Below are 55,580 nucleotides of genomic sequence, written 5' to 3'. Positions count from 1 at the left end.
TGCCTGCGACCTGAGCATCGACGCGCCGGGCCAGGGACGGGATCAGCTCACCGGCGCGGGCGCGCACGTCGTCCCGCTGCTGCTCCAGCCGTTGCGCCGCGTCCACCGTGTCGTCCTCCTCCGTGCATCCCGTCAGCAGTCCGCCGAGCAGGATCGCGACCAGCACGCCTGCGACGCGCACCCGTACGGCGTACCTGCGTCCCCTCGTCGCAGTCGGCCCCATCAGCACTGCTCCATCATCCTTGCCCATCACCGTTGCCTGGTCCGGCCGGCCCCGGGGGTGCGGTCCCACTCCGGGTCGGTCGGCTCTCCCAGGAGCGGATCGTAGGTGTGCTCGGCCCGCTCCACGTCGTCGTAGTCGGCGTTGACGATCTGGGCGATGTTGGCGAGTGACTCGGAGTCGTGGTCGAAGTACTTCGAGTGGTCCTCCAGCGAGTTCCAGAAGTCGGGGCGCACCAGGTCGCGGTCCACCGCCTCCGCCTGGAAGCGCTGGGCGCCGAAGTCGTCGCTGCTGGGGTCGTTGCCGAGGCCGAGTCCGGTGTTGCCGAGGTTGACCCAGCCCTGGTCGCCCAGCATCGCCACCGCGTCGCGGCTGTTGCGGCCCACCCAGACGTGGTCATCGCCCACCCCCAGGTCCTCGGCGCGGTGAGCGCCGTCACCAGCTCCGGGGCTGCCGACCAGGACGATGTCGTCGGCCGCCAGTCCGTCTCCCGTGGCGGCGTGCCCGGTCGTGGTCGAGCCATAGCTGTGGCCGATGACGGTGATGTGGGCAGGGTCCCCCTCCCGTGAGGTGCGCAGCCCGTCGACCATGTCGGACAGCCGCTCGCCACCTTGGCGGGCCAGGTGCTCGCTGACCACGGAGTAGCCGTCCACCCCGTCCACGAAGTTGTCGGGCGCGTCATAGCCGATCCACAGCATCGAGGCCGTCGAGGAGGCCCCGTCGTCGGCGCGGGCGGCCTCGTAGACGCTGACCGCGCGGTCCGCCAGGCCCGGTGCGCTGGCGGCGTCGGTGCCGAGTCCCGGCACGGTCACGGCGATGTTCTGAGCCGTGGCGAGGTCGCCCACGGCGACCGCGACGCGACCGTCGCCGCCGAACGCGTCGGGGTCATAGACGTAGAGCTGGGCCGGGACCTGGTCGAAGGTGCGCGGGTCGACCGTGTCGGCCATCCTCCTCAGCGCCTGGTCGGCGGCGCGGGCGTTGCGCAGCGCCGCCTCCTCGTCGCGGGTGAGCAGGTCCTGGTCCTCGAGCATCTCGAGCTCGTGGAGGTCCCGGGCCAGCGAGACCCGGTTGGCCTCGTCGCGTGCGCCCGGGGGCACCCCGTCGCGATTGCCGATCGAGCCCGGCGACGCGTGGACGAGGGCTCGTCGCTGTGCGGGCGTGAGCGATGCCCACCACGCGCTGACCTCCTGCGCGGAGGCCCCGGTGGGCGGCATCGTGTCGAGCGCGCGGTCGGCCGGATCCTCCACTCCGCCGTAGCGCCGGCGGACCTGGTCGAGCGTCATCGCGGCGTCCAGCGCCGCCACCATCGTGCGCTCCTCGGCGCTCACGTCCTCGACCCAGTCGTCGCGGGACGTCTCGAAGGCACGGACCCGTCGTGTCAGGCGCCGAGCGTCGTCCTGGAGCGCCTCGATGGTCGAGGCCTCAGCCGTCCCGGCGCCGGCATCGTCCGTGTCCCGGACGCGCTGCCAGAGCTGGGTGATGTCGCGGGACAGCTCGGCGCGCTCGTCGACCAACGCCGCGCGACGAGCGACGAGGCGGGTCATGACCTGCGCGTGCGCATCGCCGACCCGCACCACCCGGCGCAGCGCCAGCGACATCGCGTCGGCCAGCGCACCCGGCTCCCTGATCGCAGCGTGGTAGGAGACCGCTGCGTCCCCCTCCCAGCTGGGCACCCGGGCCGAGCCCGCCACGAACGTGCCGAGGTCGTCAACCTGGGCGCCGGCCGCGCCGAGGTCGCGGACGAAGATCTCGATCGACGCCACGTCGACGTCCAGCGGCGGTGGCGGCGACGGCCGCGCGGGGATCACGATCTCGGCCGTGGCCGTCCCACCGGACGCCCCACCCGACGTCGTGCTCACCGCAGCTCCGCGAGGTACGACGCCAGCGCGAGGCCTGCGTCGGCGACGGCGCCGTCGGTCTCCAGGTAGTCGCGGATCGAGTCGCGCAGCCCGTCCGCACGGGTCTCGGCCTCGTCGGCCAGCGACTGGACGTGTCGCTGCCAGGCGGCGGTGAACCGACCGGCCGCGCCGGCCACGTCCTTGGTGAACCCGCTGGTCGGCGCATCCCCGATCTGGGTGGCCGCAGAGGCGAGGTCGAGGTGCTGCTCGTCCCAGTCGCGCGACGCGGTGCCGACCTGGAGCGGGACGACCTTCATCGCCCTCCCTCCAGCACCAGGCGGGCCACACCCGGCCCGACCTCCACCGCCTCGGAGAGCACCTCGCACATCAGGGCACCGGCTCCGGCGGCCTGGGTGGCCCGGAGGACGAGCCCGTCCCCGGAGGCCGCGAGGCGATGGACCCCACCATCCGTGCGATCGACGCGCCAGCCCTCCTCGTGGAGCACGGCGGCCAGGCGCGACAGGACCGCCGCGCCGTCGCCGGTGTCCGCGACGAGCCGGCTGCGTGCCTCGACCGTCCCCATCGCGGGTCCGGCCACGAGGGACTCACTCCGCGCGCGCAGCACCACCGCGGGGTCGTCCCCCGCACGGGCCCAGAGCCGGTCGACCGTCGCGGCCACGCGCCGCAGGAGGTCGTCGACCAGCCCGCGCGCGGTCTCCGGATCGGGAGCGGGCGTCGACTCAGCCGAGCCCGTCTCGCCCGACACACGTGGCGCGGAGGGCAGCAGGACGATGTCCACGTCCGGGTGCCGTCGGCGGACCGCCGCCATGAACGGGTCCTGGATCGGCCCCGAGTGTCGCTCCAGCTTCATGGCGGTGATGCTGCCCGTGGTCGACCTCGTCAAACAGCGAGACCGACCGCCTGTGGATCAGAGGCTGATCAGAGGCTCTGTCAGAGGTTGGGGAACCAGATCGCGATCTCCCGCTCGGCCGACTCCTCGGAGTCCGAGCCGTGCACGAGGTTCTCGCGGTTGGAGATGCTGAAGTCGCCGCGGACCGAGCCGGGCGTGGCCTTGCGGCCGTCGGTGGCTCCGTTGATCTGGCGCACGATCTCGATCGCGTGCGAGCCCTGGAGGACGAGCGCGACGAGCGGACCGCTCGTGACGAAGTCGCGCAGCGGCGGGTAGAAGTCCTTCTCGACGTGCTCGGCATAGTGAGCGTCAGCGATCGAGGCGTCGATGTGACGCAGCTCCATGGCGGCCACCTGCAGGCCCTTCGCCTCGTAGCGGGCCAGCACCGTGCCGATGAGGCCTCGGGCGACGGTGTCGGGCTTGAGAAGGACCAGGGTGCGCTGCGTCATGCGAGGCAGCCTAGCGAGCCCCCAGGGAGAGGGCACGACTGCGTACGTCGAGCGGCACCGGCCCACTCGCATCCGGAGCGGGGATCGGGGCCTCCGCCACCAGACGCACCGGCAGATGACCACCCCAGACGCCCGCCGCGATGTCCTCCGGGTCGTCCCCGGGACCGCCCGCTCGCTCCTTCATCGATGCCTCGTGCAGCGGCAGGGCCAGGACCGCGGTCGCGGCGAGCTCCTTGCGGGTGCTGGGCCGCAGGGTCGCCGTACGGCCCGGGACCATGTGGTCCACGATCAGCTCCAGAGCCCGGTCCTTCTCCGCCGCGTCGTCGACGAGCCGAGGTGTCCCGATCACGACGGCGGAGCGGTAGTTCATCGAGTGGTGGAACGTCGAGCGCGCGGTCACCAGCCCGTCGAGCACGGTGATGCCGACGCACAGCACCGACCCGGGTGCCCGGCGGACCCACCCGGCGGCCACCGACCCGTGCACGTAGAGCGTGCCGCCCTCGTCCGGGCCGTCGGGGTCGACGCCGAACGCGGCCGGCAGGACCACCGGGTGCTCGCCGGCGTCCACGGCGAGGTGGCACAGCAGTGCCTGGTCGAGCAGGTCCCACAGCGCCGAGCGGTCCGTTACCGCCCGGTTGCGCCCCCGGGTGACGGTCGTGCGCGCGCTCGGCGACAGCGGGGCGGGATCGGGCGTGGCAGCAGGGACGGCTGCAGGAGTGGAGGTCACCTCGATATCGTCGTCTGGGAGTGGCCTAGTGTCACGAGCCAATTCCATCCGACTCGAACAGGACACTTCTGTGGCAGCCACCACTCTGGCATTGCGCTTGGACCGCGACCTGCCCACTGCGCTGGCTGTCCAGCTCTCCGACCAGGTGCGCAACGCGGTCCTCAGCGGCGCCGTGGCCAGGGGCGATCGGCTGCCCAGCAGCCGGGCGCTGGCCGCCGACCTGGGCATCTCGCGCGCGGTCGTCGAGCACGCCTACGACCAGCTGCTGGCGGAGGGCTGGCTGCTGAGCCGGCGCGGCGCCGGCACCTTCGTCGCGACAGCCTCTGTCCCTGCGAACGCGCCCGCGCCACGCACTCCTGCCCCGCCGGCGCCGGACCTGGTCCGGCTCGACACCGGCACCCCCTGGATCGACCCCCGGCACGTCGCCGGTTGGCGCCGGGCCTGGCGCGAGGTCTCGGCGGCCCGGCCTCCCGCCAGCTACGGCGACGCCCGCGGGCTGGCCGACCTGCGCCGGGCGCTCGCCGACCGGCTGGCGCGGACCCGGGGGCTGGTCTGCGACCCCGACGAGGTCGTGGTGACCCACGGGACCACCGACGGCCTGCGGCACCTGCTCGCCGCGCTCCCCGACGGACCGATCGCCGTCGAGGACCCCGGCTACCGCGCGGCGGTGCGCACGGTCCAGGCCGCCGGTCGGGCGGTGGTCGACCTGCCCGCGCTGCGTCCGGTCACCTCATTGGCGGGTGTCCGTGCTGCCTACGTCACGCCCGCCCATCAGCACCCGCTCGGCGCGGTGATGTCCGGTCCCGACCGGCTCGCCCTGCTCGCGGCGGCCCGGGCGGCCGATGCGGTGGTGGTCGAGGACGACTACGACTCCGAGTTCCGCTACGACGTGGCTCCGGTGCCTGCGCTCGCCGCTCTCGACCGCGACCGGGTCTGCTATCTCGGCACCGCGTCGAAGTCGGTCTCCCCCAGCCTGCGCCTGGGCTGGATGGTCCCACCGCCCCGACTGCTCGACGTGATCAACGAGCACCGCGCGAGCGCCCACGAGGGGGCCTCCTGGCCGGCCCAACGCGCCCTGCTGTCGATGCTGCGCGACGGGTACGTCGACCGGGTCGTCCGCTCGGCGCGCCGGGTCTACGCCGAGCGGGCCCCGCGGGTCGCGGCCGCGCTCGCGCCGTACGGCGAGGTCGAGGGGCAGCCCGCGGGGATGTACGCGAGCGTCGTGATGGACCCGGGCGCCACCGAGCGGGCACGCGCCTGTGCCCAGGACGCCGGCTTCGACGTCCCACGGTTGGCCGACTACTGCCGCAGCAGCACGCTCGACGGGCTCGTCGTCGGCTTCGGCGGGTGCACCGACGAGCAGCTGGACGCCGCGCTCGCCGCCCTGCGCCGGGGACTGGACTGAGGAGGCCTCAGGCCCCGTGCTGCGCCTCGAAGGCGGCGTACGCCTCGGCCCGCTCGCGCTCGATCTTGCGGCCCAGGAAGTCGGCCATGCCCCACAGGAGAGCGAAGACCGCGCCCAGGAAGAACATCAGCGGGATCACGAAGCCCAACGCGATCGCGGCCGCCTGGACCACCCACCCGGCGGTGTAGGCCCACGGGGCGCGCAGCATGCCGGCGAGCAGCAGGCACACGGCGGTGAGCCCCAGTCCGACCGCCAGCGCCGGACCGAGCGCGACGTCGGCGATCGTCACCATCACCGGGGTGGTGAGGCCCAGCGTGATCGCCTCGAGCGCCAGGATCGCCGCGCACATGCCGCGGCGCGGGGACCGGGCCGGGGGCGCGCCCACAGGAGGGTTCTCGGCGTTCTCGCTCATCCGCGTCCCTTCAGCATCGTGCGGGCCTCGCCCACCGTGACCACGGACCCGGTCACCAGGACCGCGCCCGAGCCGATCGAGTCACCGAACGCCTCTCCGGCCTCGGCCAGGGTCGCGGCGGCCTCGATCGCGTCGGCGAGACGCGGGGCCACGCTGACCCGGTCGGGGCCGTAGATCTCGCGCGCGGCGGCAGCGAGACGCTCGGCGCTCATCGCGCGTGGGGTGGAGTTTTGGGTGCACACGACGTGGGCCAGGTGCGGCTCGAAGGCCGCCAGCAGCCCCTCGTGGTCCTTGTCGTCCATCACGCCGAGCACGCCGATGAGCGGGTGGAACGTGAACGAGTCCTCGATCGCCGCCGCCGTCGCCGCCGCGCCGTGGGGGTTGTGGGCGGCGTCCAGCACGACGGTGGGGCTGCGCCGGATGATCTCCAGACGGCCCGGCGAGGTCACCTCTGCGAACGCCTCGCGGACCAGGTCCTCGTCGAGGGTCTCGTCACCCGCGAACGCCTCGACGGCCGCCAACGCCATCGCGGCGTTCTGCGCCTGGTGGGCGCCGAACAGCGGCAGGAACACGTCGTCGTAGCGGCCGCGCAGGCCCTGCAGCGAGACCATCTGTCCCCCGAGGGCCGCAAGACGCGAGATGACGCCGAAGTCGACGCCCTCGCGGACGACCGACGCCCCGACCTCGGCGGCCCGGTCGAGCAGCACGGCGGCGACGTCCTCGCTCTGCTGGGCCAGGACGGCGGTCGCGCCGGGCTTGATGATCCCGGCCTTCTCCACCGCGATCTCCACGGCCGTGTCGCCCAGCCAGCGGGCGTGGTCGACAGCAACCGGGAGGACCACGGCGACGGACCCGTCCGCGACGTTGGTCGCGTCCCAGCTGCCGCCGAGGCCGACCTCGACCACGGCCGCGTCGACGGGGGCGTCCGCGAACGCGGCGTAGGCCATGCCCACGACCGTCTCGAAGAACGACAGCGGGTGGTCCTGGTCGGCGTCCACCAGGTGGGTGTAGGGCGCGACGTCGTTGAAGGCCCGGACGAACGCCTCGTCCGACAGCGGCTCCCCGTCGAGGCTGATCCGCTCGTTGATCTCCTCGACGTGGGGGCTGGTGAAGCGACCGGTGCGCAGCCCGCGGGCGCGCAGCAGGGCGTCGATCATCCGCGAGGTCGAGGTCTTGCCGTTGGTGCCGGTCAGGTGGATCACCGGGTAGCCGCGCTGCGGATCGCCGAGCAGCTCGGTGAAGGCTGCGATCCGGTCCAGCGACGGCTCGAGCCGGGTCTCCGGCCAGCGCGAGAGCAGGGCGTCCTCGACCTCGGCGACGGTCTCGGCGGCGCGCGGCTGCTCCGGGGCGGTCGGCTGCTCCGGGGCGGTCGGCTGCTCCGGGGCGGTCGGCTGCTCCGGGGCGGGAGTGCGGGGGGTCGGGCCGGTGGCCGGGTCAGAGTCATTCATCGCCTGGAAGTCTAGGCGTCGAACGTCGCCGGGATCGGATCGGTGGCCGGCCGCGATCAGTGGCAGGCTCGGTCCATGCCCGCACCCGACCTCGCGTCCCGTCGTCGCCGCCTGCCCAGCGCGCTCGTCGCGACACTCGCCGGGGCGCTCGCGCTCTCCCTCACCGCGCCGGGGCCGGACGCCGCGACGGCCGGCGAGCCCGCCGCCGACCCTGCTGTCGCCGCGGTGCGTGTCAACCAGGTGGGCTACCTGGCCGACGACCCCAAGCGGGTCTTCGTGATGACCCGCGCCGACGTGCCGCAGGCGTCGTACGACCTCGTCCGGCCGGACGGCTCCGTCGCGGCGACCGGCGCGGTAGGAGCCGACACCGGGCGCTGGAGCGAGCGCTGGCCGCAGGTCCGCGTGCTCGACCTCGGGGCTGTCACCACCCCTGGCCGCTATCGCGTGGTGCTCGGCGACGGGCTCTCGGGCGAGTCCCCGTGGTTCACGATCGGATCGGGCGAGGACCTCTACGCCCCCCTCGTCGCCAACGCCGTGCGCTTCTTCCAGGCCCAGCGCGACGGCCGGCAGGTCATTCCCTCGGTGATGCGGCGCCGCCCGAGCCACCTGCACGACCGCCGGGCCCGGGTGCACCTGCCGCCGACCTACCGCCGGGGGCGGCTCGTCGGCGACCTCCGCGCCACCGGCCGCACCGCCGACGTGAGCGGCGGCTGGTTCGACGCGGGCGACTACCTGAAGTTCGTCGAGACCACGAGCTATGCCGACGTGCTGCTGCTCAGCGCCGCCCGCGACGCGAGCAGCCCCCACCCAGCACTCGAGCGCGAGGCGCTCTTCGGCGCGCGGTGGCTGGACCGGATGTGGCTGGACCGGAGCCGACAGCTGCTGCACCAGGTGGGCCTCGGCGACGGGCGCCCGGGGCTGCTCGGCGACCACGACCGCTGGCGGCTGCCCGAGGTCGACGACCGGCTCCCCGCCGGCCCGCGCGCGGCCACCCGCTACCTCGCAAGGCGACCGGCGTTCGTGGCCAACGCCCCGGGCGAGCAGATCAGCCCCAACCTCGCCGGCCGCACGGCCGCCGCGTTCGCCCTCTCTGCTCAGCTGCTCGCGGACACCCGGCCGGCGCAGGCCCGCACGTGGCTGCGCAAGGCGCGGGCCGTGCTCGCGAGCGCCCGCACGCGGGGCGTCCGCCGGCTCGTCACGACCGCGCCGCACTCCTACTACGAGGAGGACGAGTGGCGCGACGACCTCGAGCTCGGCGCCACCGAGATCGCCCTGGCCGGGCAGGCGCTCGGGGCGTCGCGGCCCGTGCAGCGCCGCGACCTGAAGCAGGCGGCGCGCTGGGCGAGGGCCTACCTCACCGGCCCCCACCACGGCTGGTTCACGCTGGCGCGCGACGACCAGAGCGCCCTCGCCCACGCCGACCTGGCCCGAGCCATCGTGGAGGCGAGGGTCCGTCCCCGGCTCGCGGTCACCCGCGCCGACCTGGTGGGCGACCTTCGCTACCAGCTGCGGATCGCCGAGCGACGCTATGCCGCGCCGCTCGGCTTCGGCGGCGACGAGGACCCGGGCGCCGACTTCGCCCTGGGCGTGGCGGTCACCGAGCGGCTCTACCGCGACCTGTCCGGCGACGCGTCGTACGCCGCCCTCGGCGCGCTGCAGCGCGACTGGGTGCTCGGCACCAACGCGTGGGGCACCTCGCTGGTCGTGGGCGCCGGGACGACCTACCCGCGCTGCCCGCACCACCAGGTCGCCAGCCTCGTCGGGGCAGCCGGCGGGTCCGAGCTGCTCGGCGCCGTCTCCAACGGCCCCTCGGCCGCGGGCGACTTCCAGGGCATCGGTGCTCCAGGCGACTACGCCCCGGCCTGCCCAGCATCCGGAGGCAACCCGTTCGCGGAGTACGACGGGCAGGGAGCGCGCTACCTCGACGACGTCCGCGCCTGGTCGGCCACGGAGCCGGCGCTGGACTACGTCGCGGTGTCCCTGCTCGCCTTCGCCCAGCAGCGCTGAGAGGAGGCGGTGGGACAGGTCCGTGACAGCATGACTGTCAACGTCTAGGTTGACGACCATGACCCACGTCACCTCGACTCGCGAGCGCTTCGACGCCCTGCGGGCCGCTCCCAGCGCCGACCCCACCGACCTGGACGCCCTCTGGGCCGACCTCGAGCCCCTCACCGTCGAGGAGATCCTCGGTCCCTGGCGCGGCGGCGACTTCGCCACGGGCCACGTCGCGAGCAAGGTCCTGGGCAAGGTGAGATGGCACGGCAAGCGCTTCGACGCTCCGCTCGAGGCCCATCCGCTGATCTGCCGCGACGCCGAGGGCGCGCTCTACTCCAACACCGAGGCGGCCGGGGGCGGGCTGGCGTCACTGTGGCCGGTGGGCTTCCGCGGCGAGGTGACGGCCACGATGGTCTATGACCGGATGCCGGTCCTCGACCACTTCAAGCGCGTCGACGCCGACACCCTGATGGGGATCATGAACGGCAAGCTCGAGGCCGCCTTCGGGGTCGCCGACCTCTACTACTTCTGGCTGGAGACCGACCGATGAGGACTACGGCGCTGGTCAACGAGACCCCGTCCGGTGACTTCACCCCGCAGGAGGTGGACCTCGACGGGCCGCGCGCCGGCGAGGTGCTCGTCCGGATCGTCGCCACCGGCCTGTGCCACACCGACATCTCGGTGCGCGACACGCTCCCCGCGGAGATGTTCCCCCGCATCCTGGGCCACGAGGGTGCGGGCGTCGTCGAGGAGGTCGGCGCGGGCGTCGACGGCATCGCCACCGGCGACCACGTCGTGCTGAGCTTCGCCTCCTGTCGCGACTGCTCCCGTTGCGCCGCCGGCATGCCCGGCTACTGCGAGAAGACGGTGGAGCTCAACTACCTCGGCTTCCGCGACGACGGGTCCACGACCTACACCCGCGACGGAGCGCTGGTCTACGGCTCCTTCTTCGGGCAGAGCAGCTTCGCCCGGCACGCCATCGCCGGCGCGGGCAACGTCGTGGTCGTCGACCCGGCGCTCGATCTCTCCCGGCTCGGCCCCTACGGCTGCTCGTTCCAGACCGGAGCCGGCACCGTCCTCGACGTTCTGGCCCCCGGCTCCGAGGACAGCCTCGCCGTGTACGGCGCGGGGGCCGTCGGCCTGGCCGCCATCGCAGCGGCGGCCGGCTCCGGCGTGGGCACGATCGTCGCCGTCGACCCGCAGGCCAGCCGCCGCGAGGTCGCCGCGTCGTACGGCGCACTCACCGTCGACCCGACCGAGGGCGGCGTCGCCGACCGCGTGCGTGAGATGACCGGCGGGGGTTCCTCGCACGCGATCGACACCACCAGCCTCCCCGCCGTCATCAAGGAGGGCGTCCAGGCGTTGCGCCCGCGCGGCACGATGGCCACGCTGGGGCTCGGCGCCGCCGAGTTCACCCTCGACGCGGTCGACCTGATGATGCACGGCAAGACCGTCCGGGGCGTGGTCGAGGGCGACGCCGACCCCCTGGAGATGGTGCCGCGGCTGCTCGCTCTGGCGGCCGCCGGCCGCTTCGACGTCGACCGCCTGGTGACCCCCTACCCGTTCGCGGAGATCGGGCGCGCGATCGCCGACTCCGAGGCTGCTCGCGTCGTCAAGCCGGTCCTGGTGTGGTGAGAGCCTGCGGCGCTTGACGCCCGGGAGCGGATCGGGTTATCCGGTCAGCGAACCTCGTGCGTAACATTCCACGCATGACCGAGACCCCGCAGCCTCCCGACCTGTCCCCGACGGCGCCGTCCCCGCGCGCTGTCGACGTACCGGACAAGCCGGCGCTCGAGGGTCTCGAGTCCACCTGGGCACAGCGGTGGAAGGAGCAGGACACCTACCGCTTCGACCGCACCCAGCCGCGGGAGAACGTCTACTCCATCGACACTCCCCCGCCCACCGTGTCCGGATCGCTGCACGTCGGGCACGTCTTCTCCTACACCCACACCGACCTGATCGCGCGCTTCCAGCGGATGCGCGGCAAGACCGTCTTCTACCCGATGGGCTGGGACGACAACGGCCTGCCCACCGAGCGCCGGGTGCAGAACTACTACGGCGTGCGCTGCGACCCCTCGCTGCCCTACGACAAGGACTTCACTCCCCCGGCCAAGCCGGACCCCAAGAAGCAGGTGTCGATCAGCCGGCCCAACTTCGTGGAGCTGTGCGAGGAGCTCGTCGAGCAGGACGAGGCGGTCTTCGAGTCGCTGTGGCGCACGCTGGGACTGTCGGTGGACTGGAAGGAGCACTACACGACGATCGGGCCCAAGGCCCAGACCGTCAGCCAGCGCGCCTTCCTGCGCAACTTCGCCCGTGGCGAGGCCTACCTGCAGGAGGCCCCCACCCTGTGGGACGTCACCTTCCAGACTGCGGTGGCCCAGGCCGAGCTGGAGGCGCGTGAGTACGCCGGCGCCTACCACCGGGTCGCCTTCCACCGCCCGGACGGCACGCCGCTGCACATCGAGACGACGCGTCCCGAGCTGATCCCGGCGGTGGTCGCGCTGATCGCCCACCCCGACGACGAGCGCTACGCGTCGCTGTTCGGCACCACCGTGACCTCCCCCGTCTTCGGCGTCGAGATCCCCGTGCTCGCCCACCCCGCCGCCGAGCCCGACAAGGGCGCCGGCATCGCGATGTGCTGCACGTTCGGCGACCTCACCGACGTCCAGTGGTGGCGCGAGCTGCAGCTGCCCGTCCGCACGGTGGTGGGCCGCGACGGCCGGCTGCTGCGCGACACTCCGGAGTGGCTCGCCGGCGACACGGCCGCGGCCGCCTACGAGGACCTCAAGGGCAAGACCACCTTCAGCGCGCGCGAGGCGATGGTGGCCAAGCTGCGCGAGTCCGGCGACCTCGACGGCGAGCCCAAGCCGACCCAGCGGATGGCGAACTTCTACGAGAAGGGCGACAAGCCCCTCGAGATCGTGGCCACCCGGCAGTGGTACATCCGCAACGGCGGCCGCGACACCGACCTGCGCAACGACCTGGTCGCGCGCGGCAACGAGATCACCTGGGCGCCGGCCCACATGAAGCACCGCTACGACAACTGGGTGGGTGGCCTCAACGGCGACTGGCTGGTCTCGCGCCAGCGCTTCTTCGGCATCCCGTTCCCGGTCTGGTACCCCCTCGACGCGGAGGGCGAGCCCGACTACGCCCACCCGCTGATGCCGTCCGAGGCCGAGCTGCCCGTGGACCCCTCGACCGACGCTCCGCGCGGGTACGACGAGAGCCAGCGCGGCAGGGCCGGCGGCTTCATCGGCGACCCCGACGTCATGGACACGTGGGCCACCTCGTCGCTGACCCCGCAGATCGCGGGCGGCTGGGAGTCCGACCCGGACCTGTTCGGTCGCGTCTTCCCCTTCGACCTGTGCACCCAGGGTCACGACATCATCCGCACCTGGCTGTTCTCCCGCGTCGTGCGCGCCCACCACGAGCACGGCGTCGTGCCGTGGTCGCACGCGATGATGTCGGGCTTCGTGATGGACCCCGACCGCAAGAAGATGTCGAAGTCCAAGGGCAACGTCGTGGTCCCGACCGACATCCTCGACAAGTTCGGCGCCGACGCCGTCCGCTGGCGCGCCGCGATGGCCCGCCCGGGCCTGGACTCGCCCTTCGACGAGGCCCAGATGAAGGTCGGTCGCCGCCTGGCGATGAAGGTGCTCAACGCCTCCAAGTTCGTCCTCGGCGGCGTCGGCGCGAGCCAGCTCAACCACTTCGAGGTCAGCGACGCCGTCGACTGCGCCCTGCTCGGCCGGCTCGCGGTGGTCGTCGAGAAGGCGACCGACGCGCTGGTCGCCTACGACTACACCACCGCGCTGGAGACGGTCGAGAAGTTCTTCTGGGAGTTCTGCGACGACTACCTCGAGCTCGTCAAGGAGCGTGCGTACGACGAGGAGGGCGGCGCCTCCACCGCGTCCGCTCGGGCGACCCTCGCCATCGCCCTGCACACCCAGCTCCGGCTGCTCGCGCCGTTCCTGCCCTACGTGACCGAGGAGGTCTGGTCGTGGTGGCAGGAGGGCTCGGTGCACCTGCAGGCCTGGCCCGTGACCACCGACCTCGGGGCCGCCGCGGCCGCCGAGGGGAGCACGCTCGACGCCGTCGCCGCCACGCTGGCGGGGATCCGCGGCGCCAAGTCGCAGGCCAAGGTCTCCATGCGCGCCGAGCTGTCGCGGGTCGAGGTCCGTGGGCCCGCGGCCGCCGTCGCCGCTGCCGAGTCGGCCGCCGACGACCTGCGCCGTACCGGCCGGATCACCGGGGAGCTGGTCTTCACCGAGGACGAGAGCGCCAACGAGATCACGGTGACCGCCGACCTCGCCGAGCCCCCCACCACCTGACCCGTCAGAAAATCACACTGACCCGTCAGAAGATGCTCGCCACCGAGCAGCTTCTGACGGGTCAGTCGTAGGTGGAGACGGGTCAGCGGTGGTGGCTGCGCCCGCGCCCGCCACTGTCGTACCCGTAGCCGTGCCCGTGACTCGGACCACCGTTGCTGTGTCCATAGCCGTAGCCGCGGCCCGGATGGCCTGCGTTGCCACGGTCGTGGTTGTCACGCCCGCCGTAGCCGTGGGTGCCGTATCCGTATCCGCTGCTTGCGTACCCGCTGCTTCCGTGGCTGCCATATCCGTGGCTGCCGGGCCCGCGCCCGTATCCCCTGCCACGGTCCCCAGGCGCGGATCCGGCGCTGACGGCGCCGCCACCGTATGCGCCGTAGCCCGGCGCAGGCTGCGGGTACGACGGACGCTCCGGCCCGCGGCCCCGCCCCGGAGAGGTAGAGCCCGGAGAGGTAGAGCCGGTCCCCGGAGCGGGCGAGCCGAGGTTCGGAGCGACCGGCGCGGGCGATGAGCTCTGGGGTGCCTGCGGCGGGACGGTCAGCGCCAGGCCGCCGGAGGGGGCGCCGATGCCCTTGTCACGCGACTGCGGCTTCATCTGGGGGCGCGGCGCACGCGCCCTCTCCACGGGCTCCGAGACCTCGGCCTGCTTCGGCTGGGCCACAGGCTCCCGAGGCGCGGGCACCTGGGCCTGCACGCTCGCCGGCGGGGAGATGTCCGGCACGAGGTGAACCCCGGCCGCGATCACCGTGGGGATGGCCACCCGGATGGTCCGGGACAGAGCGTCACTGCGAATGGCGTGCCCCATCACCAACATGCACGCCAGCGTCACCAGGACGAAGGCGAACAGCGGGCGTTTGTGCTCGGCACTCACCGGGGCGGGCCTCTCCACGAGAAAAGAAGGACGACAGTCTCCAGTCTCCCGGTTCCGACGCGGAGGCTCAAAGATTCAGACGCGCCGACTAGACCGGGCCGAATCGGCCCTGCAGCCCTTCAGGTCAGGCGGACTTCTTCTTCTTCGTCTCGTCCTGGCGCAGCACCAGGGTCGGCGCGACGTCGTCGGTCACCACGTCTCCGGTCACGATCACCTTGGCGACATCGCCGCGGGAGGGGACCTCGTACATGACGAGGAGGAGGACCTCCTCGATGATCGCGCGCAGACCTCGGGCGCCCGTGCCACGCTCGAGCGCCTTGCCGGCGATGGCGTCGATGGCGTCCGATGTGAACTCGAGCTCGACCCCGTCGATGTCGAAGAGCTTCTGGTACTGCTTGACCAGCGCGTTGCGCGGCTCGGTCAGGATCTGCACCAGCGCCTCGGTGTCCAGCTTGTTGACGCTCGCGATGAGCGGCAGGCGACCGATGAACTCCGGGATCAGCCCGAACTTCGTGAGGTCCTCGGGGCGGACCAGCGCGAGCAGGTCCTCCTCCTTGCGCTCGGCGGCACCCCGGATCTCGGCGGTGAAGCCCAGCGTCTTCTTGCCGACCCGCTGCTCCACGATGTGCTCCAGACCGGCGAAGGCCCCACCCACGATGAAGAGGATGTTGGTCGTGTCGATCTGGATGAACTCCTGGTGCGGGTGCTTGCGCCCGCCCTGGGGCGGCACCGACGCCGTGGTGCCCTCGAGGATCTTGAGCAGCGCCTGCTGGACTCCCTCCCCGGACACGTCACGGGTGATCGAGGGGTTCTCCGCCTTGCGGGCCACCTTGTCGATCTCGTCGATGTAGATGATGCCCGTCTCGGCCTTCTTGACGTCGTAGTCCGCCGCCTGGATCAGCTTGAGCAGGATGTTCTCGACGTCCTCACCGACATAGCCGGCCTCGGTCAGCGCGGTGGCGTCGGCGATCGCGAACGGCACGTTGAGCATGCGGGCCAGCGTCTGGGCGAGGTAGGTCTTGCCGCAGCCGGTCGGGCCGATCACGAGGATGTTGGACTTGGCCACCTCGACGGTCTCGTCCTTGCTGTGCTTGCCACCACCGGGCAGCACGCCGGCCTGGACCCGCTTGTAGTGGTTGTAGACGGCCACGGCGAGCGACTTCTTGGCCTGCTCCTGGCCGATGACGTAGGAGTTGAGGAACTCGAAGATCTCGCGCGGCTTGGGGAGCTCGTCGAGACCGACCTCGCTGCCCTCGCTGAGCTCCTCCTCGATGATCTCGTTGCAGAGGTCGATGCACTCGTCGCAGATGTAGACGCCCGGTCCGGCGATCAGCTTCTTGACCTGCTTCTGACTCTTTCCGCAGAAAGAGCACTTGAGCAGGTCGCCTCCGTCACCAATGCGTGCCACGGGCGGTCATCCTCCGATTCGGCCGGCGGGGGTGCCGGCGGTCGTACATCGCGCTTGTCGACGGTACCTCGTGCCGCCCCCAGAACGGGGGCGGACACGGGGTTCCGTCATGTCAGACCAGGGCCTGGGTGTCCTTCAGTGACTCCAGGACGGAGTCGATCAGGCCGTACTCGACCGCCTGCTCAGCAGTCAGGATCTTGTCGCGCTCGATGTCGCGGCTCACCTGCTCCATGTCACGACCGCTGTGCTCGCTGATCATCTTCTCGAGCAGCTCACGCATGCGGAGGATCTCGTTGGCCTGGATCTCGATGTCCGAGGTCTGGCCGAAGGTGCCCTCGGTGTAGGGCTGGTGGATCAGGATCCGGCTGTTGGGCAGCGCGAGACGCTTGCCCGGGGTGCCGGCCGCGAGCAGGATCGCCGCGGCGGAGGCCGCCTGACCCAGGCACACGGTCTGCACGTCGGGCTTGATGAAGCGCATCGTGTCGTAGATCGCGGTGAGCGCCGTGAAGGAGCCGCCCGGGCTGTTGATGTAGATGCTGATGTCCTGGTCGGGGTTCATCGACTGCAGGCACAGCAGCTGGGCGATGACCGCGTTGGCGACGTCGTCGGAGATCGGCGTGCCGAGGTAGATGATGCGCTCTTCGAAGAGCTTGGCGTAGGGGTCGATGCGGCGGAACCCGTAGGAGGTCCGCTCTTCCCACTGGGGGATGTAGTAGTTCATGCTCAGTCCTTCTGCCGGGCCGGGCGGCCCTCGTCGGCGGCCTCTCGGCTGCTGCGGATCACCTTGTCGACGAGGCCGTACTCCAGCGCCTGGTCGGCGGTGAACCAACGGTCGCGGTCCGCGTCGGCGATGACCTGCTCGACCGGCTGGCCGGTGTGCTCGCTGATGAGGTCGAGCAGCACCTTCTTGATGTGCAGCGACTGCTGGGCCTGGATCTTGATGTCGGAGGCCGACCCGCCCATGCCCGAGGAGGGCTGGTGCATCATGATCCGCGAGTGCGGCAGGGCGTAGCGCTTGCCCTTGGTGCCGGCACACAGCAGGAACTGGCCCATCGACGCGGCCAGGCCCATCGCGACGGTCGCGACGTCGTTGGGGATGTAGTTCATGGTGTCGTAGATCGCCATGCCGGCGTCGACGGAGCCGCCGGGGCTGTTGATGTGCAGGAAGATGTCGGCTTCGGGGTCCTCGGCCGACAACAGCAGCAGCTGGGCGCAGATCGCGTTGGCGTTGGCGTCCCTGACCTCGGAGCCGAGGAACACGATCCGCTCACGGAGCAACCGCTGGTAGATGTGGTCGTCGAGCCCGTAGGCCGAGGCGCCGCCGTTCATCTCGGGGTGCGTGGATGTCTGGGTCACGGAAGCGACACTAGCCCGTGGATCCCCCAGTTCCACGGCTTATCCCGCACTGTTCGCCATCAGCAGATTTCAGCGCTCCACGCTCGCCCGGAACCGGCCGACGCTGTCCTGCATCGCGGCCTCGAGCTCGTCGGCGTGCTGATCACTGCCGCCGAGCGCCAGGGGCGCGAACAGTCGGCTCAGCAGGGTGAGTCCTTGCGGCACCGGACGGCGGTGCACGACCCGGGTCCCGTCGCCCTCCGGCGTCAGCTCCCAGATCCACCGCGCCCCGCTCGACGTGGTGTCCCACGCGAGGACCCGCCCGGGCTCGAGCTCGGCGACCACGTTGCGGGTCGGCCACACGGCGAGCTTGCGGCGGTTCACGCCGAGGTACCACTGGCCCCGGCGGAGTCCGCCCGGGCGCAGCGCCACCATCCGGACCAGCTCGGAGCTCCACTGCGGCATCCGCGACAGGTCGCTGAGGACCTCCCACACCCGCTCCGGCGGTGCGTCCACGAACGTCTCGGCGCGCAGCTCGCGAGAGGCTGCCGGGGAGGAGGTCATGCGAGCCAGTCTCGCAGAGCGCGGTGGACACCGGGAGGGTTGCGCAGCGTGAAGTGATCGGTCCCGCCGAGGTGCACGGCGTCCGCGCCGGGGAACAGCTCGCCCTCCGCGCCCGCTCGCCGCCGGCTGGGGCGTCCGTAGGCCGAGGGCACCTGCACCAGGAGGTCGCCCACGACGGCGCCGAGGAGGTGGCGCGGCGACCGGGTGAGCGTCGCGGAGACCAGGCGGTAGCGCGCGTGCGGCAGCGGCGCGACGTCGTGGGCGAGCCCGGCGACGAGATCGTGGATGCCGACCGAGCGGTGGTCGAGGATCCGGCCGAACGCCGCCGCCTCGGGCAGGCGCGCCAGCATCCGGCTGCCGTGCCCCAGCCCCTGGGCGATCGGAGCGCCGAGATGCGGCGTGCCGAGGGTGACGACGTCGGTGACCCGGTCGGTCCAGGACCGCTCGCCCGGCGTCGCGACGGCTCCCCCGGCGCGGATGACGAGCCCGCCGAGCGAGTGTCCGACGCGCGCGATCCGCGCGACGCCGGTCAACCATGCCCCGACCAGCCGCTGCATGAGCGTCGCCAGCTCCACGCCGTTCTCCCGCAGCGACAGCCCGGTGTTGGCGCGCAGGAACACCGGGGTCCAGCCCCGCTCGGCCAGCATCTCGCCGTACGTCGTCCCGAGCCGGCCGCGGCCCAGTCGCCAGTAGTCCTCGTTCTCGCACAGGCCGTGCAGGAAGACCACGATCCGCCCGGTGGCGTCCGGGAACGCCTCGCGCAGCCCCGGCTCGTCCAGCCCGACGTCACGGCCGCCGGCGCGCACCGACATCGAGATGGCCAGCGGCTGGCGCTCGCGGTGGAGACGGTCCCCGAGGAGCCCGAGGGCGGCCGCCTGCAGCGCGAGGCTGGTGCCGGCAGCGGCGGGCGCGGCCAGGGCGCGGTGGGCGGGCTCGGGGATCCGGGAGCCGCCTCGGGTCGGGCGCCGCAGCGCTGCGTGCAGCCGGTCGGCCCAGGCCCGGTGGGTGTCGCGGGCCGTGGCGAGCACGAGCTCGTCGCTCACCTGGGCCAGCAGCGCGAGCGCGTGGAGCAGACCGGGGGCGTCGGTGGCGCTAGACGGGGACCGTGAGGAGGCATCCCCCGGGCATGGGAAGTCTGTGGACCCGTGTCAACGCGCTCAGTGCGCAATCGTGCACCGAATGCGGGGTCTTCGCTCACGTGCCCAAGACGCAGCGACCCGCCCGGGGTGCCCCGGGCGGGTCGCTGGAGTCGTGCAGGTGGCCGATCAGGCCTGGGTGGGCTCCCCAGCCTCAGCCTCAGCCTCAGCCTCGGTGCCCTCGGTCTCGCCGTCAGCGTCGTCGGCGACCTCGGCCTCCGGCTCACCGATGGTGCCGTCGGGACGCAGGTTCTTCAGCTCGACCACGTTGCCGGAGGCGTCCTTGACCACGGCCGACTCGACCAGGGTCGCCAGCGCCTTGCCGCGCAGGATCTCCTGGACGAGGTCCGGGATGTGGTTGTGCTCGAACATGTGGTTCGCGAACTCCTGCGGGTCCTGACCGGACTGCTGGGCGCGACGCACCAGGTGGGAGGAGAGCTCGTTCTGGTCGATGCCGAACTCCTCCTTCTTGGCGATCTCGTCGAGGATGAACTGCGCGGCGACGGCGTCGCGGACACGGCGGTCCAGCTCGGCCTCGAACTCCTCCATGGTCTGCCCCTCGTCCTCGAGGTACTTGTCCATGGTGATGCCGGCCATCATCAGCTGCTGCTCGACGTTCTGGCGGCGCGCGTTGAGCTCGTCGGTGACCAGGCTCTCGGGGAGCGGGATCTCGACCTTCTCCAGCAGCGCCTCGAGGACGGCGTCACGGGCGGCAGCGGCCTGCTCGAGGCGCTTGCCCCGGCCGAGACGCTCGCGCACGTCGGCGCCGAGCTCCTCGGCGGTGTCGAACTCCGAGGCGATCTGGGCGAACTCGTCGTCGAACTCGGGCAGCTCCTGCTGCTGGACCTGCGTCACGGTCACCTCGACCTCGACGGACTGGCCCACGAGGTCGCCGCCGACCAGCTCGGAGGAGAAGGTGGTGGAGTCGCCGGCCTTCATGCCGGCGAGGGCCTCGTCGAGACCGTCGAGCATGCCGCCGCGACCGACCTTGTAGGACATCCCGGACACCTCGGCGCCCTCGACGATCTCTCCGTCCTGGGTGGCCTTGAGGTCGATGACCACGAAGTCGCCGTCGGCGGCCTCGCGCTCGACGTCGCTCAGCGTGCCGAAGCGCTCGCGCAGCGCCTCGATCTGCTCCTCGACGTCACTCTCGGTGACCTCGATGTCCTCGACCTCGGCCTCGAGGCCCTCGTAGGACGGCAGCGTGATCTGCGGCTTGATGTCGACCTCGGCGGTGAACTCGAGGGTCTCGTTGTCCTCGAACTTCGTCACCTCGATCTCGGGCTGGGCGAGCGGCTCGAGCGAGTTCTCCTGCAGCGCCTCGATGTACTTCTTCGGAAGCACCTCGTTGATCGCCTCGTCCAGCACGGCGGCCCGGCCGACCTGACGGTCGATGACCATCGGCGGGACCTTGCCGCGGCGGAAGCCGGGGACGTTGATCTGCTGGGCGATCTTCTTGTACGCCGCGTCGAGGCTCGGCTTGAGCTCCTCGAAGGGCACCTCGACGGTGAGCTTGGCCCGGGTGGGGGTCAAGGACTCGACGGCGCTCTTCACAGGTGTCTCCTTGGTGTTCTCAGTTGTTGCTGGCTTGGGACTCATGACGTGGAGTCATGGCTGGGACTCATGATCCGGGGTGGAGCAGGGACGTGCAGTTATGTCGTGCCGATCAGTCGGGGCGACAGGACTCGAACCTGCGGTCTCCTGCTCCCAAAGCAGGCGCGCTAGCCACTACGCTACGCCCCGCCAAGTCGGTCCGGTCAGGCCGGAACCGCCCTGGAGCGGATGACGGGAATCGAACCCGCGTAATCAGTTTGGAAGACTGAGGCTCTACCATTGAGCTACATCCGCGCGCACTCGCCACTGCTGCCACGAGCGCCGGAGTCATCGTGCCACATGGTCCCGGCCGGCCCCCAACCGAGGGCGGTTCGATCCGGCCGGTCAAGGGCGGTGCAGCAGCACCAGGGCGCGGTCGTCGTCCTGGGAGCCCAGCGCGTCGACGAGCCGATCGGCGCCGCCCTTGAAGCCCGAGCGCAGCAGCCGTTCGGCCTGTCCGAGCAGCTTGTCGATGCCCAGCCCGATGTCGCGACTGCGCGTCTCGACCATGCCGTCGGTGTAGAGCAGCAGCGCGTCGCCCGGCCCCAGGCTGCCCCGCGCGGTGCGGAACTCGGCCTCCTCCACGAGCCCGAGCACCGGCCCCTCGCTGTCCTGGACGATCCAGCGGCCCGATCCGGCGTGCAGCTGCGCCGCGGGCGGATGGCCGGCCGTGCGGATCTCGTAGGCACCGGTGGTCAGGTCGAGGGAGAGGTGCACCGCCGTGGCGAAGCCCTCGTCCCAGCCCTGGCGCAGCAGGTAGTCGTTGGCGGCCGGCAGGAACGACTCGGCCGGGAGCGCCCCGAGGAGCCCCCCGAACGCGCCGGAGAGGAGCAGCGCGCGGGTGCCTGCCTGCTCGCCCTTGCCGGAGACGTCCACGACCGCCACCTCGAGGCGATCCCCGTCCTCGGCGCGGGACGCCACCACGAAGTCGCCGGCGAACGGCGTGCCACCTGCCGAGCGGAGCGCCGACTCGGCGTGCCAGGCGTCCGGCAGCTCCGGCAGCCGGCCCTGGTTGAGGATCCGGTCGCGCAGGTCGATGAACATCGACTCCCCCATCGCGCCCCCGACCCCGAGCCGGGAACGACGGAAGGAGGTGAGCAGTACGACGAGCCCGGCCAGGAAGAGGATCGCCACCGTGACGACGAGCCGCGCGTTGATCTCCGGCTGGTTGGCGACCACGACGGCGAGCCAGCCGAGGGTGTAGACCACGAACCAGGGGAGCTGGCGCGGGCCCAGGGTGAGGCTGCCGATGACGAGGGGCAGGACGAAGACGGTGAGCGGCACCACGTCGGTCCACAGCAGCCCCGCGACGCCGCCGACGGTGGAGGCAGCGAGCAGGACCCGCAGGGTGCGATCGGTCTGGGACGGCACCCGCCTCACCTGCGCCGCACGCCGCGACGTCGCGCGGCGCAGCCGACGCGTCACTCCCGGCTGGCTGGGGCGACTGGCGGCACGGACAGAGCTCATCGGCCCTCCTCCGGCTCCTCGAGACGTGCTCACTCTACGGCCCGCGAGCGGAACCGGGGTTGGCAACGCGGACACCAGAAGAGGTTGCGCGCCGCCATCACCTCCGTGCGCACGCCGGTGCCGCAGACGTGGCAGGGCTGCCCGCTCCGGCGGTAGACGTAGACCTCTCCCCCGTGGTCGTCGACGCGCGGCGGGCGCCCCATCGCCTCCGGGGTGTGCTCGGGACGGACGGTGTCGATCCGGTTGGTCTCGACCCCGAGCGCCATCAGCTCCACGAGGTCGTCCCAGATCGCGCGGAACTGGGAGACCCGCAGAGTCCTTCCCGCGCGCTGCGGATCGATCCGGTGCCGGAAGAGCACCTCGGCGCGATAGACGTTGCCGACGCCGGCCAGCACGCTCTGGTCCATCAGCAGCGCACCGACGGAGGTGCGGCTGCGGCGGATCCGCTCCCAGGCCCGGGTCCAGTCCGCGTCGGGGCGCAGCGGGTCGGGCCCGATGCGGGCGATGACGGCATCGCGCTGCTCGCGCGTCAGCAGCGCGCAGGTGGTGGCACCGCGCAGGTCGGCGTACGACGCGGGGCGGTCGAGGGAGACCAGCCGGAGCCGGACCTGACCGACGGGGTCGGGGACCTCGTCGACCCCGTGGTGCACGGCGAACTTGCCGTAGAGGCCGAGATGGACGTGCACGAACCGCTCCCCCGCGAAGGTGAGGAACAGGTGCTTGCCCCAGGCCGCTGCGCCGTCCAGGACGCTGCCGTCGACGAGTGCAGCGGCGTCGGCGAAGCGGCCCTGGGGGCTGCCGACGCGCACGTCGCGGCCGGCGAAGGCGTGCGAGAGGTCGCGCGCCAGGCGATGGAGGGTGTGACCCTCAGGCATTCGGGCCCTGCAGGGCCGACTCCGGCAGCGGCGGCAGCTCGCGTGTGGTCTCGTACTCGCCGACCTGGGTGATGCGCCGGACGTGTCGCTCGTCGCCGCTGAACGCCGTGGCGAGGAAGACCTCCACGAAGCGGGTCATCTCCTCCAGGGTGTGCATGCGACCGCCGACCGAGATCACGTTGGCGTCGTTGTGCTCGCGCGCCAGCACGGCCGTCTCCTCCGACCACACCAGCGCGGAGCGCACGCCGATGACCTTGTTGGCCGCCATCTGCTCGCCGTTGCCGGAGCCGCCGATGACGACACCGAGGCTGTCGAGCCCCTCGGCCTGCTCCGCGGCGACGCTCTCGGCGGCGCGCAGGCAGAAGACCGGGTAGTCGTCCAGGGCGTCGTAGACGAAGGGGCCGTGGTCGACGACCTCGTGGCCGTGGTCGACCAGCCAGGCGAGCAGGTGGTCCTTGAGTTCGAGGCCGGCGTGGTCGGAACCGAGGTGAACGCGCATGGGCGCATTCTCTCAGTCGCAGTGCATCCTCAAGAAACCGGCCGCCTGCTGCATCAGGGGCTCTGCGGCGTCGAACACATCGGGGTGGCGCCAGAAGCCGTGCACCTGTCCCTGGTAGCGCGTCGCCACGACTCGTACCCCGGCCTCGGCGAGGAGGACGGCGAGGTGCTCGGCCTCGTCGCGCAGCGGGTCGTGCTCGGCAGAGACGACCAGGGTCGGCGGCAGCGTGTGCAGCTCGGTGGAGAGCAGCGGCGCGAGGTCCGGATCGCGCAGGTCCTCGGGGTGGGCGGCGTACTGCTCCCAGTACCAGGCGGCCTCGCGGGCGTCGAAGCCCTCCGCCTCGGCGTACGACGCGAAGCCCTGGGTCGGGTCGAGGAAGGGGTAGATCAGCACGACCGCCCGGAACCGGCCCGGATGACGCAGCGCCGCGACCAGGGCGAGGTTGGCGCCCGCGCTGTCGCCGTGGACGTACGTCGGGCCCGTCAGGCCGAGTGCGTCCGCGTGCTCGTCGAGCCACGCCACGACGGTGTCGACGTCGTCGGGAGCCGCGGGGAACCGGTGCTCGGGCGGGCGCCGGTAGTCCACGCTGAGCACCGCCATCCCGCTGCGGTTGGCCAGCCGGCGGGCTGCCGCGTCGTGCACGTCGATGTCGTTGAACACGAAGCCGCCGCCGTGCAGGTGCACGACCAGACCGCCGGCCGAGCCGCCGTCGCCGTCGCTGGTCGAGCCTGTGGAGACCCGGTACAGCCGGCAGCGCACCCCGTCGGCATCCACGTCGCGCACCTCGGCGACGTCCTCGCGCGGCTGGCGCGCCGCCTCCACCCGGGCGGCCGCGCGCGCGGCGGCCACGTCGTACCCCGGCTCGTGCACCTTCGGCTCGCCCGCGTGCGACTCGACCGCTCGGCGGGCCTGAGCGAACAGCATCAGCGTGCCATCAACGCGTCCAGTCCGACGGCCATCGCGGCGGCGACGCGGAAGTCGACGCGCTGGTCGGGGACGCGGACGGTGTACTTGTCGCGCAGCGACATCTGCCGCTCACTCGACATCAGCAGCGCCCCGGAGGGCTCCTTGAAGTCGAAGTGCACCGGCAGGAAGGGCAGGTCGGTGAAGCGGCGCAGCATCGCGACGACCTGGTTGCGCTCCTGGCCGGTGCCCGCGAAGCCGGGGCCCTCGATGTGGAACGTCGAGCGCAGCAGGCTGGCCCCGAAGTCCTTCTTGAAGAAGCCGATCTGCCGGCCGGTCTCGTCGGTCACGTCATAGCCGGAGCCCAGGTCGATCGCCTTGCGGGCCTTGAAGCCGAAGACCGGACGGGTCTTGGCGGCGTCGGAGAAGAACGTCACCTGCTCCTTGAAGGCCAGGCGCTTCTGCTCCGCGAGCGCCATCAGCTGGCCCTCGCTCCCGTCGGGGTTCATCGCGACGATCTCGTAGCGGTTGATCATCATGGTGATCTTCTGCTTGACGTAGAAGCCCGGCAGATACATCTCGGCAGTCATGGCCCGAACCCTACGGTGCCCCGCTCAGCAGGAGCGCGCGACGCGACCTGCTCCCCCGCTGCCTAGCCTGCGACCTCACCTTCGAGGGAACGGAGCGGCTCATGCGACTGGACGGCAAGGTGGCCATCGTCACCGGCGGGGCGGGAGGCATCGGACGCGGCATCGTGCGCGCGTTCGTCGCCGAGGGAGCACGGGTCGTGTTCGTCGACGTCGACGCCGACCGCGGGGCCGACCTGGCCGGCGAGCTGGGCGAGTCGACCAGGTTCCTGGCCCTCGACATCTCCCGCGAGGAGAGCGCGGCCGCGATCCGCGAGGCGGCGCTCGACGCGTTCGGCGCCATCGACGTGCTGGTGAACAACGCGCACGCCTCGCGTCAGGCGTCGCTGCTGGAGTCCACCCAGGAGATGTTCGACCTCTCCTTCGGCACCGGCTTCTACCCCGCCTTCTGGCTGATGCGGGCCTGCCACCCGGACCTCGCCCGAGCCCAGGGCTCGGTCGTCAACTTCGGCTCCGGCGCCGGCCTGCGCGGCAACCCGCACCAGCTCACCTACGCCGCGGCCAAGGAGGCGGTGCGTGCGATGAGCCGGGTGGCGGCCCACGAGTGGGCCCGCGACGGGATCAACGTCAACGTGATCTGCCCGCTGGCTCGCACCGAGGGCGTGGAGGCCTTCATCGCCGAGCACCCCGAGCAGGAGCAGGTGCTGGTGCGCAGCACGCCGCTGGGACGACTCGGCGACCCCGAGTCCGACATCGGCCGGGTCGCGGTGTTCCTGGCCAGCGAGGACGCGTCCTACATGACCGGCCAGACGCTGATGGTCGACGGCGGGTCGATCATGCTGCGCTGAGCGGTCTCGGGAGCCGGCGCTAGTCCGCGATGAGCTGCCGGCCCGGGTGGGCCCGCTGCCACGCAGCGATCGCCTCGTCCCACTGTGGCCCGTCGAGGGTGGTGAGCGTCGGCGGGAAGAGCCCGTCCTCCTCGCGGCTGATGTGCTCGCCGAGCTCGACCATCTCCCGGCGGATCCGCTCGCGGTGCTCGGGCAGGTCGAGGTCGAGGGAGACCAGGAAGGCGTCGAGCTCGCGGTGCTCGGCCATCAGGGGCTCGATGTAGTCGGCGTAGAGCTCCTCGGTCTCCGCCATCACCTTGAACACGCCCTCCTCCTCCCCCTGCCAGTGGCTGCGCAGCAGCGGGACCATCTGGGCGAAGTAGTCGGCCGCCACCGCGCGCTCGCCCTCGTCGAGCGCGCGCAGACCGTGGTCCGCGAGCTCGGTGACCTGCTCGTGCTCCGCGATGTAGTCGCGGATGAGCGGGATCTGCCGGCAGCCGCAGTAGTGGCACATGCGGCTCAGCCTGCCAGCCGGGCGAGCTCGTCGTCGACGATCGAGGGGTCGAGCTTGGTGAACACCGGCGTCGGCTTCGCGACCGGCGTGCCCACGGCGAGCGGCGTACGGCGCCAGGCGCGGGCGGTGGTGTAGTCCCCCGTGATGATCGGGTACGACGCGCCGCCGTCGAGGTCGTCGGCCTCCTCGATGCGCGGCATCGGCTGGACGTCGCCGGCACCACCGAACACCGCGTCGACCGTGTTCGCCGAGAACGGCAGGAACGGCGAGAGCACGGTGTTGAGGTCCGAGACGCACTGCGCCATCACGTGCAGGATCGTGCCGAGCCGCTCCCGGTCGGCCGGGTCCTTGGCCAGCTTCCAGGGCTCGTGGTCGGTGACGTACTTGTTGACCTCGGCGACCGCTCGCATCGCCTCGCCGATCGCGGCCTTCTGCCGGTGCCGGCCGATGAGGTCGCCGACGACGCCGAAGGCCGCGTCGGTGTGGTCGAGCACGGCTCGGTCGGCGTCGGTCAGGTCGCCGGCGGCCGGGAGCTCGCCGAAGTTCTTCGCGACCAGGGTGGCGGTGCGGTTGACCAGGTTGCCCCAGCCGGCGACCAGCTCGTCGTTGGTGCGGCGCACGAACTCGGCCCAGGTGAAGTCGCTGTCCTGGTTCTCCGGCCCGGCCGCGGCGACGAAGTAGCGGAACGCGTCGGGCTGGTAGCGCTCGAGCATGTCGCGGACGTAGATGACGACCTTCTTCGACGAGGAGAACTTCTTGCCCTCCATCGTCAGGAACTCGCTCGAGACCACCTCGGTCGGCAGGTTGAGGTCACCCATCGGACCGGCCTCGCCGCCGTGCTGGCCCTTGCCGGAGTAGGCCAGCAGCTCGGCGGGCCAGATCTGGCTGTGGAAGGTGATGTTGTCCTTGCCCATGAAGTAGTAGGACAGCGCCTCGGGGTCGTTCCACCAGGCGCGCCAGGCGTCCGCGTCGCCGGTGCGGCGGGCCCACTCGATGCTCGCGGAGAGGTAGCCCACGACCGCGTCGAACCACACGTAGAGCTTCTTGGTCGGGTTGTCGCGCCAGCCGTCGAGCGGCACCGGGATGCCCCAGTCGATGTCGCGCGTCATCGCGCGCGGCTTGATCTCCTTGAGGATGTTCTGGCTGAAGCGGATCACGTTGGGTCGCCAGGTGCCGGACGCCTCGCGCTCGTCGAGCCACTCCCCCAGCGCCTCGGCCAGCGCCGGCAGGTCGAGGAAGAAGTGCTGGGTCTCGATGAACTCCGGGGTCTCCCCGTTGATCTTCGAGCGCGGGTTCTTCAGCTCGTGGGGGTCGAGCTGGTTGCCGCAGGTGTCGCACTGGTCGCCGCGGGCGCCCTCGGCCCCGCAGATGGGGCAGGTGCCCTCGATGTAGCGGTCCGGGAGAGTGCGCCCCGTCGACGGCGAGATCGCGCCGTACGTCGTCTTCTCGACGAAGTAGCCGTTGGCGTGGACGCCCGTGAAGAGGTCCTGCACCACCTTGTAGTGGTTGGGCGTCGTGGTCCGCGTGTAGAGGTCGTAGGAGACGCCCAGCCCGCAGAGGTCCTCGGCGATCATCCGGTGGTTGGTGTCGGCCAGCTGCTGCGCGGTGACGCCGGCCTCGTCGGCCGCGATCAGGATCGGCGTGCCGTGCTCGTCGGTGCCGGAGACCATGAGCACGTCGTGCCCTGCCATCCGCATGTAACGGCTGAAGACGTCGGAGGGCACGCCGAAGCCGGCGACGTGACCGATGTGACGGGGGCCGTTGGCGTAGGGCCAGGCGACTGCGGACAGGACTCTGCTCATGAGGGTGATCCTAGGAGGAGGGGCGGACGTGCCGGACGGCGCATCAGCGCCCGTGCCGGTCGGCGAGCCGCTGGGCCCGGCGACGGATGCCTGGGAGCAGATCGTGGAGGTCGCCTCCCGGGCACGCGGTCTGGTTGGTGTCCCGGTGCCCGTCGATCGCCTTGAGCCACACCCGCTGCCCGGCCGGGAAGCGGTCGCTGCCCTGGGACCGGACCCGTGAGGTGCCGGCCGGCCGCTTGCCCGCGCGGTCGAGCTTCCAGGCGGAGAGTCGCACGAGCTTCGTCACCGCGCGCTTCCACGGGGCGACGCCCTCGTGGTTGCCGATCAGGGCCACGCCCACCGAGGTGTGGTTGAACCCGAGTGTGTGCGCACCGCGGACGGGCTTGTTGGGTCCGCCGGCCCGGCCCACCCAGGCGCGGCCGAACTTGTCGACCAGGAAGTTGTAGCCGAGGTCGGACCAGCCCAGGTCGCGGGTGTGGTAGCTGTACATGCCGCGGATCATCGCCGGCACGTCGGCGCGCGAGTAGGAGTTGCCGGTGGCCGTGTGGTGCACGTGGACCTGCTGGATCCGGCGGTTGTAGCGCGGCGGGCTGGTGCGCCACGACTCCCGGGCACCCCACTGCTTGCGGCCGAGCAGCCAGGGCCGGGGGGCGAAGCGGCGCTCGCCGGCACGGGCCTGCACGGTGCCGGTTCGAGAGACGGTGCTGGCCCGGGAGGCGGTGCCGGCTGAGGTGGCGGCAGGGGCTGCCGGCCGTGCGTCGCTCGGCCGGGCGGCCGGGTCGAGCAGCACCAGCGAGAGGCCGCGCGGCTGCCCGCCGCGGATCCGGACCTGGACGGCGTCGGACCTCGGCACCCAGGCCAGCTGGGAGCCGCTCACCCGCGCGGCCCGGCCCTCGGCCCCGTCGGCCACGTCGGTCAGCGGCTCGGCGGTCGTCCACGGGCCCCAGCCGGCCTGCGTCCGGGTCCGGAAGGCGAGGCCCCGCCCCGCCGCCTGGTCCTGCCAGGTCAGCGCCACCATCCGGAAGCCGGAGGTCGGCAGTGCCGCGGTGCGTCGTACGGCGGATCCGGCGCGCGCCGACCGCAGCAGCGCCCGCGGGAGCGGCACCTCCGCGCGGCGGACTCCCGCCCCGGACGGATCGACGAGCCGCACCCGCTCGGGGGCGACCGCCGAGGGAGACACCTCCGCCGGGAGGGCCGGCGCTGGAGCGGCCAGTAGGGCTGCCAGCAGACCCACCACGCTGGCGGGGACTGCGGCTCGGACACGGACATGTGCGGGAAGCAGGCTCATGACCCGGTCCATCTTGCGTCACGCAACCGCCTCCGTCGAACCGGGAGCCGAGGACCGAGGACCCATGACGCGGCGTCCGGCGCGGCCTAGGGTCGAGACATGAGCCTGATCGCGGAGGACCTGCTGCTGCTCCTGCTCGACGACGAGACGGGCCGGCTCACCCAGACCCACGACCCGGAGCCGCTCCTGGGCGGCGCGGTCCTGATCGAGCTGGCGCTCGCGGGCACCCTCGAGGTCCACCGCGGCGAGGGCCGCTGGTCGCGCAGCACCGTGCGCCTCGTGCCCGGTGCGCCCGCGCCGCAGGACCAGGTGCTCGTCGACGGCCTCGCGATCGTCGCGCGCAAGGAGCGCGCCGCTCAGGATCTCGTGGCCCCGCTGGGCAAGGGGCTTCGTCAGGTCCTGCTCGCCCGGCTCGAGACGCAGGGCATCCTCGAGCGGCGCGAGGACAAGGTCCTCGGGCTGTTCCCCCGGCACCGCTGGCCGGCGCGGGCGACGGAGCACGAGGACGGGGTGCGACACGCGATCGCGGACGCTCTGCGCTCCGGTGTCGCAGCGGACCCGCACATCGGCGCCCTGATCGCGCTGCTGTCCGCGGTCGACCGGATCCACAAGGTGATCGTGCTCGACGACCTCTCCGACAAGGAGGTCCGGCACCGGGCCAAGGTGATCGCCGATGACGACTGGGCCGCCGAGGCCGTCAAGGACGCCGTCGCCGCGGCCCAGGCGGCCATGGTCGCGGTGATGGTCGCGACCACGGTGGCCACCGGTGCCGCCGGCAACTGACCCGGCCGTGAGCTCAGCTGAAGTCGAGGTCCCCGGTCCGCGAGCGCTTGAGCTCGAAGAACTGCGGGTAGGCCGCGAGCGCCACCGCACCGTCCCACACCTTGCCGGCCTCCTCGCCGCGCGGGATGCTGCCCAGCACGGGCCCGAAGAACGCGACGCCCTCGATCGCGATGGTCGGCGTCCCGACGTCGTCGCCGACCTGGTCCATCCCACGGTGGTGCGACGCCGCGATCGCGTCGTCGTACTCCGTGCTGTCCATGGCAGCAGCCAGCTCGGTGGGCAGCCCGGCCTCGGCGAGCGAGGCCTCGATCAGCTCGCGGGAGATCTCCTCCTGGCCCAGGTGGATCCGGTTGCCCATCGCCGTGTAGAGCGGCAGCAGGGCCTCCTTGCCGTGCGCCTGCTCCGCCGCCATGCAGACCCGGACCGGCCCCCAGGCGTCGGCGAGCATGTCGCGGTACTCCTGCGAGATGTCCTTGTCCTGGTTGAGGTAGGCCAGGCTCATCACGTGCCACGTCACGGAGATGTCGCGCACCTTCTCCACCTCGAGGATCCATCGTGAGGTGATCCAGGCGAACGGGCACTTGGGGTCGAACCAGAAGTCAGCGTTGGTCATGTCAGCAGTCAACCGCGCTGTACCGACGCCCATTCCCGCCCCAGTTCATCGGCGGCGCGGCTCAGCGGCGTCGCGGCACCCTCAGGACCAGCCGCGCGCTGGCGGGGCTGAAGACAGCGGTCCCGGCATAGGAGGCCCGGACCACCTGACGTCCCGCCTTGAGCCCCCGGATCAGCAGGTGCGCCCGACCGTCGACGACCCGGCGGACGAGGGTCCGGCCACCGATCCTCAGCGTGACCTTGCCGCTCGGCGCGGCGGCACCGGCCACGGTGAGGTCCAGGTCGAGCACGGCCTTTCCGGGCGCCCCTGTCCCCGCGATCACCAGCTTGGACGAGGTCTGCACCGGGCCGTTCGCCGCGAGCGTCTCGCTCGCGCTGCGGTAGCCGGTCCGGCTCAGGTCGACGCGGACCGAGACGCGCGACCCGATGTCCTCGGGCGCCAGCAGATAGCTCGGCCCGGTGGCCCCGGCGATGGGCCGGCCGTCGCGCAGCCAGGTGTAGGCCACGCGTGCGTCGGCGGGGCTGAAGGTCCCCGGGCGGACCGTGAGCTCGCGTCCCAGCCGTGGCCAGCCGGCCAGGGCGAACGCCTGCTGGACCTCGATGTCAGGGGCCAGCACGGGGCCGGTCGCCGCCGAGCTCACGACCGCCTTGCGGTAGCCGGCAGTCTGCGCGCTCACCACCGCGGTGATCGTGCGGTCGACCTGTGCCTGCCCCAGCCGCAGCTGCCACCCGGTGGCCCCGAGGATCGGCTCGCCGTCGGCATGCCACTGGATGGTGCTCGTGGTCGGGGTCGGCTCGAACGTGCCCGGGGTCGCCGTCAAGACCTCGTCGACCTGGGCGTTCCCGCTGATCGCGGGAGGCGTGGCGGTGCGCAGGGTGCCCAGCTCGACGGCTGGCGTCGTGGTGGAGACGGCGCTGCCGGCGACGTACCCCGGCCGGGTGGCCGTGACCCGCACGGAGAGCTGCTTGCCACGCTGCTGCCGGGTCGGTGTGAAGGTCTCGGCGGTGGCTCCCGGGATCACCGCGCCGTCGGCCAGCCACTGCACAGAGGGGGTGGCGACCGGCTTCCAGGCGCCGGCCGACGCCCGCAGGGTGGTGCCGACGGCCGGGGTGCCCTCCACGGCGGGCGGAGCCGTCGGGAGCACGGTCGCGTCGTTGAAATGGATGAAGCCGGTGGGCCAGCCGCGCCCCGAGCGGGTGATCCGGCGCCAGGAGAAGTCGCCGCCCCAGCTGTCCTCGGACACGACGATCTCGGAACTGGAGACGACCTGCTCGATGTAGGCGACGTGGCCGCTGGACCCGCCGCCCGGCGTGCCGGCCCTCCACCAGGCGATCGCCCCGACCATCGGGGTGCCGTCGGTGATCGAGCTCATCGCGACGCCCCAGTTGGTGGCGTTGCCGCTGCCCGACCAGGGTCGGACGTTGGGCATCCCGCCGCGCACCAGTCGGTAGGCGACGTAGTTGGTGCAGTTGTGGCCCGCATACATCCGCCACCACATCGTGGAGCCCTGCTGCGCGTAGCCGGCGTGTCCGTAGCCTGCCTGCTTGCACGTGGCATAGCCCTTGCACAGGTACGACGAGTCCGCCGAGGCGGGCGCGGCCGGGACGACGAGCAGCGCCGCCAGCGCCATCAGCAGCGCCATCGTCGGGGCCATCACGCCCCTCAGAGGGGCCAACAGGGTCGCCACGAGGCGGCGGCGGGAGGCATGTGGCTGGTGTGGCACGGGAGTACTCTAGTGAAGGATGTCAAGTCCGACACGCCGTTCAGGCAACTACATTGGTGTAGTTCGGCGCCCCGGCTCCCGGGTGAGAGGATGCGCCTATGCCTGGAACCAACCTCACACGGGACGAGGCGGCCACCCGCGCCGCACTCCTCGACGTCACGTCGTACTCCATCGACCTGGATCTCACGACCGGCGACAAGACCTTCGGGTCGACCACCACGATCCGCTTCACCTGCAGCGAGCCCGGCGCGACGACGTTCGCCGACCTCGTCGGAGCGACGATCCACGAGATCACGCTCAACGGGCGCAGCATCGACCCGGAGGCGGCGTACGCCGACAGCCGGATCCGCCTCGACGGTCTCGACGCCGACAACGAGCTGGTCGTCCGCGCCGACTGCACCTACAGCCGCACCGGCGAGGGGCTGCACCGCTTCGTCGACCCCGCCGACGACAGGGTCTACCTCTACAGCCAGTTCGAGGTGCCTGACGCTCGCCGCGTCTACACGACGTTCGAGCAGCCCGACCTGAAGTCCGTCTTCACGTTCACCGTCTCCGCCCCCTCGCACTGGAAGGTCGTGTCCAACGCCGCGACCCCCGAGCCGCGCGACGCCGGGGACGGCACGGCCGCGTGGGCCTTCCCGACCACCGAGCGGATGTCGACCTACATCACCGCCCTGGTCGCCGGCGAGTACCACGAGGTGCGCGACACCTACGAGGGTCGCCACGGCGAGATCTCGCTGGGCCACTTCTGCCGCCAGTCGATCAAGGAGCACCTCGACGTCGACGAGCTCGTCGCGATCACCAAGCAGGGCTTCGCGTTCTTCGAGGACGCCTTCGACTACCCCTACCCGTTCGGCAAGTACGACCAGCTCTACGTGCCGGAGTACAACATGGGCGCGATGGAGAACGCCGGCTGTGTGACGTTCCGCGACGAGTACCTCCCCCGCTCGCGCCAGGTGCACGCGTTCTACGAGCAGCGCGCCAACACCGTGCTCCACGAGATGGCGCACATGTGGTTCGGCGACCTCGTCACGATGCGCTGGTGGGACGACCTGTGGCTCAACGAGTCCTTCGCCGAATGGGCCTCCCACCACGCGATGGTCAACGCGACCGAGTACACCGAGGCGTGGACCGGCTTCACCAACGCCCGCAAGAACTGGGCCTACCGCCAGGACCAGCTGCCCTCCACCCACCCGATCGCGGCCGACAACTTCGACCTCGAGGCCGTCGAGGTGAACTTCGACGGCATCACCTACGCCAAGGGCGCCTCGACGCTCAAGCAGCTGGTGGCCTGGGTCGGCATCGACGAGTTCCTCGCGGGGCTGCGCACCTACTTCAAGGCGCACGAGTTCTCGAACTCCGAGTTCAGCGACCTGCTGACCTCGCTGGAGCGCTCGTCGGGGCGCGAGCTCGCCTCCTGGGCCCAGGAGTGGCTGCAGACCTCCGGCGTCAACACGCTGACGCCCGTGTTCGACGTCGACGCCGCCGGCTGCTTCACGTCGTTCTCCGTGGCGCAGACCGCGGACGAGCAGTTCCCCACCCTGCGCCGCCACCGGATCGGCGTGGGCCTCTACGACCTCGTCGACGGCCGGCTCGTGCGTCGTACGTCGGTCGAGATCGACGTGGCCGGCGCCACCACCGACGTGTCCGCGCTCGTCGGCGAGCGTCAGCCCGACCTCGTCCTACTCAACGACGGCGACCTGACCTACGCCAAGATCCGCCTCGACGAGCGCTCGCTAGCGACCGCGGTGGCGCACATCGACAAGGTCGACGACTCGCTGGCACGTGCCCTGCTCTGGGGCGCCACCTGGGACATGACCCGCGACGCGGAGATGAGCGCGACCGATTTTGTGGCGCTGGTGCTGCGCGGGATCGGCACGGAGACCGACCTCACCGCCGTCAGCCGGCTGCCCGTCTACGCCCGGACCGCGGTGAGCTACTACGCCGCGCCGGCCGGCCGCGACGCCCTCGCCGCCCAGTGGGAGGACGGGCTCCGCTCGCTCCTGTCCGCCGCCGAGGCCGGCTCCGACCACCAGCTGGCCTTCGCTCGGGCGTTCGCCTCCGCCGCCCACACCGACGGCGCCCTCGACCACGTCGCGGGACTGCTGGACGGCTCGGTCACGCTGGAGGGTCTCGCTGTCGACACCGACCTGCGCTGGACGCTTCTCGCGGCCCTGGCCCGCCACGGGCGCGCCGACGAGACGCGCATCGCCGAGGAGGCCGCCCGCGACAACACGATCTCGGGCCAGGAGCGCGCCGCGATGGCGCTCACCGTGCGCCCCACCGCCGAGGCCAAGGCCCAGGCGTGGCGCGACGCGATCGAGCGCGACGACATCCCCAACGAGACCCAGCGCCAGATCGCCGCGAGCTTCCAGGTGAGCGGCCAGGCCGAGCTGCTCGCGCCGTACCTCGAGCGCTACCTCACCGTCGCCGAGACGATCTGGGAGGACAAGGGCACCCAGCGGGCCTCGACCGCTCTGGAGTACATGTTCCCCATGCCGCTGGTCTCCCCCGAGACGCTCGCCCGCATCGACGAGTGGCTCGCGGCATCCCAGGCCAACCCGGCCGCCAAGCGCTACGTCCGCGAGGGCCGCTCCGACATGGCTCGCGCGCTGGCCGCCCAGGAGCGCGACGCCAGGGCGTGAGCCCGCACCACCCCTTGTAACGCGGGGTTATGCCGACTGCCGCAGCGTTCTGACGCTGGGGCAGAGGGCATAACCCCGCGTTACATTTCGGCGGGACTGGAGCGGCGGGACCGCGGCGCGCCACGGCGACCCCCTGCCCGTGGAGGAAGACGTCTGAAATCTGCGCGGACTGGACGCCTGAGTGGGGAAGGACTACCTTAGGTGAACAGAAAGTGAACAGGAGGTGTCCCATGAGCGTTCCCGAGATGTCCGCCATGCAGCGCGACCAGCTGAGGATGACGTGGGTCGAGGTTCGCGACCACAGGGGCCGCACGCACCTGGAGGCCCACTGGGTCTCCGCGAGCACCCCAGCCGCGCCGGCCGCCGCCGCCTGAGGCAGCAGCCCACCACGACGAGAACCGCCCCTGTCCGCTGAAGCGGACAGGGGCGGTTCTGTGTCTGGTGGCGCCTCCGGGCGAGGCCTCAGCCGCAGGCGTGGGCGGCAAGCATCTGGATCCCCCGGCGCAGACCGCCGACGAGCTCGTCCTGGGCGAAGTCCGAGCTCATCGCCTGCGCGGCCAGCTCGGTCTCGGCGTCGCTGAGATGGCGCCGCACGTGGGCGCCGGTGACGATCTCCAGGGCGCGGGCCGTCGGGTCCACCATGATCAGCACGCTGCGTGCCGGTGCGGCGAGGGTGTTGTGCAGGCGGGTGGCGAAGGCGTGGGAGTCTCCCTCCGCCGTGCCGACGAAGACAGAGAACTCACACCGACTCAGTTCCTCCGCCTTGCGAATCGTCTGGTCGATGTCGCGCCGTTCGGCTGCGGTGAAGCGGTCACCACCCGGCACGAGCGCCACCGGCCTGCGACTCGGCGTCGTCGGGGGTGGCCAGCTCGGCGGTGCCCTTGCGGGGGCCGCCGAACCACTCGTCGCGGCCCTGGGAGCCCGGGGCCGACTTGTTGCCGCGCGCGAGCGACGGCAACAGGACGAGGAACGTGATCAGCAGCGCCAGCAGCAGCGGGGCGCCGACGATGACGACGAGCGCGTCCAGGGTGTTCACCTCGTCAGGCTCGCTCCAGCCCACGGGCACGTCCGCGAGGGCGGGGGTCGCGGTGAGGAGGAGGCCGGTGGTCGCCGCCGTCACGACGACAGCGCGGGCGGCACGGCGGGGGGCGGAGGTCTTCGACAGGGCGGTCACACGGCCAAGGATATCGGCTCAGCGAGGTGGGTCCAGCCAGCGTCCCTCCCGTGACCACCACGACGGTCGCGCCGGCACTCTCCGACGGCCCCTCCCCCCCTTCCGACCGAGCGCTCACCAGCACACCCCGATACTGGTCGTCATGTTCGGACTGGAGACTGTTGACCCGTGTGAACCCGACCAGGCCATCTCCTGCCGCGTCATGTGGAAGATGACCGGCAACGAGACGGCCTCCCAGACCGCCGAGATCCTCCTGGGGAAGCCGACGGCCATTCTCGGCCTGATCATCTTCGGGCTGCTCGCCCGATGGGTGCTGCACCGGCTGATCGACCGGGTGGTCGCGCGCGCCGAGGACGGCGTCCTCCCCAGCCGGGTGAGCCGGATGAGCCTGGGCCACACTCCCCTGACGCAGGGGCTGAGCACCGCACCGACCAGCCAGCGGAGGGTGCAGCGGACCCGGACGATGGGCTCGCTGCTGAAGAGCATCCTCACCGGCGTCGTCTTCGCGATCACCGCGGTGATGGTGATGGCCGAGGTGGGCGTCAACATCACGCCGATCATCGCCAGCGCCGGGATCCTCGGCCTCGCCCTCGGCTTCGGTGCGCAGACCCTGGTCAAGGACTTCCTCTCGGGCATCTTCATGATCTTCGAGGACCAGTACGGCGTGGGCGACGTGGTCGACGTCGGGGAGGCAAGCGGCACCGTCGAGGCGGTGGGCCTGCGGGTCACCCGGCTGCGCGACATCAACGGGACCGTCTGGTACGTCCGCAACGGCGAGATCCTGCGGGTGGGCAACATGAGCCAGAACTGGGCGCGCTCGGTCATCGACGTCGGCGTCGCCTACCACGAGGACCTGGTCAAGGTGCGCCGCGTGCTGCAGGAGGTCGCCCACGACCTGTGGCAGGACGACGACTTCCGGGGCCTGGTCATCGAGGAGCCCGAGGTCTGGGGGGTCGAGGCGCTCGCCGCCGATGCCGTGACGGTGCGGGTGGCGCTCAAGACCGCGCCGATGGAGCAGTGGGCCGTCGCCCGCGAGATGCGGCAGCGGATCAAGGCGCGCTTCGACTACGAGGGGATCGAGATCCCCTTCGCCCAGCGGGTGATCTGGCACCGCGAGGGCGGCGAGCCCGTCGAGGTCCCGGACAAGGCCCCCGCGGAGACCCACCACCCGGGCGAGGACACCCACCACCCAGCAACCTGACCGTCGCAGAACCACACACGGCCGTCGCCACCCGCGGAGGATGGCGACGGCCGTGTGCGTCAGGCGGTGCGCCTCAGGAGAGCGAGGCGGTGCGCCTCAGGAGAGCGAGGCGTCCAGCGTGATCGTCGTACCGGCGAGTGCCTGGCTGACGGGGCAGCCGGTCTTGGCGCCCTCGGCGGCCGCCGCGAAGTCCTCCGCGGAGATCCCCTCGACGGTGCCGACCACGGTCAGCTTGATGCCGGTGATGCCGGTGCCGGGCGTGAGCTCCACGTCGGCGGTGGTCTGCAGCGAGGTCGGCGGCGTGCCGGCCTTGGTCAGCGCGGACGAGAGCGCCATCGAGAAGCAGGACGAGTGGGCCGCCGCGATGAGCTCCTCGGGGCTGGTCTTGCCGTTGGCCTCCTCGGCGCGCGAGGGCCACGACACGTCGAACGTGCCGACGCCCGAGGACTGCAGCGTCACCTTGCCGGCGCCCTCGAGGAGGGTGCCCTCCCAGTTGGTCTGCGCGGTGCGGGTGGTTGCCATGGATCTGACTCCTTGCGTCGTGGACGGGTTGCGCGTCGAGTCTTCCACGCCGCCCCCACTCCCCCGCCAGGGTCTCGTCAGGCTCCCCCCGCCGGGGGCCCTTCGGGCTCCCCCGCCAGGGCCCTTCGGGCTCCCCCGCCAGGGCCCTTCGGGCTGGGGTCGGCACAATGGGACCCGTGAGCACGTTCTATGACGAGGTCGGCGGTTACGAGACGTTCAAGCGGATCGTCGACAAGTTCTACGAGGGCGTCGCGACCGACGAGATCCTGCGCCCGATGTATCCCGAGGAGGATCTCGGCCCGGCGGCCGAGCGCTTCACCCATTTCCTGGTGCAGTACTGGGGCGGCCCCTCGACCTATTCCGAGCAGCGCGGGCACCCCCGCCTGCGGATGCGCCATGCGCCGTACGCCGTGAACCCGGCCTCCAAGGAGCGCTGGCTGGTGCACTTCCGCGAGGGGCTCGACGAGGTCGCCCTGCCGCCGGAGCAGGACGCGCAGCTGTGGGACTACGTGACCCACGCGGCGCAGTTCATGATCAACACCCCCGAGTAGGCGCGCCCGGACGGACCTGCTCAGCCGTCGATCAGGGCGGTGACCACGTCGCGCACGGACTCCGGCGGCATGGTGGGTCGCTCGGTGGCGGGGTCGAAGAAGACCACGACCACCCGAGCGCGAGCCGCGACGGTCTCCCCGTCGAGGATCTCGGACTCGATGACCATCGACGTTCGTCCCAGGTGGGTGATCGCGCTCCACACGTCGTAGGGCCTGGGTCGGAAGAGGATCGGCACGCGGTACTCGACATCGGTCTGGGCGACCACCATCCGCATGTGCGCGATCTCGGTGCCGAGCCCGGAGGCGAGGCGGTCCATCAGCACGATCCGCGCCTCCTGGAAGTACTCGAAGTACTTCACGTTGTTCACGTGGCCGTAGACGTCGACATCCGAGAACCGCACGTGCAGCGGGTAGTGCCCTATGTCGCTGCGCGGCACCGCGCCGAAGCCGGCCGCCTCACCCACCGGCGGGTCCTCGAGGAAGCCGGTCAGCACCTCCTTCTCTTCGGCGAGCAGCCGCCGCGGCCGCTCCTCCTCGAAGAGGTACGGCGTGAGCACCGTGCTGGCGCGCAGGTAGACCCGGCGTCCCTCGGCCGTCTCGTCGAAGACCTCGTAGGCCATCGTGAAGGTGGCCGCGCGGATCTCGGTCACCCAGCACTCGATGCTCACCGGCGCGAACCGGAACTTCAGGGGCGCTCGGTAGTGGACCTCGTGCCGCACCACCACGAGCGCCTCGGCGAGCTCCTCGGCCGGCCGCTGCGGGGCGTGCGTGAGCAGCATGTCGACGCGAGCCTCCTGCAGATAGTCGACGTAGGTCACGTTGTTGACGTGGTTGAGCATGTCCAGGTCGGCCCACCGCAGCGGGCACTCATAAAGGTGGCGCACGACACAAAGGATCGCAGTCCTCTGGCACTAGGCTGTGCCCCGGGTCCCGGTCTGGAACAGGTTTCACCGGCACCACCCCCCACTTGAACGGAGAATTCGCAATGCCTGAGGCAGTGATCGTTTCCGCCGCTCGTTCACCGATCGGCCGAGCGAACAAGGGCTCGCTCAAGGACTTCCGCCCCGACGACCTCGCGGCCCTCATCGTGAAGGCCGCGTTGGACAAGGTGCCCGAGCTCGACCGCAAGACGGTCGACGACCTCTACCTCGGGTGTGGTCTCCCCGGCGGGGAGATGGGCAACAACATGGGCCGCATCGTCAACGTCCTCAACGACATGGACGAGGTGCCGGGCGCGACCATCACCCGCTACTGCGCCTCCTCGGTGCAGACCACGCGGATGGCCTTCCACGCGATCAAGGCCGGCGAGGGCGACGTGTTCATCTCCGCCGGAGTCGAGACCGTGTCGCGCTTCCGCAACGGCACCTCGGACCACATCCCCAACACTCGCAACCCGCTCTTCGACGACGCCGTCGCGAAGACCGAGGAGTACGCCCAGGGTGGGCAGGACTGGCGCGACCCCCGCGAGGACGGCCTGCTCCCCGACGCCTACATCGCGATGGGCCAGACGGCCGAGAACGTCGCCCGGATGCGCGGCCTGAGCCGCAAGGAGCTCGACGAGTTCGGCGTCCGCAGCCAGAACCTCGCCGAGAAGGCGATCGCCGACGGCTTCTGGGCCCGCGAGATCACCCCGATCACGCTGGCCGACGGCACGGTGGTCTCCGCGGACGACGGCCCGCGCGCCGGCGTCACCTACGAGGCCGCGTCGCAGCTGCAGCCGGTCTTCCGGCCCGACGGCGTCGTCACGGCCGCCAACTGCTGCCCGCTGAACGACGGCGCCGCCGCCGTCGTGATGATGTCGGACACCAAGGCCAAGGAGCTCGGCCTGACGCCGCTGGCGCGCATCATCTCCACCGGCGTCAGCGGGCTGTCCCCCGAGATCATGGGCCTCGGCCCGGTCGAGGCCACGAAGCGCGCCCTCAAGCACGCGAACATGAGCATCGGCGACATCGACCTGGTCGAGATCAACGAGGCGTTCGCCGCGCAGGTCGTGCCGTCCTACCAGGAGCTCGGCATCGACCTGGACCGGCTCAACATCAACGGCGGCGCGATCGCCGTGGGCCACCCCTTCGGGATGACCGGTGCCCGCCTGCAGAACACGATGATCAACTCGCTGGACTGGCACGACAAGTCCACCGGCCTGATCACGATGTGCGTGGGCGGTGGCCAGGGCATGGCGCTCATCCTGGAGCGGATGAGCTGACCCACGCCCCTCGCACCATCCAGCAGCACCCGGACGCCCGGCCGCGACAGCGGCCGGGCGTCCGCCGTTGCGGGGTTGGCGTTCCGAGACCCGGCGACGCCGCGATGCGCAAGTTCACCAGCGCGCGGGCGCCGGAGAAGTAAACTCCCCGCCATGGCAGACACACAGGTCCGATGGCTCACCGCGGACCAGCAGCGCTCCTGGCGTGCCCTGATCATCGGCAACACCCTGCTGATGGACCGGCTCGACGAGGACCTGCGCAGGACCTTCAACCTCTCGCTCACCGAGTACGAGATCCTCGTGCGGCTCTCGGAGCGCCCGGGCCGGCAGTTGCGGATGGCCCAGCTCGCCGACGCGCTGCGGCACAGCCGCAGCCGGGTCACCCACACGGTGGCGCGGATGGAGGACGCAGGCTTGGTCAAGCGCAGCCAGAGCGCGGACGACGGGCGTGGCATCGTGGCCACGATGACCGACAAGGGCTACGCGCTGCTCACCGAGGCTGCCCCGGTGCACGTGCGCGGCGTGCGCGAGAACCTCGTCGACCTGGCCGACGAGCAGGACTTCGCGGCGCTGGGCCGCGTCATGGACGCGGTCGCCGACCGCCTCATCGGCGGCCACCCCGAGGTCGAGATCCGCTGACCCCGGGGTGACGCCGAGAGGCGTCCGGTCGTGTGGTCGTCAGTCGCGGGTGAGGCGGCGGTGCGTCACCCGGTGCGGGCGAGCCGCCTCGACGCCGAGCCGCTCGACCTTGTTCTCCTCGTAGGCCGCGAAGTTGCCCTCGAACCAGAACCACTTGGCGGAGTCCTCGTCGTCGCCCTCCCACGCGAGGATGTGGGTCGCGACGCGGTCGAGGAACCACCGGTCGTGCGAGGTGACCACGGCACAGCCGGGGAAGTCGAGCAGCGCGTCCTCGAGCGAGGAGAGGGTCTCCACATCGAGGTCGTTGGTCGGCTCGTCGAGCAGCAGCATGTTGCCGCCCATCTTCAGCGTCAGCGCGAGGTTGAGCCGGTTGCGCTCTCCACCGGAGAGCACGCCGGCCTTCTTCTGCTGGTCGGGCCCCTTGAAGCCGAACGACGCGACGTAGGCGCGCGAGTTCATCTCGAAGTTGGCGACCTTGATGAAGTCGAGCCCGTCGGAGACGACCTCCCAGACGTTCTTCTCCCCGTCGAGCCCGCCGCGGCTCTGGTCGACGTAGGAGATCTTGACGGTCTGCCCGACCGTGAGCGAGCCAGCGTCGGGCTCCTCCTGGCCGGTGATCATCCGGAAGAGCGTGGTCTTGCCGACGCCGTTGGGGCCGATGACCCCGACGATGCCGGCGCGCGGCAGGCTGAAGGACAGGTCGTGGATCAGCGTGCGGCCCTCGAAGCCCTTGGCCAGGCCGTCGGCCTCGAGCACCACGTCGCCGAGGCGGGGACCGGCGGGGATGTTGATCTCGGAGGTGTCGATCTTGCGCATCCGGTCGGCCTCGGCCGCCATCTCCTCGTAGCGCGCCAGACGGGACTTGCTCTTGGTCTGGCGGGCCTTGGCGTTGGAGCGCACCCAGGCGAGCTCACGCTCGAGCATCTTGGCCCGCTTGGCGTCCTTCTGCCCCTCGATCTTGAGGCGGTCCTTCTTGGTCTCGAGGTAGGTGGAGTAGTTGCCCTCGTAGCCGTGGATCTGACCACGGTCGACCTCGGCGATCCACTCCGCGACGTTGTCGAGGAAGTAGCGGTCGTGGGTGACGGCGAGGACTGCGCCCGGGTAGTTCTTGAGGTGGCCCTCGAGCCACTGCACGGACTCCGCGTCCAGGTGGTTGGTGGGCTCGTCGAGCAGCAGCAGGTCGGGCTGCTGGAGGAGCAGCTTGCACAGCGCCACGCGGCGTCGCTCACCACCGGAGAGGTTGTCGACGAGCACCTCAGGCGGCGGGCAGCGCAGGGCGTCCATCGCCTGGTCCAGGCGGCTGTCGAGGTCCCAGGCGTTCGCGTGGTCGAGGTCGGTCTGGAGGTCGCCCATCTCCGCCAGCAGCGTGTCGTAGTCGGCGTCCGGGGAGGCGAGCTCCTCGGAGATCGCGTTGTAGCGGTCGAGCTTGCCCTTGATCTCGCCGACCGCCTCCTCGACGTTCTCGAGAACGGTCTTGCCCTCGCTGAGAGGAGGCTCCTGCTGGAGCATCCCCACGGTCGCCTCAGGGTCGAGGATCGCGTCGCCGTTGTTGGCGTGGTCGAGCCCCGCCATGATCTTGAGCAGCGACGACTTGCCGGCGCCGTTGGGACCGACGACGCCGATCTTGGCGCCGTGCAGGAACGACATGGTCACGTTGTCGAGGACGACCTTGTCGCCATGGGCCTTGCGCACATTGCGCAGAGTGAACACATATTCCGCCATGACAGGCGAGCCTACGGTCCCCGCACCCCTCGACTCCAACCGGGCGTCCCTGCACGGCGCCCCACACGGGCGCCCCGCAGTCGATCCCCCGACTCAGGCGGCGGGCCTGGCCGCGGGCGGAGTCACCACCTCCCCGTGGGCGTCGAGGTTGGGTCCCCCCTCGTCGTAGGAGTGGATCACCTCGCGGACCGGGCTCTGGTCCACGGCCGGGGTCAGCTCCTGGCGCGACGCCTTGGCGAACGTCGACGTGCCCTTGGCCAGGTCGTGGCCGACCGAGGTGGCCACCACCACGTAGCGCGTCGAGGTCTGCCCGTCCTCGCGCTGCCACACGTCGGCCTCGAGCCGACCGTGCACGATGACCGGGTCGCCGTTGCGCACCGATCCCTCGACGTGGCTGGCCAGGGAGCGCCAGGCCTTGACGGTGTGCCAGGCGGTCTCGCCGTTCTCCCACTGCCCGCCGCGGAAGCGTCGTGGGGTGTTCCCGACCCGGAAGGAGGCGACCTGCACTCCCCCGCCGATCTCGGTGAGCGTGACGTCGCTGCCGACCCAGCCCTGGAACGTGATGTAGGTGTCGTTCATCCTCGTGTCTCCTTCGCATCTCGATGACGGATGCGGACCAGACTCGGCGATGGCACGACGCGGCAGGAGACGCCGGCGCACTCCTGTGGAGAACGCCCGGCGCCGGTGCGGCTGTGGACGCTTCGTGGGCTGCTTCGGGGCTGCCTGCTACTTCAGCGCGCGGGCGAGGTGCGCACGCAGCTGGCTGTAGACCTCGAGCTCGCGCTCGACCGGCGCCACCACCAGCTCCTCGGCGACCTCGTGGATCCCCTCGCGCAGCCGTCTGTCGGCGGACTTCGCCCGTCGCCGCGCGGTCACCTCGACCAGCACCCGGCAGACCAGGGCCAGCACGATCCCCAGCGCCACACCGCCCAGCAGCAGCAGCGTCGGGAGCGCGAGTCCGGAGACCTCTGGTGCGGAGGCGTCGATCTGCAGGTAGCCCATCACCGCGAGCGCCAGCAGCCACACGCCGCCGATCAGCGCCGCCAGCATCAGCAGCCATTGCAGCACCCGGACCAGGTTGGCCCAGATCGGGGTCTTGGCGACCCCGAGGTCGGTGGAGGCCAGCGTGGCGTCGAGCCGGTCGCCGAGCTCGGGCAGGTGGGAGACCGAGGCCTCGCGGATCGACGCCGTCCACGGCTGCGACAGTCCGACCGAGACCTCGTCGGCCACGCGGCGTACGGCGGCGTCCACCCGGGCGCGCTGGACCCTGGTCGCCTCCGGCACGGAGGTCCGTCCGCGGCCCGTCAGCTCCTTGCCGGCGGCGCCGAGGTCGAGGTGGAGGCGCTTGAGCGGGTCCGGGCGCAACCGGGAGAACCACGCCACCAGCGGCCAGCCGGTGGCCCGGGCCGCGCGCTGCCGCGTGGACGCCTCCACGGCGTCGACGACGATCGGCACTCCGGCCGCATCGGCGAGCGCGTCGTCCAGCTCGGCGATGCGCTGCTTGGGCAGCTGGCGGGGACGGGCGGAGCCGGAGGCGTCGCTGAGGCGCTCGGCGGCGGTCCGCAGGTCCGCGGCCAGCCGGGTCTTGGTCGCCTTCTTGGCCTTCACCCGGCCGGCGATCTCGCTCTTCAGCTCCTCCACGCCCCAGCCCTCACGGGCGCTGAAGCCGATCACCGGAACGTCGTGGAGTCCGTCGGCCTCCAGCAGGCGGCGCACGTCGTCCAGCATCCCGGCCCGACGCGGCTCGGGGACGACGTCGAGGTGGTTGAGGACCACGACCATCACCTCGCTGTGCTCGCTGTGCGGCGCGAGGTAGCGCTCGTGGACCGCGGCGTCGGCGTACTTCTGCGGGTCGAGCACCCACACCAGCATGTCGGCGAGCTCGACGAGCCGGTCCACCTCGAGGTGGTGGGAGACCTCGGTCGAGTCGTGGTCGGGCAGGTCGAGCAGCACGACGCCGTCGAGGGCGTTGCCCTCCCGCTTGGTGTCGAGCATCGAGTCGCGGGTGGTCTGGTGGCGCTCAGGGATGCCGAGCCACTCCAGCAGCTCACTGGCCCCCTCGCGACCCCAGATGCACGCGGTCGCCCAGGAGGTGGTCGGTCGACGCACGCCGGTGGCCGAGAGCTCGAGGCCGGTGAGCGCGTTGAACGTCGAGGACTTGCCCGACCCCGTGGCTCCGGCGATGGCGACGACGGTGTGGTCGGCGGAGAGGCGAAGACGCCCGGCGGCCTTCTCGACCGTCGCAGCGGTCTCGTCGACGAGCTGGTCGTCGAGCCGACCGCGGGCCAGCGCGACGGCGGACTCGAGCCCATCGACGCGGGCGCCGATGTCGGTACTCCGGGTGACCAGGTTCTTGGCCCCCTCGAGCAAGGACGTCATCTTCTCCCTCGAAGCCTCGGATGTGCGTGTCGTGCCACCCTATGCGCTCAGCTGTGCTCACCCGAACGCTGGACGGCAGCGAAGCGCAGGTCGTCGACGGCGCGGGCCGCCGAGCGCACCTTCTCGGCCGACTTGGCCTCGATGCCGAGCGAGTCGAGCAGGTCGGTGTAGCGGGAGCGCTCCTTGGTCAGCAGCTCCGCGACCCGACGCTCGAGATCAGTGCGGGCCCGGTCGGCGAGGGCGCGCACCGTCTGGTCGCCGAAGACCGCCTCGAGCAGCTTCTGCCCGAGGATCGCCGAGCCGCCGGCGATGCCGACCTCGGCACCGACCAGGGCGCCCCCGGTGCTCGCGAAGACCACCACCATCAGCGCCACGGACAGCCCGTTGACGCCGTACGCCAGGAACCGCGCGGTGGAGCGCTTGTCGGCGCCCTCGGTGCGGACCATCTCCAGCACCCCCTGCTGCCAGTCGCGTACGGCGCGCTCGGCGAGGCGGCGGAAGTCGCGCGAGGCCCGGCCCAGGTCCTCGCCCGCGTCGGAGAGCAGGGCCTCTCCGGAGGCCAGCGAGCGCCAGGACCCGGCGGCCCGCTCGGCGGCGGCCTCGGCGTGCTCGAGCAGCAGCGTCTCCAGTCCGGACTCGACGGCGACGGTCACCCGCTCGGCCTGCTGGGGCTTGCCCTTCACCGCGTTGACGATGCGGTCGCGCAGCCAGCCCACCTTGTTCTCCAGCGACTTGAGCAGCTCGCCGGTGCCGACGAACTCCTGCCACCGGACGAGCACCTCGCCACGGAGCAGCGTCCCGTCGATGGTGGCCCGTGAGATGTCGTCGATCGCGGCGTCGTAGGCCTCGTCGACGTCCCCGCGTAGCCGCTGTATCGCGGTGATCTGCTCGGCCGCGCCGTCGGCGATGCTGTGGCTGCGCCGCGCCAGGGTGCGGATCGCGCCCTGCAGCGTCTGCTTGACGACGTCCGCCCGGGCGTCGGCGTCGGCGGCGAGCGAGTCGAGCCAGCCCCGGATGTCGGCGACCTCGTCAGGGGCCAGGAGACCGTGCTCGTCGAGGGCGCCCTCGTGCACGGTGAAGAGCGGGGAGTCCTTCAGCCCGCGGCTCGCGAGCATCCGGGCGAGGTGCGTCGCGACGGTCTCGACCGCGTCGGGAGCGGTCCGGTCGAGGACGATCGCCACGGCGGTCGAGCGCTCGGCGGCCTGACGCAGGAAGCCCCACGGGACCTGGTCGGCATAGCGCGCGGCACTGGTCACGAAGAGCCACAGGTCGCCGGCCGCGAGCAGCTGGGAGGCGAGCGTCCGGTTGCGCTCCTCCACCGAGTCGATGTCGGGGGCGTCCAGGATCGCGAGGCCGGCCGGGATCGTGTCGGAGGGGACCAGCTGCAGGGCGGCCGGGTCGTTGGTCGAGCGCTCGACGCGCTCGAGGTCGGGCAGCAGGCGGTCCTGCCCGAACCAGTGGCCGTCCGCGGGGTTGTGCACCAGCACCGGCGACCTCGTCGTCGGGCGCAGCAGGCCCGGCTCGGTGACCCGCCGCCCCACCAGCGAGTTGACCAGCGTCGACTTGCCCGCCCCGGTCGAGCCGCCCACGACCGCCAGCAGCGGCGCGTCGATCGTCATCAGCCGCGGGATCACGTAGTCCTCGAGCTGGGAGACCATCTCGGCCCGCGCCACGCGCAGCTCCTCCACGCGCGGGATCTCCAGCGGCAGCTGGGCGCCCTGCAGCGTGCTGCGCAGGCGCACCAGCGCGGTGAGCATCCGGGTGGCGTCGCGCGAGCTCGTCGCCGCGCCGGTCGTCCCACCGGTCGTCGCCCCGGTCGTGGCCCCGGTCGTGACTGGGGGGGACCCCTGCGGCTTGGTCGACGGGTCGGGCTGATCGGTCATCGGGTGGGTACCACCTGTCCGGGGAAGGAGATGAAGGGTCGCACAGCGGAGAGCTGCGCGGCGTAGTCGGCCCCGCGGGCGGCGAAGTCGGGTGGCGGCGTGCCCCGCAGGTAGCGGTGATGGAGGAAGCCGAGCTCGATCGCCGCCTGCTGATAGTCGCGCATGGCCCGCTCGGCGTCGGGACCGCCTGCCGCACGGGCGAAGCTGCGGGCGCTGCGCCGGGCTCCGAGGTGGACCAGCCATGCGATGTCGGTGCTGGGGAGCAGCCCGCGTGCGCTGGCATCGGAGAGCGCTGCCGCCAGCAGGCGCGCCTCCGACATCCGCGCCCAGATCGCGAGGCAGATGAGTCCGAGGAACGCCGGAACCATCACCACCACGTAGGTGGTGATGAAGCTGCCGAACCCACCCAGGGTCGACGAGTTCCACAGTGCGTGCGAGGCCACAGCCAGCAGGTACCCCGTCACCGGGGCCGTCAGACGGATCACGCCCGATCGGGCGTTGACCGCGATCCCCACGCCGATACCGGTGAACGCAGTGAAGAGCGGGTGGGCGAAGGGGCTGACCAGGCAGCGGACCACGAAGGTCCCGGTGACCGCCTCGGTGCCGCCCGGCCCGAGGCCGTCGGTCCCGTCGTACGCCGCGGCGAGGTAGAGGATGTTCTCGACGAACGCGAAGCCGATGCCGACCATCCCCGCATAGACGATCCCGTCGAGGACGCCGTCGAGCTCGTATCGACGCCACCACAGCAGCAGGAGCAGGAACGCGCCCTTGGTGGCCTCCTCCGTCACGGGCGCGACGACCGCGAGGCTCTGTGCCTCCGAGAAGCCGCCGACCAGACCCCCGACGCCGCCGAGGAGCAGCGCCGCAGCCGTCGCTACGAACGCACCCCAGGCGAGCCCGAGCGCGAGCAGGGACCGGGGCTCCGGCTCATAGCGATCGAGCCAGAGGAAGCACGCCACCAGGGGTACGACGGGGAGCGCGGCGAGCAGGGTGGCGAGCAGCAGGGTGGAGGTCGCACCGGAGAGCAGGATGACCACGGCCATCGGCACGGCACACAGGGCCACGAGAACTGCCACGACGGCCGTGAAGACGACGTTGTCGCGGCTACGCACGGGCATGGGGCGAAGCCTAACGGAGCCCTGAGCTCGGCGGCGTAGAGTGACGCGGGTGAGCGACATGACCCCCAGTGAGCCCACCGATCCCCCGGCGACCCCGGCGGCGACGGAGTCCCACGACCCGGCCGTCCCGGAGGCCTACGCCGCCTTCATGCGCACCGGCTGGGGTGAGCGCGAGCTCGACCTGCCGCCCCACCCGGTCACGCCCTGGGCGGCGGCCCGTCGGGCCCGGCTGGCCGACGCCTTCCCCGGGGAGCGCCTGGTGCTTCCAGCCGGGACGTTCAAGGTGCGCGCCAACGACACCGACTACCGCTTCCGCACGGACACGGCGCACGCCTACTTCTGCGGCAACCAGACCACCGACGCCGTGCTCGTCCTCGACGACGGGGAGGCGGTGCTCTACGCCCGGCCGCGCTCGGGCCGCGACAGCGACGAGTTCTTCCGCGACCGTCAGTACGGCGCGCTGTGGGCGGGTCGACGCCCGTCGCTGCACGAGATGTCGATGTCCCTGGGGCTCCCCGTGCGTCACATCGACGAGCTCCCCCGGGTCCTGGAGGCGACCGGCAAGACCCGCGTCCACCGGGGCATCGACCAGCGCGTCGACTCCCTCGTCGCCCCCGACGACAGCCGCGACGGCGAGCTCGCCCGAGTGCTCTCCGAGATGCGCCTGGTCAAGGACGAGTGGGAGGTCGCCCAGCTCCAGGAGGCGTGCGACATCACCGCCCTCGGCTTCGAGGACTCGCTGCGCGACTGGGACAACGTCTTGAAGTACGGCGAGCGCTGGGTGGAAGGGACGTTCTTCCGCCGGGCGCGCGCGATGGGCAACGACATCGGCTACGACTCGATCGTGGGCGGCGGACGACACGCCACGACCCTGCACTGGATCGACAACACCGGCCCGATGGTCCCCGGCGAGCTGGCCCTGCTCGACATGGGTGTGGAGGGGACCAACCTCTACACCGCGGACGTGACCCGCACCCTGCCGATCTCCGGGACGTTCACCTCCCTGCAGCGCGACCTCTACACGCTGGTCCACACCGCCCAGCAGGCCGGGATCGACGCCGTACGACCGGGCACGCCGTTCCTGGGCGCGCACCAGGCGGCGATGCACGTGCTCGCTCACGGCCTCGAGGACCTGGGGCTGCTCCCCGTGTCGGCCGAGGAGGCGCTCTCCCCCGACAGCCGGGTCTACGCGCGCTGGACGCTCCACGGCACCAGCCACATGCTCGGCCTGGACGTCCACGACTGCGGGCAGGCCTCCGCCGACGTCTACCCCAAGGGCGACCTGGCGGCCGGGATGGTGCTGACGGTGGAGCCCGGCCTCTACTTCCAGGAGGACGACCTGCTGGTGCCGGAGGAGCTGCGCGGCATCGGCATCCGGATCGAGGACGACATCCTCGTCACCGACGACGGCTCGCGGAACCTCTCGGCGTCCCTTCCCCGAGAGGCGGGCGAGGTCGAGGAGTGGATGGCTCGCCTGCGCCGCTGATGGGTCGCTGATGCGTCAGGTGAGGGCGTCGGAAACGGTGCGTCCGCCGACGCCCCTCGGGTAGCGTCAGCCGCGTCGGCGGGCCCCCGCCGTCGCCCGGGCGACGAAGGACGACAGGACACATGGTGGAGGAGCCGCTGCCGTCATCGCGCGGCGACGCCACGGAGCTCATCGTCCACCTGACGGAGACGATCAACTCCAACCTCGACCTGCGACTGGTGCTGCAGGCGGTCACCGACACCGGCACCCGGCTGTCGGGGGCGTCGTTCGGCGCCTTCTTCTACAACGCCACCGACGACCGCGGCAACGCCTACCGTCTCCACGTGCTCTCGGGGGCGGACGCCGCCCAGTTCGAGCAGATGCCGTCGCCGCGGATCACCGCGCTGTTCGAGCCCACCTTCTCGGGCCGCGGCCTGACCCGCGTCGACGACCTCTCGCTCGACCCGCGGGTGACCGGCCTGCCCCGCGGCCACCTCCCCCTGCGCAGCTACCTCGGCGTCCCCGTCGTGTCCGGGCACGGGGCCGTGATCGGCGCTCTCCTCTTCGGCCATCCCGAGCCCCACCGCTTCGACGGCACCACGGAGCGCCTGGTGCAGGCCGTCGCCGCCCACGCGGCGGTGGCCGTCGAGAACGCTCGCCTCTACGCGCGGGAGAAGAGCGCCCGGATGGAGGCGGAGCGCACCGCCCAGGAGCTCACCATGCTGCAGGGCGCCACGGCTCGGTTGGCCAGCGCGCTCACCGCCGAGGACGCCCTGGACGCGATGGCCGAGACGCTGCTCACCCAGCTGGACGCGATGCGGATCGCGGTCTTCCTGCGCGAGGGCGACGAGTTCCGCTCGATGGGCACGCGGGCCACCCCCGAGCGCACCGGGCACTACTACCAGTCAGCCCCCACGACGTTCCCCTCGCTGGTTCGCGACGCCACGCTCACGCACGCACCCGTCTGGGTCACCTGTCGCCCCGAGTTCGAGGATCGCTATCCCGAGCTCGCGGAAGCCCTCCCCGACGTCGGCTCCGTCATCGCCCTGCCGCTGACGGTCACGGCGTCGACCCGCGGTGCGCTGGTGCTGCAGTGGTTCGATCCCCGTGGGTTCAGCGACTCGCACGTCCGCTTCTTCGAGGCTGTCGCCGGCCAGCTCGCCTCCACCCTGGAGCGGGTCCGGCTGCACGAGGCCGAGGCTGCGGCCCAGCGCCGGCTGCACCGCCACGTCGCCGAGCTCACCGAGTCGTCGACCACGCTGCAGCGCTCGCTGCTGCCCCAGCGGCTTCCCGACGTTCCCGGCATCGACGTGGCCGTGCGCTATCTCCCCGGCACCGCCGGGGCCGAGGTCGGCGGCGACTGGTACGACGTGGTGGTCGGCTCGGGCGGGCAGGTCACCCTCGTCGTCGGCGACGTCGAGGGGCACAGCTTCTCGGCGGCGGCGGTGATGGGCCGCGTCAGCACGGCTCTGCACGCCTACCTCGCCGAGGGCCACCCGCCGGACGTCGCCCTGGCCCGGGTGAACCCGCTGGTCGAGGAGGCCGGGGTCATCGTGACGTGCTGCCTGGCCACGCTCGACCCGGCCACGGGCCAGGTAGCGCTGGTGCGCGCCGGACACCCGCTGCCCGTCCTGCGCCGGGCCGACGGCACCGTCCTCGAGGTCGGACACCAGTCGGGACCGCCGCTGGGCGTGCCCGGCGCGAGCTGGCCGGTGACGCTGGGACAGGTCCAGGCCGGGGACCGCGCGGTCCTCTACACCGACGGACTCGTGGAGCACCGCACCGGTGACATGGACAGCGAGGTGAGCCGTCTCCTCGACGCCGTCCGCGACGGGCACGGCACTGTCGAGGAGGCCGCGGACCTCGTGCTCGACCGGGTGATGCTGAGCCCAGAGGACGACATCGCCCTCCTCATCGCCGACTTCGCTCACCTGCCCGGGCACGCAGCGGCCCGGCTCACCGTGCACAGCGAGGTCGAGGTCGCGGCGGCCCGTGCCTTCACCCGCGACACGGTGCGACAGTGGTGCGAGGAGGGGACCGAGGAGACCGCGACCCTGTTGGTCAGCGAGATGGTGACCAACGCGCTCATCCACGCGGTGGGCCCCGCAGTGCTGGAGCTGACCCCGGTCGACGGCGGGGTCCGCATCGCCGTCACCGACCGCGAACCGCAGCACCCGCAGCCGCGCAGCGCCAGCCCCGACGCGCTCGGCGGGCGCGGCCTGCTGCTCGTCGAGGCGCTCGCCGAGCAGTGGGGCATCGAGGGCGCCGGCGTCGGCAAGACCGTCTGGGCGACGCTCGCCCCATGACCGGGCGGGACTCGGGACTCCCGCCCAGGCCCCCCGGGGCCCTTCGCCTCGGGGAAACCACGCGCTCGCGTCCTAGGGTGGGAGGAGCTCGGGAGCCGCACGACCTGTTGGGAGAGTCCGATGTCCGTCACTGACCCCGCCCGTGAGCAGTCCCTCGACGAGGTGACCCGGATCGCCCAGGACCTGCGCGCTCCTCTGCAGGCCGTTGCCGACCTGGCCCAGCAGCTGACCGACGCCCCACGCCTCGATCTCCACCAGCGTGAGCTGACCCAGCGGATCATCCGGGCCGCCGCGATGATCGACGACCTCGCCGACGAGCTCGTCGACAGCGTGATGCTTGAGCGCCGCGCCGTCGTCACGGGGCCGGTCGACATCCAGGCGCTCGTGGACACGGTCGTGGGTCGGCACCGGATGCTCCCGTCGCCGCGTGGCGTCGTGGTCCGCACCGTCGGGATCCGCGCTCCCGCGGGAGCGGGTCCCATCGTCCTGGGCGACGCGCCCAAGCTCGAGCGTCTGCTCGACCTCCTCGTCTCCAACGCCGTGCGGTTCTCCCCTGACGGCGGCGACGTCGTCGTGGGTGTCAAGGAGGACGACGGCTCGGTCGAGCTCACGGTCGCCGACGAGGGGCCGGGCATCCAGCCCTCCCAGCAGGCGGCGGTGTTCGCGCCCTTCTATCGGACGCCCGACTCCGTGCGTGAGCCCGGCGTCGAGCTCGGCTTGGCCGTGGTGCGGCAGATCGCGGAGAAGCACGCGGGGAGCGTCCGCGTCGACTCCGCCCCCGGCCACGGCGCCACGTTCGTCGTACGGCTTCCGCTGCGACCGCGCTGAGCAGTCTCGCCTTGGCGCGAGTGGCTACCCTGAGCCCACGATGGACGATCACCCTCCCAGTCCCTGCCCCCTGACTTGCCGCCCCCACCGGGCGTCGTCCTCGTCAGGGGGTGCAGACCATGAATGAGTGGGCGATGCTGGGCATCGGCCTGCTCCTGACCGTGGGCACCGGTCTCTTCGTCGCCTCCGAGTTCGCGCTGGTGAACCTCGACCGGCACGACCTGGAGAAGCGCCGCGAGCGCGGCGAGAAGCGACTCGACCCGACGATCCGGGCGCTGCGGATCACCTCCACGCACCTGTCCAGCGCCCAGCTCGGGATCACGCTCACCACGCTGCTCACGGGCTACACCTTCGAGCCCGCCGTCAGCTCGCTCCTCGCGGACCCGCTGACCTCGTCGGGGCTTCCGGAGGCCGCGGTCGTCGCCGTCGGCACGATCATCGGCGTCCTCCTGGCGACGCTCTTCTCGATGGTGGTCGGCGAGCTCGTGCCGAAGAACTTCGCGCTGGCCGTGCCCCTGGCCACCGCCAAGGTCGTGATCCCCTTCCAGAGCGCGTTCACCGCGACGTTCCGCCCGGTGGTCTCGCTCCTCAACAACACCGCCAACGCCATCATCCGGTCGATGGGGATCGAGCCGAAGGAAGAGCTCAGTGGCGCCCGCAGCGCCGACGAGCTCACCTACCTGATCCGGCACTCGGCGACGGCCGGACTGCTCGAGAAGAGCGATGCCACGCTGCTCGACCGCACCTTGCGCTTCTCCTCCTACGACGCCTCGGACGTGATGACGCCGCGCGTGCGGATGACGTCGGTCGGCATCGAGGACAGCGCTGCCGAGATCATCGCGGTCTCGGCCCGGACCGGGCACTCACGGCTGGCCGTGCTCGACGACGGTCCCGACGACGTGGTCGGCTTCGTCCACGTCAAGCGCGCGTTCGCCGTACCCGTGACCGAGCGGGACGCCACGCTCTCGACCGACCTGATGTTCGAGCCCAGCCGGGTCCCCGAGACGATGGGCGCCGACGTGCTGCTGGCGCTGCTGCGCTCGGAGGGTTTGCAGATCGCGGTCGTCACCGACGAGCACGGCGGCACCGCGGGCATCGTGACGCTCGAGGACCTCGTCGAGGAGATCATCGGCGAGCTCGAGGACGAGCACGACCGGTCCCGCTCGGGACTGACCAGGCGCGGCCGCTCGGTGTCCTTCGACGCGTCGTGGCGCCCCGACGAGCTGCTCGAGCGCACCGGCGTGGTGGTCCCCGAGGACGACGACTGGGACACCGTGGCCGGCTTCGTGCTCGCCGAGCTCGAGCAGATGCCCGAGCTCGGCGACGAGGTCGATCTCCAGGCCGGCACGCTGCGCGTCGAGCGCCTGGACGGTCCCCGCATCGTCCGCCTGCAGTTCGTCCCGTCCGACGTCGAGGAGGAGGCCACCCATGAGTGAGTACCTGCCCGGAATCGCCTGGCTGGTCGTCCTGCTGGCCGGCAACGCCTTCTTCGTGGGCGCCGAGTTCGCCGTCATCTCCGCACGTCGCTCGCAGATCGAGCCGCGGGCGGCCCAGGGCAGCCGGGCCGCGAAGACCACGCTGTGGGCGATGGAGCACGCCACGCTGATGCTCGCGACCAGCCAGCTGGGCATCACCGTGTGCTCGCTGCTGATCCTCAACGTCTCCGAGCCCGCCATCCACCACCTGCTGGAGTATCCGCTCGGCCTCACCCCGCTGTCGGCGGACGTCATCAGCATCTCCGCGTTCGTCGTGGCCCTGGTCCTGGTGACCTACCTGCACGTGGTGTTCGGCGAGATGGTCCCCAAGAACCTGTCGTTCTCGGTGCCCGACCGCGCCGCGCTGATCCTGGCTCCCCCGCTGGTGCTGGTCTCGCGGATCTTCCGTCCGGTGATCGCCGCGCTGAACTGGATCGCCAACCTGGTCCTGCGAGCGTTCGGCGTGGAGCCGAAGGACGAGGCGACCAGCACGTTCACCCTCGAGGAGGTCGCCGGGATCGTGGAGCAGTCGCGGCGTGAGGGCACGCTCACCGACCACTCCGGGACCCTGGCCGGCGCGTTCGAGTTCACCGACAAGACCGTGGCCGACGTCGACGTGCCCCTCGACGCGATGGTGCTGCTGCCGGACGGCGCCTCGCCGGCCGACGTACAGCGGGCCGTGCTCGAGCACGGGCACTCGCGCTACGTCGTGACCGACGACGAGCATCGGCCCGTGGGCTACCTGCACATGAAGGACGTCATGGACATCGCCGGCGCCGCGTTCGACGCTCCCGTGCCGGCCAAGCGGATCCGGCGGCTGGTCGCGGTGCCTCGCGACGCGGAGATCGAGGACGCGCTGGCTCGGATGCGGCAGCACGGAGCCCACGTGGCCCGGAGCGTCGACCCGGACGGCTCGACGCTGGGCGTGCTGTTCCTCGAGGACGTGCTC

The 55,580-nt window shown here is 71.6% G+C and carries 52 protein-coding genes and 2 tRNA genes (1 of these 54 running past the window's edge); 18 read left to right on the top strand and 36 right to left on the bottom strand.

Translation table 11 applies throughout. The features are described from left to right. The 6 genes from ACYU7L_RS14160 to ACYU7L_RS14135 form a co-directional block, all read right to left on the bottom strand. Nucleotides 1-250, bottom strand: partial view of a hypothetical protein gene (locus ACYU7L_RS14160; RefSeq protein WP_460797730.1) — the beginning only. Its footprint begins 353 nt before the window's first position; the window shows 250 of its 603 coding nt (coding positions 1-250); it begins with the start codon at nucleotides 248-250; its stop codon lies beyond the left edge, outside the window. Next, complete coding sequence (locus ACYU7L_RS14155; protein ID WP_460797728.1) at nucleotides 250-2,079, bottom strand: alpha/beta hydrolase; 1,830 nt, start codon at nucleotides 2,077-2,079, stop codon at nucleotides 250-252. Before ACYU7L_RS14155 ends, ACYU7L_RS14160 begins: the two co-directional genes overlap by 1 nt. Beyond that, nucleotides 2,076-2,375, bottom strand: a complete 300-nt coding sequence (locus ACYU7L_RS14150) for a hypothetical protein (protein WP_460797726.1) — start codon at nucleotides 2,373-2,375, stop codon at nucleotides 2,076-2,078. The genes ACYU7L_RS14155 and ACYU7L_RS14150 overlap by 4 nt, the downstream gene beginning before the upstream one ends. Then, complete coding sequence (locus ACYU7L_RS14145) at nucleotides 2,372-2,929, bottom strand: hypothetical protein (protein WP_460797724.1); 558 nt, start codon at nucleotides 2,927-2,929, stop codon at nucleotides 2,372-2,374. The genes ACYU7L_RS14150 and ACYU7L_RS14145 overlap by 4 nt, the downstream gene beginning before the upstream one ends. Nucleotides 2,930-3,009: 80 nt before the next feature. After that, nucleotides 3,010-3,417, bottom strand: a complete 408-nt coding sequence (gene ndk / locus ACYU7L_RS14140; protein WP_460797722.1) for a nucleoside-diphosphate kinase — start codon at nucleotides 3,415-3,417, stop codon at nucleotides 3,010-3,012. Nucleotides 3,418-3,427: 10 nt separating this feature from the next. Continuing rightward, nucleotides 3,428-4,144 (bottom strand): pyridoxamine 5'-phosphate oxidase family protein, encoded by a 717-nt coding sequence (locus ACYU7L_RS14135; RefSeq protein WP_460797720.1) that lies wholly within the window; start codon nucleotides 4,142-4,144, stop codon nucleotides 3,428-3,430. A gap of 70 nt (nucleotides 4,145-4,214) precedes the next feature. Between ACYU7L_RS14135 and pdxR the strand changes: the two genes are divergently transcribed. After that, on the top strand, nucleotides 4,215-5,549 hold the full coding sequence (gene pdxR, locus ACYU7L_RS14130; protein ID WP_460797718.1) for a MocR-like pyridoxine biosynthesis transcription factor PdxR: 1,335 nt from the start codon (nucleotides 4,215-4,217) through the stop codon (nucleotides 5,547-5,549). Nucleotides 5,550-5,556: 7 nt separating this feature from the next. Here pdxR and ACYU7L_RS14125 read toward each other — a convergent pair whose 3' ends face one another. Next, nucleotides 5,557-5,961 carry a DUF4233 domain-containing protein gene (locus ACYU7L_RS14125; RefSeq protein ID WP_460797716.1) on the bottom strand — a complete coding sequence of 135 codons (405 nt, stop codon included), beginning with the start codon at nucleotides 5,959-5,961 and terminating at the stop codon, nucleotides 5,557-5,559. Then, a complete protein-coding gene (gene folC / locus ACYU7L_RS14120; RefSeq protein WP_460797714.1) occupies nucleotides 5,958-7,409 on the bottom strand; it encodes a bifunctional tetrahydrofolate synthase/dihydrofolate synthase in 1,452 nt (483 codons plus the stop codon). Before folC ends, ACYU7L_RS14125 begins: the two co-directional genes overlap by 4 nt. 75 nt (nucleotides 7,410-7,484) lie before the next feature. On the opposite strand from folC, the gene ACYU7L_RS14115 reads away from it, so the two are divergent. The 4 genes from ACYU7L_RS14115 (at nucleotide 7,485) to valS (ending at nucleotide 13,735) form a co-directional block, all read left to right on the top strand. After that, nucleotides 7,485-9,416, top strand: coding sequence for a glycoside hydrolase family 9 protein (locus tag ACYU7L_RS14115; RefSeq protein ID WP_460797712.1), 1,932 nt, complete (start codon nucleotides 7,485-7,487; stop codon nucleotides 9,414-9,416). 58 nt (nucleotides 9,417-9,474) lie between these two features. Next, on the top strand, nucleotides 9,475-9,954 hold the full coding sequence (locus tag ACYU7L_RS14110; protein WP_460797710.1) for a DUF4334 domain-containing protein: 480 nt from the start codon (nucleotides 9,475-9,477) through the stop codon (nucleotides 9,952-9,954). Next, the gene (locus ACYU7L_RS14105; protein WP_460797708.1) at nucleotides 9,951-11,039 is read left to right on the top strand and encodes an NAD(P)-dependent alcohol dehydrogenase; all 1,089 of its coding nucleotides are present in this window, start codon (nucleotides 9,951-9,953) and stop codon (nucleotides 11,037-11,039) included. The genes ACYU7L_RS14110 and ACYU7L_RS14105 overlap by 4 nt, the downstream gene beginning before the upstream one ends. A 74-nt stretch (nucleotides 11,040-11,113) precedes the next feature. Next, on the top strand, nucleotides 11,114-13,735 hold the full coding sequence (gene valS / locus ACYU7L_RS14100; RefSeq protein WP_460797706.1) for a valine--tRNA ligase: 2,622 nt from the start codon (nucleotides 11,114-11,116) through the stop codon (nucleotides 13,733-13,735). 82 nt (nucleotides 13,736-13,817) lie between these two features. Here the strand turns inward: valS and ACYU7L_RS14095 are convergent, their stop codons facing one another. The 14 genes from ACYU7L_RS14095 to ACYU7L_RS14030 form a co-directional block, all read right to left on the bottom strand. Then, nucleotides 13,818-14,603, bottom strand: a complete 786-nt coding sequence (locus tag ACYU7L_RS14095; protein WP_460797704.1) for a hypothetical protein — start codon at nucleotides 14,601-14,603, stop codon at nucleotides 13,818-13,820. Between the two features lie 124 nt (nucleotides 14,604-14,727). Then, nucleotides 14,728-16,011 (bottom strand): ATP-dependent Clp protease ATP-binding subunit ClpX, encoded by a 1,284-nt coding sequence (gene clpX, locus ACYU7L_RS14090; RefSeq protein ID WP_460797702.1) that lies wholly within the window; start codon nucleotides 16,009-16,011, stop codon nucleotides 14,728-14,730. 112 nt (nucleotides 16,012-16,123) lie between these two features. Further along, on the bottom strand, nucleotides 16,124-16,732 hold the full coding sequence (locus tag ACYU7L_RS14085; protein WP_460797700.1) for an ATP-dependent Clp protease proteolytic subunit: 609 nt from the start codon (nucleotides 16,730-16,732) through the stop codon (nucleotides 16,124-16,126). A gap of 2 nt (nucleotides 16,733-16,734) precedes the next feature. Then, entirely contained in the window at nucleotides 16,735-17,340 is a 606-nt protein-coding gene (locus ACYU7L_RS14080) for an ATP-dependent Clp protease proteolytic subunit (protein WP_460798802.1), read from the bottom strand. A gap of 96 nt (nucleotides 17,341-17,436) precedes the next feature. Further along, nucleotides 17,437-17,910 (bottom strand): SRPBCC family protein, encoded by a 474-nt coding sequence (locus ACYU7L_RS14075; RefSeq protein WP_460797697.1) that lies wholly within the window; start codon nucleotides 17,908-17,910, stop codon nucleotides 17,437-17,439. Then, nucleotides 17,907-18,953 (bottom strand): esterase/lipase family protein, encoded by a 1,047-nt coding sequence (locus ACYU7L_RS14070; protein ID WP_460797695.1) that lies wholly within the window; start codon nucleotides 18,951-18,953, stop codon nucleotides 17,907-17,909. The genes ACYU7L_RS14075 and ACYU7L_RS14070 overlap by 4 nt, the downstream gene beginning before the upstream one ends. 222 nt (nucleotides 18,954-19,175) lie before the next feature. Continuing rightward, complete coding sequence (gene tig, locus ACYU7L_RS14065) at nucleotides 19,176-20,600, bottom strand: trigger factor (protein ID WP_460797693.1); 1,425 nt, start codon at nucleotides 20,598-20,600, stop codon at nucleotides 19,176-19,178. 116 nt (nucleotides 20,601-20,716) lie between these two features. Then, nucleotides 20,717-20,789: transfer RNA gene (locus ACYU7L_RS14060), tRNA-Pro, on the bottom strand. Between the two features lie 31 nt (nucleotides 20,790-20,820). Further along, nucleotides 20,821-20,894 (bottom strand) — tRNA-Gly (locus ACYU7L_RS14055). A gap of 90 nt (nucleotides 20,895-20,984) precedes the next feature. Next, nucleotides 20,985-22,106 (bottom strand): PP2C family protein-serine/threonine phosphatase, encoded by a 1,122-nt coding sequence (locus ACYU7L_RS14050; RefSeq protein ID WP_460797691.1) that lies wholly within the window; start codon nucleotides 22,104-22,106, stop codon nucleotides 20,985-20,987. A 29-nt stretch (nucleotides 22,107-22,135) separates the two neighbouring features. Continuing rightward, the gene (locus tag ACYU7L_RS14045; protein WP_460797689.1) at nucleotides 22,136-22,981 is read right to left on the bottom strand and encodes an Fpg/Nei family DNA glycosylase; all 846 of its coding nucleotides are present in this window, start codon (nucleotides 22,979-22,981) and stop codon (nucleotides 22,136-22,138) included. Continuing rightward, nucleotides 22,974-23,480, bottom strand: a complete 507-nt coding sequence (locus ACYU7L_RS14040) for a ribose-5-phosphate isomerase (RefSeq protein ID WP_460797687.1) — start codon at nucleotides 23,478-23,480, stop codon at nucleotides 22,974-22,976. The genes ACYU7L_RS14045 and ACYU7L_RS14040 overlap by 8 nt, the downstream gene beginning before the upstream one ends. 12 nt (nucleotides 23,481-23,492) lie before the next feature. Beyond that, nucleotides 23,493-24,404: an alpha/beta hydrolase gene (locus ACYU7L_RS14035; protein WP_460797684.1), complete on the bottom strand. Its 912-nt coding sequence runs from the start codon at nucleotides 24,402-24,404 to the stop codon at nucleotides 23,493-23,495. Continuing rightward, on the bottom strand, nucleotides 24,404-24,973 hold the full coding sequence (locus tag ACYU7L_RS14030) for an LURP-one-related/scramblase family protein (RefSeq protein WP_460797682.1): 570 nt from the start codon (nucleotides 24,971-24,973) through the stop codon (nucleotides 24,404-24,406). The genes ACYU7L_RS14035 and ACYU7L_RS14030 overlap by 1 nt, the downstream gene beginning before the upstream one ends. Nucleotides 24,974-25,074: 101 nt before the next feature. On the opposite strand from ACYU7L_RS14030, the gene ACYU7L_RS14025 reads away from it, so the two are divergent. After that, nucleotides 25,075-25,818: an SDR family NAD(P)-dependent oxidoreductase gene (locus tag ACYU7L_RS14025; RefSeq protein ID WP_460797680.1), complete on the top strand. Its 744-nt coding sequence runs from the start codon at nucleotides 25,075-25,077 to the stop codon at nucleotides 25,816-25,818. Nucleotides 25,819-25,837: 19 nt separating this feature from the next. Here ACYU7L_RS14025 and ACYU7L_RS14020 read toward each other — a convergent pair whose 3' ends face one another. From ACYU7L_RS14020 to ACYU7L_RS14010, 3 genes are read right to left on the bottom strand one after another with little or no spacing between them, the layout of a single operon-like run. Then, entirely contained in the window at nucleotides 25,838-26,311 is a 474-nt protein-coding gene (locus ACYU7L_RS14020; protein ID WP_460797677.1) for a hemerythrin domain-containing protein, read from the bottom strand. Between the two features lie 5 nt (nucleotides 26,312-26,316). Then, nucleotides 26,317-28,113, bottom strand: coding sequence for a methionine--tRNA ligase (metG, locus tag ACYU7L_RS14015; RefSeq protein ID WP_460797675.1), 1,797 nt, complete (start codon nucleotides 28,111-28,113; stop codon nucleotides 26,317-26,319). 43 nt (nucleotides 28,114-28,156) lie between these two features. After that, nucleotides 28,157-29,401 carry an N-acetylmuramoyl-L-alanine amidase gene (locus ACYU7L_RS14010; protein WP_460797673.1) on the bottom strand — a complete coding sequence of 415 codons (1,245 nt, stop codon included), beginning with the start codon at nucleotides 29,399-29,401 and terminating at the stop codon, nucleotides 28,157-28,159. A gap of 99 nt (nucleotides 29,402-29,500) precedes the next feature. Here ACYU7L_RS14010 and ACYU7L_RS14005 point away from each other — a divergent pair, with 99 nt between their 5' ends. Continuing rightward, a complete protein-coding gene (locus ACYU7L_RS14005; protein WP_460797672.1) occupies nucleotides 29,501-30,184 on the top strand; it encodes a GOLPH3/VPS74 family protein in 684 nt (227 codons plus the stop codon). A gap of 13 nt (nucleotides 30,185-30,197) precedes the next feature. Here the strand turns inward: ACYU7L_RS14005 and ACYU7L_RS14000 are convergent, their stop codons facing one another. Both ACYU7L_RS14000 and ACYU7L_RS13995 read right to left on the bottom strand, forming a co-directional pair. Beyond that, nucleotides 30,198-30,797, bottom strand: coding sequence for a mycothiol-dependent nitroreductase Rv2466c family protein (locus ACYU7L_RS14000; protein ID WP_460797669.1), 600 nt, complete (start codon nucleotides 30,795-30,797; stop codon nucleotides 30,198-30,200). A 61-nt stretch (nucleotides 30,798-30,858) separates the two neighbouring features. Further along, nucleotides 30,859-32,520, bottom strand: a complete 1,662-nt coding sequence (locus ACYU7L_RS13995; protein WP_460797666.1) for a CHAP domain-containing protein — start codon at nucleotides 32,518-32,520, stop codon at nucleotides 30,859-30,861. A gap of 98 nt (nucleotides 32,521-32,618) precedes the next feature. Between ACYU7L_RS13995 and pepN the strand changes: the two genes are divergently transcribed. Continuing rightward, a complete protein-coding gene (pepN, locus tag ACYU7L_RS13990; RefSeq protein WP_460797664.1) occupies nucleotides 32,619-35,165 on the top strand; it encodes an aminopeptidase N in 2,547 nt (848 codons plus the stop codon). A gap of 230 nt (nucleotides 35,166-35,395) precedes the next feature. Next, nucleotides 35,396-35,539 (top strand): hypothetical protein, encoded by a 144-nt coding sequence (locus ACYU7L_RS13985; protein ID WP_460797661.1) that lies wholly within the window; start codon nucleotides 35,396-35,398, stop codon nucleotides 35,537-35,539. Between the two features lie 88 nt (nucleotides 35,540-35,627). Here the strand turns inward: ACYU7L_RS13985 and ACYU7L_RS13980 are convergent, their stop codons facing one another. Together ACYU7L_RS13980 and ACYU7L_RS13975 are read right to left on the bottom strand one after the other, a co-directional pair. Continuing rightward, nucleotides 35,628-35,999: a DUF5130 family protein gene (locus ACYU7L_RS13980; protein WP_460797657.1), complete on the bottom strand. Its 372-nt coding sequence runs from the start codon at nucleotides 35,997-35,999 to the stop codon at nucleotides 35,628-35,630. Then, nucleotides 35,977-36,339, bottom strand: coding sequence for a hypothetical protein (locus ACYU7L_RS13975; RefSeq protein WP_460797655.1), 363 nt, complete (start codon nucleotides 36,337-36,339; stop codon nucleotides 35,977-35,979). The genes ACYU7L_RS13980 and ACYU7L_RS13975 overlap by 23 nt, the downstream gene beginning before the upstream one ends. Before the next feature lie 202 nt (nucleotides 36,340-36,541). Here ACYU7L_RS13975 and ACYU7L_RS13970 point away from each other — a divergent pair, with 202 nt between their 5' ends. Then, the gene (locus ACYU7L_RS13970; protein WP_460797652.1) at nucleotides 36,542-37,540 is read left to right on the top strand and encodes a mechanosensitive ion channel family protein; all 999 of its coding nucleotides are present in this window, start codon (nucleotides 36,542-36,544) and stop codon (nucleotides 37,538-37,540) included. A gap of 96 nt (nucleotides 37,541-37,636) precedes the next feature. Here the strand turns inward: ACYU7L_RS13970 and ACYU7L_RS13965 are convergent, their stop codons facing one another. Further along, entirely contained in the window at nucleotides 37,637-38,062 is a 426-nt protein-coding gene (locus tag ACYU7L_RS13965) for an OsmC family peroxiredoxin (protein WP_460797650.1), read from the bottom strand. A gap of 167 nt (nucleotides 38,063-38,229) precedes the next feature. On the opposite strand from ACYU7L_RS13965, the gene ACYU7L_RS13960 reads away from it, so the two are divergent. After that, nucleotides 38,230-38,613: a globin gene (locus ACYU7L_RS13960; RefSeq protein ID WP_460797647.1), complete on the top strand. Its 384-nt coding sequence runs from the start codon at nucleotides 38,230-38,232 to the stop codon at nucleotides 38,611-38,613. 20 nt (nucleotides 38,614-38,633) lie between these two features. On the opposite strand, the gene ACYU7L_RS13955 is transcribed toward ACYU7L_RS13960, so the two are convergent. Further along, nucleotides 38,634-39,497: an acyl-CoA thioesterase gene (locus ACYU7L_RS13955; RefSeq protein ID WP_460797645.1), complete on the bottom strand. Its 864-nt coding sequence runs from the start codon at nucleotides 39,495-39,497 to the stop codon at nucleotides 38,634-38,636. A 101-nt stretch (nucleotides 39,498-39,598) separates the two neighbouring features. Here ACYU7L_RS13955 and ACYU7L_RS13950 point away from each other — a divergent pair, with 101 nt between their 5' ends. Continuing rightward, entirely contained in the window at nucleotides 39,599-40,816 is a 1,218-nt protein-coding gene (locus ACYU7L_RS13950; protein ID WP_460797643.1) for an acetyl-CoA C-acetyltransferase, read from the top strand. Nucleotides 40,817-40,969: 153 nt separating this feature from the next. Continuing rightward, a complete protein-coding gene (locus tag ACYU7L_RS13945) occupies nucleotides 40,970-41,455 on the top strand; it encodes a MarR family winged helix-turn-helix transcriptional regulator (protein ID WP_460797641.1) in 486 nt (161 codons plus the stop codon). Between the two features lie 39 nt (nucleotides 41,456-41,494). Here the strand turns inward: ACYU7L_RS13945 and ettA are convergent, their stop codons facing one another. From ettA to ACYU7L_RS13920, 5 genes are all read right to left on the bottom strand, one after another. Next, nucleotides 41,495-43,177 (bottom strand): energy-dependent translational throttle protein EttA, encoded by a 1,683-nt coding sequence (gene ettA / locus ACYU7L_RS13940; protein ID WP_460797639.1) that lies wholly within the window; start codon nucleotides 43,175-43,177, stop codon nucleotides 41,495-41,497. Between the two features lie 93 nt (nucleotides 43,178-43,270). Further along, nucleotides 43,271-43,756 (bottom strand): single-stranded DNA-binding protein, encoded by a 486-nt coding sequence (locus ACYU7L_RS13935; RefSeq protein WP_460797636.1) that lies wholly within the window; start codon nucleotides 43,754-43,756, stop codon nucleotides 43,271-43,273. 147 nt (nucleotides 43,757-43,903) lie between these two features. Continuing rightward, nucleotides 43,904-45,556 (bottom strand): GTPase, encoded by a 1,653-nt coding sequence (locus ACYU7L_RS13930; RefSeq protein ID WP_460797633.1) that lies wholly within the window; start codon nucleotides 45,554-45,556, stop codon nucleotides 43,904-43,906. Between the two features lie 47 nt (nucleotides 45,557-45,603). Further along, complete coding sequence (locus tag ACYU7L_RS13925) at nucleotides 45,604-47,439, bottom strand: dynamin family protein (protein ID WP_460797630.1); 1,836 nt, start codon at nucleotides 47,437-47,439, stop codon at nucleotides 45,604-45,606. Further along, complete coding sequence (locus ACYU7L_RS13920; RefSeq protein WP_460797628.1) at nucleotides 47,436-48,557, bottom strand: PrsW family intramembrane metalloprotease; 1,122 nt, start codon at nucleotides 48,555-48,557, stop codon at nucleotides 47,436-47,438. Before ACYU7L_RS13920 ends, ACYU7L_RS13925 begins: the two co-directional genes overlap by 4 nt. A 58-nt stretch (nucleotides 48,558-48,615) precedes the next feature. On the opposite strand from ACYU7L_RS13920, the gene ACYU7L_RS13915 reads away from it, so the two are divergent. The 5 genes from ACYU7L_RS13915 to ACYU7L_RS13895 form a co-directional block, all read left to right on the top strand. Beyond that, nucleotides 48,616-50,043 (top strand): aminopeptidase P family protein, encoded by a 1,428-nt coding sequence (locus ACYU7L_RS13915; RefSeq protein ID WP_460798799.1) that lies wholly within the window; start codon nucleotides 48,616-48,618, stop codon nucleotides 50,041-50,043. Between the two features lie 122 nt (nucleotides 50,044-50,165). Further along, on the top strand, nucleotides 50,166-52,328 hold the full coding sequence (locus ACYU7L_RS13910; RefSeq protein WP_460797626.1) for a SpoIIE family protein phosphatase: 2,163 nt from the start codon (nucleotides 50,166-50,168) through the stop codon (nucleotides 52,326-52,328). 120 nt (nucleotides 52,329-52,448) lie between these two features. After that, on the top strand, nucleotides 52,449-53,156 hold the full coding sequence (locus tag ACYU7L_RS13905; protein WP_460797624.1) for a sensor histidine kinase: 708 nt from the start codon (nucleotides 52,449-52,451) through the stop codon (nucleotides 53,154-53,156). A 119-nt stretch (nucleotides 53,157-53,275) separates the two neighbouring features. Beyond that, a complete protein-coding gene (locus ACYU7L_RS13900; protein ID WP_460797622.1) occupies nucleotides 53,276-54,592 on the top strand; it encodes a hemolysin family protein in 1,317 nt (438 codons plus the stop codon). After that, nucleotides 54,585-55,580, top strand: a 996-nt coding sequence (locus ACYU7L_RS13895; RefSeq protein ID WP_460797620.1) for a hemolysin family protein, incomplete at its 3' end; no start/stop codon positions are given. The genes ACYU7L_RS13900 and ACYU7L_RS13895, both read left to right, overlap by 8 nt.

The organism is Nocardioides pacificus, from assembly GCF_054775955.1.
Note: the sequence above shows the minus strand (reverse complement) of the source record. Positions and strands in the feature narration are given on the sequence as shown.

What these genes read in the sequence shown, in the direction of transcription:
- ACYU7L_RS14150 (WP_460797726.1), bottom strand. Translation starts at nt 2,375, where the DNA reads ATGAAGGTCGTCCCGCTCCAGGTCGGCACCGCGTCGCGCGACTGGGAC.
- ACYU7L_RS14145 (WP_460797724.1), bottom strand. Translation starts at nt 2,929, where the DNA reads ATGAAGCTGGAGCGACACTCGGGGCCGATCCAGGACCCGTTCATGGCG.
- ndk (WP_460797722.1), bottom strand. Translation starts at nt 3,417, where the DNA reads ATGACGCAGCGCACCCTGGTCCTTCTCAAGCCCGACACCGTCGCCCGA.
- ACYU7L_RS14125 (WP_460797716.1), bottom strand. Translation starts at nt 5,961, where the DNA reads ATGAGCGAGAACGCCGAGAACCCTCCTGTGGGCGCGCCCCCGGCCCGG.
- folC (WP_460797714.1), bottom strand. Translation starts at nt 7,409, where the DNA reads ATGAATGACTCTGACCCGGCCACCGGCCCGACCCCCCGCACTCCCGCC.
- ACYU7L_RS14115 (WP_460797712.1), top strand. Translation starts at nt 7,485, where the DNA reads ATGCCCGCACCCGACCTCGCGTCCCGTCGTCGCCGCCTGCCCAGCGCG.
- ACYU7L_RS14110 (WP_460797710.1), top strand. Translation starts at nt 9,475, where the DNA reads ATGACCCACGTCACCTCGACTCGCGAGCGCTTCGACGCCCTGCGGGCC.
- ACYU7L_RS14105 (WP_460797708.1), top strand. Translation starts at nt 9,951, where the DNA reads ATGAGGACTACGGCGCTGGTCAACGAGACCCCGTCCGGTGACTTCACC.
- valS (WP_460797706.1), top strand. Translation starts at nt 11,114, where the DNA reads ATGACCGAGACCCCGCAGCCTCCCGACCTGTCCCCGACGGCGCCGTCC.
- ACYU7L_RS14085 (WP_460797700.1), bottom strand. Translation starts at nt 16,732, where the DNA reads ATGAACTACTACATCCCCCAGTGGGAAGAGCGGACCTCCTACGGGTTC.
- ACYU7L_RS14080 (WP_460798802.1), bottom strand. Translation starts at nt 17,340, where the DNA reads ATGAACGGCGGCGCCTCGGCCTACGGGCTCGACGACCACATCTACCAG.
- ACYU7L_RS14075 (WP_460797697.1), bottom strand. Translation starts at nt 17,910, where the DNA reads ATGACCTCCTCCCCGGCAGCCTCTCGCGAGCTGCGCGCCGAGACGTTC.
- ACYU7L_RS14050 (WP_460797691.1), bottom strand. Translation starts at nt 22,106, where the DNA reads ATGAGCTCTGTCCGTGCCGCCAGTCGCCCCAGCCAGCCGGGAGTGACG.
- ACYU7L_RS14045 (WP_460797689.1), bottom strand. Translation starts at nt 22,981, where the DNA reads ATGCCTGAGGGTCACACCCTCCATCGCCTGGCGCGCGACCTCTCGCAC.
- ACYU7L_RS14040 (WP_460797687.1), bottom strand. Translation starts at nt 23,480, where the DNA reads ATGCGCGTTCACCTCGGTTCCGACCACGCCGGCCTCGAACTCAAGGAC.
- ACYU7L_RS14035 (WP_460797684.1), bottom strand. Translation starts at nt 24,404, where the DNA reads ATGCTGTTCGCTCAGGCCCGCCGAGCGGTCGAGTCGCACGCGGGCGAG.
- ACYU7L_RS14030 (WP_460797682.1), bottom strand. Translation starts at nt 24,973, where the DNA reads ATGACTGCCGAGATGTATCTGCCGGGCTTCTACGTCAAGCAGAAGATC.
- ACYU7L_RS14025 (WP_460797680.1), top strand. Translation starts at nt 25,075, where the DNA reads ATGCGACTGGACGGCAAGGTGGCCATCGTCACCGGCGGGGCGGGAGGC.
- ACYU7L_RS14020 (WP_460797677.1), bottom strand. Translation starts at nt 26,311, where the DNA reads ATGTGCCACTACTGCGGCTGCCGGCAGATCCCGCTCATCCGCGACTAC.
- metG (WP_460797675.1), bottom strand. Translation starts at nt 28,113, where the DNA reads ATGAGCAGAGTCCTGTCCGCAGTCGCCTGGCCCTACGCCAACGGCCCC.
- ACYU7L_RS14010 (WP_460797673.1), bottom strand. Translation starts at nt 29,401, where the DNA reads ATGAGCCTGCTTCCCGCACATGTCCGTGTCCGAGCCGCAGTCCCCGCC.
- ACYU7L_RS14005 (WP_460797672.1), top strand. Translation starts at nt 29,501, where the DNA reads ATGAGCCTGATCGCGGAGGACCTGCTGCTGCTCCTGCTCGACGACGAG.
- ACYU7L_RS14000 (WP_460797669.1), bottom strand. Translation starts at nt 30,797, where the DNA reads ATGACCAACGCTGACTTCTGGTTCGACCCCAAGTGCCCGTTCGCCTGG.
- pepN (WP_460797664.1), top strand. Translation starts at nt 32,619, where the DNA reads ATGCCTGGAACCAACCTCACACGGGACGAGGCGGCCACCCGCGCCGCA.
- ACYU7L_RS13985 (WP_460797661.1), top strand. Translation starts at nt 35,396, where the DNA reads ATGAGCGTTCCCGAGATGTCCGCCATGCAGCGCGACCAGCTGAGGATG.
- ACYU7L_RS13970 (WP_460797652.1), top strand. Translation starts at nt 36,542, where the DNA reads ATGTGGAAGATGACCGGCAACGAGACGGCCTCCCAGACCGCCGAGATC.
- ACYU7L_RS13965 (WP_460797650.1), bottom strand. Translation starts at nt 38,062, where the DNA reads ATGGCAACCACCCGCACCGCGCAGACCAACTGGGAGGGCACCCTCCTC.
- ACYU7L_RS13960 (WP_460797647.1), top strand. Translation starts at nt 38,230, where the DNA reads ATGGGACCCGTGAGCACGTTCTATGACGAGGTCGGCGGTTACGAGACG.
- ACYU7L_RS13950 (WP_460797643.1), top strand. Translation starts at nt 39,599, where the DNA reads ATGCCTGAGGCAGTGATCGTTTCCGCCGCTCGTTCACCGATCGGCCGA.
- ACYU7L_RS13945 (WP_460797641.1), top strand. Translation starts at nt 40,970, where the DNA reads ATGGCAGACACACAGGTCCGATGGCTCACCGCGGACCAGCAGCGCTCC.
- ettA (WP_460797639.1), bottom strand. Translation starts at nt 43,177, where the DNA reads ATGGCGGAATATGTGTTCACTCTGCGCAATGTGCGCAAGGCCCATGGC.
- ACYU7L_RS13935 (WP_460797636.1), bottom strand. Translation starts at nt 43,756, where the DNA reads ATGAACGACACCTACATCACGTTCCAGGGCTGGGTCGGCAGCGACGTC.
- ACYU7L_RS13930 (WP_460797633.1), bottom strand. Translation starts at nt 45,556, where the DNA reads ATGACGTCCTTGCTCGAGGGGGCCAAGAACCTGGTCACCCGGAGTACC.
- ACYU7L_RS13925 (WP_460797630.1), bottom strand. Translation starts at nt 47,439, where the DNA reads ATGACCGATCAGCCCGACCCGTCGACCAAGCCGCAGGGGTCCCCCCCA.
- ACYU7L_RS13920 (WP_460797628.1), bottom strand. Translation starts at nt 48,557, where the DNA reads ATGCCCGTGCGTAGCCGCGACAACGTCGTCTTCACGGCCGTCGTGGCA.
- ACYU7L_RS13915 (WP_460798799.1), top strand. Translation starts at nt 48,616, where the DNA reads ATGACCCCCAGTGAGCCCACCGATCCCCCGGCGACCCCGGCGGCGACG.
- ACYU7L_RS13910 (WP_460797626.1), top strand. Translation starts at nt 50,166, where the DNA reads ATGGTGGAGGAGCCGCTGCCGTCATCGCGCGGCGACGCCACGGAGCTC.
- ACYU7L_RS13905 (WP_460797624.1), top strand. Translation starts at nt 52,449, where the DNA reads ATGTCCGTCACTGACCCCGCCCGTGAGCAGTCCCTCGACGAGGTGACC.
- ACYU7L_RS13900 (WP_460797622.1), top strand. Translation starts at nt 53,276, where the DNA reads ATGAATGAGTGGGCGATGCTGGGCATCGGCCTGCTCCTGACCGTGGGC.